Raw genomic sequence first — 42,630 nt, forward strand, 5'->3', positions numbered from 1 at the left:
TCCCGGACCACCTCGCCCTCGCGGGTCTGCACCACCGCGTAGCCGCGGGCGAGCGTGGCCGCGGGGGAGAGCGCGGCGACCCGGCCGCGCAGGTGCGTGACGTCGTCCGCCGCCCGGTCGAGCCGGGTCGACACCGCGGCCCGGCTGCGCCGCCGCAGGTCGGCGACCGCGTCGGCGTGCCCGGAGAGCAGCCGGTACGGGTCGGCGAGGACGGACCGCTCGCGGATGCCGCGCAGCAGGTGCTCCTCGCGGTCGAGCATCCGCAGGACGGCGGCCCGGGCCCGGTCACGGCCCTGCGCGACGCGCGCCAGCTCCTCGACGACGTCGGGGACGACGCGCTTGGCGGCGTCCGTCGGGGTGGAGGCGCGGACGTCGGCGACGAGGTCGAGCAACGGGCTGTCGACCTCGTGGCCGATCGCGCTGACGACGGGGGTGCGGCAGGCCGCGACGGCACGGACGAGGCTCTCGTTGCTGAAGGGCAGGAGGTCCTCCAGGCTGCCGCCGCCGCGGGTGACGACGATGACGTCGACCTCGGGGGCCGCGTCGAGGGCCGCGACGGCGTCGACGACCTCGGGGACGGCGTTCGGCCCCTGGACGGCGACGTTGCGGACGTCGAACCGGACCGCGGGCCAGCGCCGGCGCGCGTTCTCGACGACGTCCCGCTCGGCGGCGCTCGCCCGGCCGCAGACCAGCCCGACGACGCGCGGCAGGAACGGGAGCGGACGCTTGCGGGACTCGGCGAACAGGCCCTCGGAGGCCAGCAGCCGGCGCAGGTGCTCGAGCCGGGCGAGCAGCTCGCCGACCCCGACCGGACGCAGGTCGCTCGCCGACAGCGACAGGGACCCCCTGCGCGGGAACAGCTCCGGCTTGGCGTGGACGACGACGTGCGCGCCGTCCGCGAGGGGGACGGGCAGCGCGTCGAGGGTGCGGGCGTGGACGGTGACCGAGAACGACAGGTCGACGTCGGTGTCGCGCAGGGTGAGGTAGCACGTCGCCTGACCGGGCCGGCGGGTCAGCTGGACGACCTGCCCCTCGAGCCACACCGCGGGCGCCTTCGAGAGGTACTCGGTGAGCTTCGCCGTGAGCAGCCGCACGGGCCACGGCCGCTCGGCGCTCGTCTGGCCGGCGGTCGCCGGCAGCTCGGCGCGCGGGGTGCTCACGGGGGACGACCCTACGGTGCGGCACCGACGGACGTCGCCGACCCGCCACCGAGGTACTCGACGCAGTACCCGGTGCGTTCGACGTTCGTCACCCAGCCGTCCCGCGACGGCACCAGCGCACCGTTCGCGGTCGCGAACGCCCGCGTGCAGATGCCCAGCGCCTCGGCCCGGGTCTGCGCGTCCCCGACGTACGGGCGGTCGACGAGGTCGAGCGTCTGGAGGAGCCGGGTGCGGGCCGCGGGGTCCGCGCACGCGACGACGGTCACCCGTTCGTCGACCGTCGCCGGCTGCTCCTCGATGCACGTCCCGGGCTCCAGCACGAGCACCGACGGTGCCCCGACGTAGGTGACCCTCGGGTCGGGCGGCGGGTCGGGCGGCGGGTCGGGCGACAGCCCGGTGAGGACCGCCACGAGGGCGACGGCGGCCGTGGCCACGGCGACGACGGCCACCGCCGTCAGGCAGCCCCGGGCCGCGGTCCGCGGACCCGTGGCCGGGATCCGCACCGGCACCGCGACCGGGGCCGGCGCTACGGCCGGCGCGGGTGCCGTCACGGGCACGGCGGGCGGGGCCGTCCGCGGCCGGGCCCTGCGCCGCAGCGCACGCCGCCAGCCCCGGGCCTCCGTCGACCGCGGGCGCGCGACCTCGCGGAAGAAGGCGTCGGCCTCCTCCTCGCTGGGCAGCGGGCCACCGGGCCGGGGCTGCCGGCCGGAGCCGCTCATGGCGGGCATCCTCGTCGTCCGGGAGCGGGCCGGTCCACACGGGTGGGGCGGCGGACGACGGTCACCGGACGACCGGCCGGGCGCAGACGGCGTACCGCGCGCGGTCGACGTACCAGGCATGCTCGCCCGGGACCGTGACGAGCACCTCGCCGTCGGACGCGATGCCGTGCTCCTGCCGGCACAGCTCCTCCGCCCGGGCCGCCGCGGTCGGACCCGGGTAGCCGGACTGCCCTTCGAAGCGGACGAGCCCGAGGATCCGCACCCGCGCCTCGGCGCTGTCGCACGCGACCGTCGGGTAGTACTCGTCGGTGAACGCCGGCATCGCGCTGACGCAGACCTCCGGGGGCGGGCGCGGCGGCGTCCCGGTGCCTGGGGCACTTCTGCGCCGGTACGGGCGGCAGGATGACGTAGTTCAGCCGGTCCTCGCCGTGACCGAGCAGCAGCGCCAGAGCGGCCACCCCGGCGACGACGACCGCGGGTGGGCCGAGGGTGGACCAGGGGAGGTCACGGACCCTGCGCACTCCGCGTCCCGCGGCGGCGGTGGGGACGGCCACGGCGCGGGTCGCGGTGTCCCGGGCGGCGGCGGCCACAGCGGCGATCCCGTCGTCGATGCCGGTCGTCGTCGGCTCCGCCGACCGCACCGGCGCGACCTCGCGGAAGAGCCGGTCGGCCTCGTCCTCGCTCGGCAGCGGGTCGCCGGCCGGCGTCATGCGAGCACCTCGGCGCAGACCGCGAGCCGGGCCCCGTCGGCCCACGCCGGCCCGCTCGGCACGACGGCCCGGAACTCGCCGGCCTGCTCCCCGGAGCCGTCGTACACGAGGCCGGGGAAGCGCGGGCGGCAGCGGTCCTCGGCGAGGGTCCGCTCGGGCTCGATCCCGGTGAACGCCCCTGCCGGCAGCAGCACGAGGCCGAGCACCCGGATACGTGGCGGGCCGCCGACGTCGCAGTCGACACCGGTGACCCGCTCGTCCGTGGTCGTGGGCAGTGCCGCGAGCCGGGCAGCCCACGCCGGCGCCGGGGCCTGCGTCGAGCGGGAGACCGGCACCGTCCGGAAGAGCCGGTCGGTCTCGGCCTCGCTCGGCAGCGGGTCGGCCGACGGCGTCACGCCGTGCACCCCGGCGGACCGGTCGCCTCCGGGCGGGGACCCCGTCGACCCTGGCATGCGACTGATCATCGAGGTGTTGACGTGCGGCGTCCACGCCCGGCTCCGTGCCGCCGCGCGGTGGAGGTCCGGTGGAGGCCGCGTGGACGTCCTGGGGGCGCCGCGGCCCACGACAGGTGGCCCGGCCCCCCGCCGCCTACGATGGAGGCGTGACCCAGACCGCTGACCCGAGCCGCACCGTGCCCGCCGCCGACCCGGCGCCCGCCCCGTCCGCGGCCGACGCACCTGCTGCGGCGACGTCCGGGAAGCGGGTCCTGCTCGCCGCCCCCCGCGGCTACTGCGCGGGTGTCGACCGGGCCGTCGTCACGGTCGAGAAGGCCCTGGAGCACCACGGCCCGCCGGTCTACGTCCGCAAGCAGATCGTCCACAACAAGCACGTCGTGGAGACCCTCGAGCGTCGTGGCGCGATCTTCGTCGACGACACCGACGAGGTCCCCGAGGGCGCGCTGGTGATCTTCTCCGCGCACGGGGTGGCGCCGGCCGTCCACGAGGCCGCGCACCGCCGTCAGCTGCGGACGATCGACGCGACGTGCCCGCTCGTGACGAAGGTCCACAAGGAGGCCGTCCGGTTCGCGACGGACGACTACGACATCCTGCTCATCGGCCACGCCGGGCACGAGGAGGTCGAGGGGACCGCAGGCGAGGCGCCCGCGCACATCCAGCTCGTCAACGGTCCCGAGGACGTCGAGCAGGTCGTCGTCCGCGACCCGGAGCGGGTCGTGTGGCTCTCCCAGACGACGCTGTCGGTCGACGAGACGATGACGACCGTGAACCTGCTGCGGCAGAAGTTCCCCCAGCTGCAGGACCCGCCCAGCGACGACATCTGCTACGCCACCCAGAACCGCCAGGTCGCGGTGAAGAAGATCGCGGCGGAGTCCGACCTCGTCATCGTCGTCGGGTCGAGCAACTCCTCGAACTCGGTCCGCCTCGTCGAGGTCGCGCTCGAGCACGGCGCCCGGGCGTCCTACCGCGTGGACAACGTCGGCGAGATCGAGGAGTCCTGGCTGGACGGCGTCGGCACGGTCGGTGTGACCTCGGGCGCGAGCGTGCCGGAGATCCTCGTGCAGGAGGTCCTCGCATACCTCACCGAGCGCGGCTACGGGCAGGCCGAGGAGGTCGTCACGGCCGAGGAGGACCTGCTCTTCTCGCTCCCCAAGGAGCTGCGCCGCGACCTCAAGGCGGCCCGGGCCGCGCAGGCCTGACTGGCTCCCGACCGGCCCTCACCCGGCCTCGCGGACGGCGCCGCCCCCGGGCGGGCCGCCCGGCTCGTCGACGAACGGCCAGTCCCGGTGCAGCGGGGGCAGCGCCTCGCGGTGCTCGGCCTCGATGAGCTCCGCGGCCGTGAGCGGCCGCGGGGTGACCTCGAGGGGCGCGAGCTCCTCCAGGTCGAGGTCGGTGACGTCGAGGTCACGCATCCGCCGGGCGCTCACGAGCACCCGGCGCTCCATCGTCCCGACGAGGGCGTTGTAGTCCTCGACGGCCCGGTGCAGGCTGCGACCCAGCTTGGACGTCACCCCGCCGAGCGAGCCGAGCCGGCCGTAGAGCTCCCGGCCGAGGTCGAACAGCGCCCGCGCGCTGCCCGACAGCGCCTCGGACTGCCACGTGAGCGCCACCGTCCGCAGCAGCGCCAGCAGCGTCGTCGGCGTCGCGAGGACGACCCGCCGCGCCATCGCGTGCTCCAGGAGCGCCGGGTCGGCGGAGCAGGCCGCCGCGAGGAACGCCTCGCCGGGCACGAAGCACACGACGAGCTCGGGGGAGGGGTCGAACGCCGTCCAGTACTCCTTGGCCGCGAGCGCGTCGACGTGCGCCCGCAGCGCCCTGGCGTGCGCGGTCGCGGCAGCGGCCTGCCGGGCCGGGTCCTGCGACTCCTCGCTCGCCTCGAGGAACGCCGCGAGCGGTGCCTTGGCGTCGACGACGACGTGCTTGCCGCCGGGCAGACGGACGACGACGTCCGGCCGGACGCCCTCCCCGGCCGCCGTCGTCCCGGCGACCTGGGTGTCGAAGTCGACCCGCGCGAGCATCCCCGCGTGCTCGATGACGCGGCGCAGCTGGACCTCGCCCCATGCACCGCGGGCGGTCGGTGACCGCAGCGCCCCGGCCAGGGCGGACGTCTGCACCCGCAGCGCCTCGCCGTGCGTCCGGACCGCCTCGAGCTGCTCGCCGAGGCGGGCGTACTGCTCGACCCGGTCCCGCTCCAGGACACGCACCTGGCCCTCGACCCGGACCAGCGCCGACGACAGCGGCGCGAGCGTCGCGGCGAGCTCCCGGTCGTGGTCCGTCGACGTCTCGAGGTCGGTGACCCGCTCGCGCAGGACGTCCCGCTCGGCGGCGAGCGCCGCCGTCCGGGCCGTGACGACGAGCCGCCACGCCCCGGTGGCCGCGAGCGCGCCGAGGACCGCCCCGACGACGAGGGCCACGAGCACGGAGGTCTGCATGGCCTCACCGTCCCAGCAGGCACCGACAACCGCGGTGCGGGTGCACCGTCACCCGAGCAGGTACGTCGTCCCGCCGCCCGCGGCGACCGTCGCGACGTCGTCGCCGACGTGCACCGGGACCGTCGCGCGGAGCAGGTCGCCCTGCCCCAGCTGACCGGAGGCACCCCGGCCCCAGCACCACGCCGACCCGTCGGACCGGGTCGCGCAGGCGTGCGCCGACCCGGCGCCGACCGCGGTCCACGTCGTCGCCGAGCCCACCTGGACCGGTGCGCCGTGGTCGGTCGTGTCCCCGACGCCGACCTGGCCGTCCGCGTTGGCGCCCCAGCACCACAGCGTGCCGTTCGTCCGCGTCGCGCAGCCGAAGCCGGTGCCGAGCGCGACCCGGGCCCACGTCGTCGCGACCCCGACCTTCGTCGGCGCCGACACGTTGCCGCTCAGCTCGTCCAGCCCGAGGCCCGGACCGGCGAACGGCGTCGCCTCGCCCCAGCACCACAGCGTGCGGTCCGTCTTCGTCGCGCACGTCACGAGGTCGCCGGCGGAGACGTCGGACCACGTTGTCCCGGTGCCCACCCGGGTGGGCACGGCGACGTGGTCGTCGTCGTCCATGAACGGGCCGAGGCCCAGGCTGTTGCCGAAGTTGTCGCCCCAGCACCACAGGCTGCGGTCGACCCGCGTCGCACAGGCGTGCGTGGCCCCGACGGACACCCCGGCCCAGCCGGTGGCCGCGCCGACCCGGGTCGGACCGACCGCCGTCCCGGACGTCGTGCCGTCACCGACCTGGCCCTCGTCCCGGGAGCCCCAGCACCACAGGCCGCCGTCGGTGCGGATGCCGCAGCCCGACGTCCGCCCGACCGAGACCTCGGCCCACGGGCCGGAGTCGTCCATCTTCTGCGGTGTCGCGGACGGCGCCGTACCGCCCGTCGGCAGGCGGTGGGTGCTCGTCTCGCCCCAGCACCACAGCGCGCCGTCGGTGCGGATGCCGCACGCGGCGCCCCCGGCGGCCGACAGCGCCGCCCAGGCGGACGACGTCCCGACCCGAGCGGGCGCCGTCACCGCGACGGCCCGGCCGAGCCGCCCGGAGGTGCCGTCGCCCCAGCACAGGAGCTCGCCGCCGTCCGACAGGCCGCAGCCGTGGGCGGCGCCGAGCGCGATCCCTGCCCAGCCGGCCGACGACAGCGTCCACACCGCATAGGTCTCGGGTGCTGCGGGGCCGGCGGACGTCGCCCCGCCGAGGCCGGCCGCCAGGGCCGTGCCCCAGCACTGCAGCTCGGCGACCATCTGCCCGCAGGCCCAGCCGGTGCCGGTCGAGACGTCGGCCCAGCCGGTGCTCGCACCGACCGTGGTCGGCGACGTCCGGTCGGTCCGGTCGCCCACCCCGAGCTGCCCGTCCGCGTTGAGGCCCCAGCACGCGAGCGTGCCGGTGGTCCGGCGGGCGCACGTGAAGCCGGAGCCCGCGCTCACCTGGGCCCAGTCGGTGCCCGTGCCGACCTGGATCGGCACGAACCGGTTGGAGGTGTCACCGGCGCCGAGCCCGAGCGCGCCGTCGCCGTAGGTGCCCCAGCACCAGAGCGTGTCGTCGGTGCGGGTGCCGCACGTGTGGTCCGCGCCGACCGAGACCGAGGCCCAGTCGGAGTCCAGGCCCACCCGGGCCGGGGTGTCCTGGTCGTCGGAGGTACCGGTGCCGAGCCGGCCGTCGGACCCCGGTCCCCAGCAGTAGAGCGTGGAGTCCTGCTTGAGGGCGCAGGTGTGCCCGCCGGCGCCGGCGGCGACCGAGGCCCAGTCGGTGTCGGTGCCGACCTGGACGGGGACGTCGCGGTCGGTCGTGTCGCCGAGGCCGAGCTGGGCGAGGTCGTTCGCGCCCCAGCACCAGAGGGTGTGGTCGGTCTGCGTCGCGCAGGTGCGCAGCGCGCCGGCGGAGACGGTCGCCCAGTCGGTGCTGCTGCCGACCTGCGCCGGGGACGTCGCGTCGGTCGTGCCGCCGAGGCCGAGCTGGCCGTGCGCGTTCGCGCCCCAGCACCACAGGGTGCCGTCGGCGAGGGCGGCGCACGTGTGGTCGGTGCCCGCCGTGACGCCGGCCCAGGCCGACCGCGGGAGGGTGACGACCTGCGGCTCGAGGCCGGTGACGCCGTGGCCGCCCTGACCGGCGCCGGTGTCGCCGGTCGACGAGAGCCGGCCTGCGGCCCGCGGCCGGACGGCGGTCCCGCCGGTCGGCGTGCCCCAGCCGGCCACGTTGCGGGCCTGGACCCGGACGACGTCCGTGACGCCGTCCGGCAGGCCGGCGAGCGTGCAGGTCGTCGCGGGGGCGGTGGCGGTGCACGTCGCACCGGCCGTGACCGCGCGGTAGGAGAGCACGGCGGCGCCGCCGGTCGAGGCAGGCGGGGCCCAGGTGACGACGCCGTGGCCGTCGCCGGAGCGGACGGTCACCGCGAGCGGCGCGCCGGGCGTGGTCCGCGGCGTCCCGTAGCCGGGCAGCGACGCGGGGCCGGTGCCGACCCGGTTGCGGGCCGTCACCCGGACGGCGTAGCGGGCGCCGTTCGTCAGGCCGGTCACCGTGCAGGTGAGGGCGGTCGTCGTCGTGCACGAGCGGGTGCCGGGGGTCGTCGTGACCTTGTAGCCGAGGACGGCGGCCCCGCCGGTCGACGCCGGCCGGGCCCAGGCGACCGTGAGGGAGGCGGCCTTGGGGACGACGGTGACGGCGCGCGGCGCGGAGGGGCGGGAGGCCGCCGCCTGGGCGGGCGCGGCGAGGGTGAGGGAGGCGAGGCAGAGCGAGGCAGCGGCGACGAGGCCCGGGCCGAGGGCCAGGGCGCGTGCGGCGGCACGGAGGCGCATGCTCCGTTGTCGGCACGGCGGGGGCCGGACGTGAGGGCGGTCGGGCGAGGTCCCTGTCGGCACCGTGCGTGCGGATGTGAGGCGTTCACCCGTCCGGCGGGCGGCCGGACGGGGCCCGTGCCGGGGGTGCGGCGTCAGGCGGGTCGCCGCCGCGCCGGTAGAGTCCTGTCCTCGTGGCACTCACCATCGGGATCGTCGGCCTCCCCAACGTCGGCAAGTCCACCCTTTTCAACGCCCTGACGAAGGCCGACGTGCTCGCGGCGAACTACCCGTTCGCGACGATCGAGCCCAACGTCGGCGTCGTCGCGCTCCCGGACCCGCGCCTGCAGACCCTCGCGGACGTCTTCGGCAGCGAGCGCCTGGTGCCCGCGACGGTGTCGTTCGTCGACATCGCCGGCATCGTCAAGGGCGCGAGCGAGGGCGAGGGCCTGGGCAACAAGTTCCTCGCGAACATCCGCGAGGCCGACGCGATCTGCCAGGTGGTGCGGGCGTTCGTCGACGACGACGTCGTCCACGTGGCGGGGCGGGTGAACCCGGCGGACGACATCGAGATCGTCCACACCGAGCTGATCCTCGCCGACCTGCAGACCCTCGAGAAGGCGGTCCCGCGGCTCGAGAAGGAGGTCAAGGGCAAGAAGACCGACAAGGCCGTGCTCGACGCCGCGCTCGAGGCGCAGACCCTGCTCGAGAAGGGGACGACGCTGCACGCCGGCGCGGCCGCGGCCGGGATCGACGTCGTCGCCCTGCGCGAGCTGTCCCTCATGACGTCCAAGCCGTTCATCTACGTCTTCAACGTCGACGAGGACGGCCTGTCGGACACCGCCCTGCAGGAGAAGATGCGCGCGCTCGTCGCGCCGTCCGACGCGATCTTCCTCGACGCCAAGCTCGAGTCCGAGCTCGTCGAGCTCGAGCCCGACGAGGCCGCCGAGCTGCTCGCCTCGGTGGGCCAGACCGAGTCCGGCATGGACCAGCTCGCCCGCGTCGGCTTCCACACCCTCGGCCTGCAGACCTACCTGACGGCCGGGCCCAAGGAGGCCCGGGCCTGGACGATCCACCAGGGCTGGACGGCGCCCCAGGCCGCCGGCGTCATCCACACCGACTTCCAGCGCGGGTTCATCAAGGCCGAGGTCGTCGGGTTCGCCGACCTCGTCTCGGCCGGGTCGATGGCCGAGGCGAAGGCGCGCGGCAAGGTGCGCATCGAGGGCAAGGACTACGTCATGGCCGACGGGGACGTCGTGGAGTTCCGCTTCAACGTGTAGCGGGACCGCCGCTCGACGTCCGTCGCAGGACGCAGAGGTCGCGCGCGCTGCCGGGCTCGACCCGTCCCGCAACGGCCGACCGGGTCGCGGACGAAGGCGCCGTCGCGCGAGTGAACCTCGACTTCTGGGGAATATCGCACGGCGATCTGCCGCCGGATGATCCACACAAGGGCCCTACTCGTCCTCGCGGCGCGCCGGGTCTGCTCGTCCTGCGGGGCCGGGAAGCTCGCAGCGGTTGGGCCCCTGCGCCGTCCACACGGACGGTGACACCGGCACTCAACGCCTGCGGGACTGACGGACCTTGATCACCAGCTCGGCCATCAGCTGCTCGCGCAGCTCGTCGGTGGCGAGGCGTAGCTCGGCCCGTGAGTAGCGGCCGGCCGGCACCGCCCCGTGAACGGACAGGCCGGTGGCGGTGTGGGTCAGCGTCACACGCCTCTCGCTGACGTCCTCGGCGCGCGAGGCCCGGGATCGCCCGTCCCCACGGTTGCCCGAACGTGCCGTCGTGCTGCGCACCGAGACGTCGCCGGGCGCGAACGGATCGCCGTCACCGGGTGCCTGCTTCGCCATCCGATCATGCTGGCAGGTGAGGTCCGCCGGTCGCGCCCTCGGCATCGGGGACGATCAGCGACACCGCCATGGGGCGGATCGTCCCCGCTACCGTTCGGACCGGGTCGCGACCATGAAGCTGTAGCCCGCGATCGTGGCGGTGAACGCGCGGACGCCCCAGGCCCTGTCCGCGACGGGGCCGGGTGCCGCGTGGGTGGCGTGCACGGCGTCCAGCCGCTCGGCCGGCACCTCGACGTAGAGCTGGACGCCGGCGCCCCGATGGTCGCGGGCGGCTGTGGGGAGGAACTGCTCGGTGTCGACGCCGAGCAGGACCTGGGCGCCGTGCAGCTCCACGGCGGCGAGCGGGTCGCCGGAGTCCTGCGGGGTGGCGAACACGAGCGTCCAGCCGTTGGCGACGAACTCGTCCGCGGCCCGGTAGGGGTCGGGCGTCGCGAGGATCGGCGTCAGCACGTGCCGATGGTCGCACCATCGGACGAGCGAACCTCGACAGCGGGGAACTTCGCGCGGCGATCTGCCGCCGGAGCGTGCGCACAAGGGAGCCGCCCTGGCGACGAAACTCGACGGTGCGGAACATCGCACGGCGTTCTGCCGCGGGATCCTCCGCGCAACGGCCCCGGCGGTTCGGTCGGTCGGCGGTGAGGACGCCGGCCGGCGTGCGGTGTCGTTCCACGACGAGGCGCCGTCTACTGTGCCGGGGTGCTGATCCGAGATGCGCAGGACGACGACTGGCCCGCGATCTACCCCTTCTTCGCCACGATCGTCGCGGAGGGGAGGTCCTACGCCTTCCCGGAGGGGCTCACCCTCGAGCAGGGCCGAGGGTGGTGGATGGAGACGCCGCCCGGGCGGACCGTCGTCGCGGTGGACGGCCCGGTCGTCCTCGGCAGCGCCAAGATGGGCCCGAACCGGCCCGGTCGCGGGTCCCACGTGGCGACCGCCAGCTTCATGGTCGATCCGCAGCACTCCGGGCGCGGCGTCGGGCGGGCCCTCGGGGAGCACGTCGTCGACTGGGCGCGTACAGCGGGGTTCCGCAGCATGCAGTTCAACGCGGTCGTGGAGACGAACGAGCCCGCGGTCAGGCTCTGGCGCTCACTCGGCTTCGACGTCCTCGCCACCGTCCCGAGGGCGTTCGACCATCCCGAGCACGGGCTGGTCGGGCTCCACCTGATGTTCCTCGACCTCTCGTCGGCCGGCTGAGACGTCACCGGCACGACCGTGACCCGCCCGGTGCGCGGAGCAGGACGGGTGCCGCCACCGGCTCGTGGTCGAGCTCGCGGACGATCCGCCGGAACTCGTCGTCCCAGTCGCGGTCGTCGGCCGCGGCGGCGCGCCGGGTCTCCTCGTCCTGCTGGGCGGGGAGCTCGCAGCGGTTGGTCCGGGCGTTCCAGAACGCTCGCGGGTCGAAGCACTCCGGGAACGTCAGGTGGAACAGCGCCAGTGCCCGCGGGTAGGCCCTGCGCAGTCCCCGGAAGTGCGGCAGGCAGCTGAACGCCCGGGCGTTCGGTGGCACCCACCACTCGTGCACGGCGGCCCGGGTCGGGCACCTGCGCCACGGGCCCTCCGGTGGCACGCTGAGCCACGCGCCGCACTGCTCGAGCAGGCGGGGGAGCGTGGGGTTCGAGATGAACTCCGGGTAGTCCCGCGTCATCGGGCACCCGCGCTCGCGGGCACGGTCGCCGCACCAAAACCTGACATTCCCATCGCAGTAGATCCCCCGTTCGTACGATTGACGGGGATTGAAGCATCGCCGGCGATCTACGCAAAAGCGTGCCCGGCGTGTCGCCCGCGACGCGCGAGCGAACCTCGACAGTGGGGAGCATCGCACGGCGATCTGCCGCCGGATGATCCACACACGTGACCCCGCAGGGGTCGGTCAGTCGGTGGCGAGGCGGACGGCGAGCCAGGCGACCGGGGGCAGGGTCACCATGGCGCGGCCGCCGTCCAGGGTGACCTCGACCGGCCGCGGGCGGACCCGGTCCGGGTCGTCCCGGGTGTTGGCCGCCAGGCGGTCGGGGTCCGACAGCAGATGGCTCTCGGCGACCGTGAGCGGCCCGAACGAGCGTAGGTCGACGTCGAGCCGGACTGGCTCGTCGAGGCTGCGGTTCACCGCGAGGACGACGACGTCGCCGGACGCCGGGTCGTGGGTCGCCACGGCGTCGACGACCGGCACGTCCCCGAAGCGCGGCGTCGGCTGCTCCGGCGAGCGGACCTCCGTGCGCAGCACGTCACCCCTCGCGAGCGCGGCCGTGAGCGCGAACGGGTGGAAGGTCGTCTGGCGCCAGGCCGGACCTCCGGGCTCGCAGCGGATCGGCGCGATGACGTTGACGAGCTGCGCGAGGCAGGCGGCCGTCACCCGGTCGCTGTGCCGCAGCAGCGACACGAGCAGGTTCCCGACGACGACGGCGTCGGTCACCGTGTAGGTGTCCTCGAGGAGCCGCGGGGCGCGGCGCCACTCGAGCCCGGCCGCGGACTGCTCCTGCCAGGACCGCTGGTACCAGACGTTCCACTCGTCGAACGAGAGCTGGATCCGCTTGCGGCTGCGGACCTGTGCCCCGACCGCGTCCGCGGTCGCGACGACCGCGTCGACGAACCGGTCCATGTCGACGGCGCTCGCCAGGAACGACGCGACGTCGTCGCCCTCCTCGTAGTACGCGTGCAGGGACACGAAGTCGACGAGGTCGTAGCACTCGGCGAGGACCGTGGCCTCCCACGTCCCGAACGTCGGCATCTGCGAGCCGCTGCTGCCGCACGCGACGAGCTCGAGGTCCGGCTGGAGCTGCCGCATCGCACGGGCCGTCTCGGCGGCGAGCCGGCCGTACTCGGCCGCCGTCTTGTGGCCGGTCTGCCAGGGTCCGTCCATCTCGTTGCCGAGGCACCACATCCGGATGGCGTGCGGCTCCACCGAGCCGTTGGTGACCCGCCGGTCCGACAGCGCCGTCCCGCCGGGGTGGTTCGCGTACTCGAGGACGTCGAGGGCCTCCTGCACCCCGCGGGTGCCGAGGTTCACGGCCATCATCGGCTCCACGCCGGCCTTGCGCGCCCAGCGGACGAACTCGTCGAGGCCGACCTCGTTGGGCTCCAGGCTCCGCCACGCGAGGTCGAGCCGGGTGGGCCGCGCGTCGACCGGGCCGATGCCGTCCTCCCAGCGGTAGCCGGACACGAAGTTGCCGCCGGGGTAGCGGACGACTGTCGTCCCCAGCTCGCGGGTCAGGGCGAGGACGTCGCCGCGGAAGCCGTCTTCGTCGGCCGTCGGGTGCCCGGGCTCGTAGATGCCCTCGTACACGCACCGCCCGAGGTGCTCGACGAACGTGCCGAAGGTCCGGCGGCGTACCGGGGCGACGGTGAAGGCGGGGTCGAGGCTGATCGAGGCGTCGAGCACGCGGCACTCCTGGGTGTGCGGGGAGGGCGGGGCAGGTCGGGCCGACGTCGTCCCCGACTCTTGTTACCGCTCACAACTGAACGGGCCCAGCGTTTCACGAGACGTGGCCGGCGTCGTGCCGGGCACGATCGGCGTCCCGGTCAGGAGTCCCCGAGGCGCAGGATCGCCGTGCTCGAGGCCAGCACCGCGTCGTCCAGCCACTGCGGGACCTCGCCGCCGACGTACGGGCGCACGAGGCCGTACGGGCACTGCCGGACGGCGGTCGTGACGACCGTGAGCAGGTGCTCGGAGACGGTCCCGTAGCGGCGCCGGCACAGGTCGGTGGTCGCCGCCGCGATCCGGTCGTTGACGGTGCGGACGTCGTCGGTGAGGTCCGTCGGTGCCGACCGGACGAGCACCTGCTGGCGGTACAGCGTGAGCGCGAGCGCCTCCGCCGGGTGCTCGCGGCAGTACCGGGGGATGTGCAGGGCGGCGGCGGCCAGCGCCTCCCGGCCGTCGGGGCGTGCGGCGGCCTCCAGCAGGCCGACGTGGAACTGCCGGACGGACCGGAGCCAGAGGCCGACGAAGAGGTGCTCCCGGGTCGGGAAGCGGTGGTAGACCGAGCCCGTCGGTGCACCGACGAGCGCGCAGACCTGCCCGAGGGTCGCGTCCCGGCCGTGCAGCGCGACCGCGTCGCGCGCGGCGTCGAGGAACTGGTCCGGGGTGAACTTGGCGGGTCTTGCCACGCGGCGGAGCCTATCGCTAGTTTGCGAACATGACATCTAGAACGATGCTGCTAAAACGTGCCACGCCGTTGGCGGCGGCGCTGCCGGGAGCGCAGTTCGCCGAGGACCATGCTCGTGTGCTCGACGCGACGCCGGAGCAGGTCTGGGACGCCCTCCACGCCGTCCGCTGGCGCGACCTCACGTTCACCCGCCCGTTGGTCTGGCTACGGCTCGGGCCGTCCCTGGAGCGGGAGCCCGCCCGGATGGTCGACGTCGGCCCCGGCGCCCCGATCCACGAGGACCGGCCGCGCAGCATGAGCAGCGGCTTCGTGGCCAGGCCCTGGAAGCCCGTGCCGGAGCTGGGGCCGCCGATGCGCGACCTCGACGCGTTGCAGGCGTTCGCCGAACCGGGCTGGCTCAAGGTCGGCATGGAGTGGGTGCTGTCACCGGTCGCGGGCGGTCGCACGCTCGTGGAGACGACGACGCTCTGCGAGGCGACGGACGACGTCGCGCGGCGCCGCTTCGCCGCGTACTGGCTCGTCGTCCGGCCGTTCAGCGGGCTCATCCGCCGGGACCTCCTGCGCGTCCTGGCCCGCGCCGTCCGCGAGCCGTCCGCCGCGTAACTCGCTGGGCCGGCACCGGTCGCCGTGCCTAGGCTCGTGGTGTGCACATCGGCGCGGTCGTCCTCGTCGAGGGCGGGAGCGACCGGAACGCGGTGCTGGCGCTGGCCTCCCGGCGCGGTCACGACCTCGACGCCGAGGGCGTGCAGGTCGTCGTCACCGGTGGTGCGACGAACATGGCGCGCTTCGTCGCCCGGTCCGCGGCGCCGGGCGTCCGGGTCGCGGGGCTCGTCGACGCCCCGGAGGAGCGGTACGCCCGGGGCGCGCTCACCCGGGCCGGCCTCGTCGTCCCGCCGGGCCGCGAAGGCCTTGCGGCCCAGGGGTTCTTCGTCTGCGACCCCGACCTCGAGCACGAGCTCGTCCGGGCGCTCGGGATGCCCGCGGTCGAGGAGGTCCTGCGCACCCGCGGCGACCTCGCGCGGTTCCGCACGATGCAGAACCAGCCCGCGCAGCGCGGTCGCGACCCGGTCGCCCAGCTCTGCCGGTTCCTCGGTGCCGGCTCCGGTCGCAAGCACGTCTACGCGACAGCCCTCGTCGAGGCGCTCGACCCCGGTGCCGTGCCGGTGCCGCTCGACGCGCTGCTCGACCACGTGCTGCGCCGGCCGTCGCGCGGGTAGCGGCGGCTACGACCGGCGGTGCAGCCGGACGACGAGCAGCAGGCCGCCGACCCCCGCACCGATCCCCGCGAGGATCGCGACCGGCCACTGCGGCGCGCGGAGCAGCCCGGCCACCGGCGTGACGACGTGGGTCGCCGCGAACCACAGCGCGACGACGACGCCGGCATCAGCCACGAGCAGGAGGAACGTGCGCGGCCACCGGGCGGCCGGACGTGTAGGGGTCTCGGCCGGCTGGACGTCGACGGCGAGCTCGCGGGTGCTCATGCCCGCATCCTCACGACGGCCGGCTGCGGGAGAAGCCGGAACGCCGGGCGCTCACCCGCTCGGTCGCCGTCCGATCGGGGACGACGCCCCAGCGCGCGGTCAGCCCGCCGGCCGCCAGGTCCACCCGTCGTCGTGCAGCTCGCCCGGGCCGGTGCCCTCGCCGTACCGGACACCGCCCCAGACGAAGAGCCGGTCGCCGGCCCAGGTCTCGGCCGATCCGCTGCGGTCCTCCAGGGCGGGGTTGTCGTCCATCCGCTCCCACTGCAGGGACGGCGTCCGCAGCAGCCAGGGCCGGACGGCGACGAACCCGGGGCCGGCCGTCGGGGCTCCGGACCAGCCGTAGTGCACGGCATGCTCCGGGACGGCGAGCCAGCGCCCGCCGTCCGGGTCGAACGCGCCCCCGGTGCGGTAGTCCCGCCCCCAGTTGTTCACCTCGCCGCCGTCGAGCGTGCCCTGCGAGGGGTTGACGACGAGCCCGCCGGAGGCGATCCAGACCGGTCCCGACGCGACGACCTCGGACGGCACGGGCCGGGTCCACGTCGTGCGCGCGGGATCGAGCACGGCACCCTCGTACAGCGACGGCTCGGGGCCGCCGGGGTTCTCGACGAGCGCGGTCCCGAGCAGCACCGTGCGACCGTCCTCGAGCCCGACGAGCGTCCGGTCGAACATCGGCGGGAACGGGTCCCGGGGGAGCGGGGTCCACGCGTCGGCGGCCGGGTCGTAGCGCAGGTCCGGCTCGCGGCCCAGCTCGTGCGACTGCCGGTACCCCTCGACCGCGCTGCCTGCGGCGGTGAGCGCCAGCCCGGTCCGGCCGACGTCGGGCGTGGCCAGGGTGCGCCACCTGTCGGCCGCCGCGTCGTAGGTGAGGAACGCACCCGTGGCGACGCCCTCCGCGGCCCAGTCCTGCTGCCACAGGTAGAGCCGGTCCCCGACGACGACGGTGCTCGGGAACGCCACGTCGACCGGCGGGTCGGCGATGCGGGTCCACGTCGCGGTCCCGGGGTCGTAGGCCGCGGCCTCGCGGGGTGCGGTGCCGGCGGGCGCCGCGACGCAGGACGCGTTCGGCGGGCACGGCGTCGTGTCGCCGCCGAGCACGAGCACCCGCCCGCCGACCCAGACGGCCGCCGCGTTCTCGCGTGCGGACAGCGGCGACGGCGGCAGCCGGACCCAGCCGGCCGGCTGGGCCCCCGCTGTCGCGACGGGCGCGCCGTCCGCGCCGCCGCACGCGGTGAGGACCGCTCCGGACAGCGCGGCGACGAGCACGGTGACGACGAGACGCCGGCGCAGGACTGTGGCCATGACCGCCGGACGCCGCGGACCCCGCCGAAGGTTGCACCGGTCCGGACGGCGCGTCACCCGACGAGCCTGCGCACCTCGATCGTGAACCCCTGGGCCCGCAGCCGCTTGACGAGCGGCAGCCCGAGCGCGGTGGCCGGGGTGAGGACGCCGCCCCGCCCGCCCGCGGGGACCGAACCGCTGCGGGACACCGGGTCGAGCAGGGTCAGTGCGCTCTCGCCGAGCATGACGGACGTCGCCTGGTAGCCGGGGTCGCCGACCCCGACGACGTCGCAGCGGTAGTGCGCGCCGGTCGTCGTCCGGGTGTGGACCTCGACCGTGAACCACCCCTCGCGCCGGGCGGCCTCCGACGGCCCCTCACCGGGCGACGGCGTGAAGCGCCGCATGAGCGACTGGACGGGCCGCACGGACGCGCCCAGCATGAGCCCCGCCGTCCCGACCGACAGCGCGGCTGCGGCCGGCGCCCACACCGCCGTCCGGCCGAGTGCGACGACCTCGCGGTAGCGCAGCGACCGGCCGTAGGCGTACCCGGCGAGCGCGTTGCTGCGGCGCACGACCCGGGTGTTGACGCCGGCCATGACGAAGGGGCCCACCCAGCGGCCGAGCAGGTCGTCCCAGCGGGCGCCCCAGCCGTCACGCTCGTCGTCCGCCGCGTCGCCGCGGTCCGGCTCGGCGGTGCGGTCCGGGCTCAGGGCGTACGGGTCGGCGACGGCGCGGGCGGCGTCGCTGCTCGCGCGCATCCGGTCCATCTGGCCCCACATCGAGGCGACCGTGCCGCCGCTCACGCCGCCCTTCGCGCCGGTGACCCCGAGCACGGTCCGGCCCAGCTCGCCCGCGCCGTCGCCCCGGACCGCCTCGGCGAGCATGAGCACCCCGAGGTCGGACGGCTCGGAGTCGAAGCCGGCGGCGTGCACGATCCGCGCACCGCTGTCGCGGGCGACCTCGTCGAACGCCGCGATGCTGTCGCGCATGAAGAGGACCTCGCCGGTGAGGTCGAGGTAGTCCGTGCCGGCCTGCGCGCAGGCCCCGACGAGCGGCAGCCCCTGGCCGTCGTACGGCCCCACCGTCGTGACGACGACCCGGGTCGCCGCCGCGAGGGCCGCGAGCGACGCGGGGTCGCCGGAGTCGGCGACGAGCACCGGCCACTCCTGCGCACGCGGCGGCAGGCCCGCGCGGACCGCCTCGACCCGGGCCCGGTCGCGCCCGGCGAGCGCCACGCGGACGTCGGGCGGCGCGTGCTCGGCGAGGTGCGCGGCGACGAGCCGCCCGACGAACCCGCTGGCCCCGAAGACGACGACGTCGTGCGCCCTGACGCTGGGTGCTGCTGCCGCTGGCATGCGCCCAGTCTGGGCCATCACCGGGCGGTGCCCGGATCGACCCGCCTCAGGTCGAGCAGACGCAGGCCTCGTTGCCCTCGGCGTCGGCGAGGACCCACCAGGACGGCGCGTGCGCGTCGCTGACGAGCCGGCCGCCCGCGGCGAGCGCCGCGTCGACCCGGGCCCGGCAGGCGTCGGCGGGCACGTAGACGTCGAGGTGGAAGCGGCCGCGCCCGGCCCGTGCCGGGTCCATCCGCTGGAACCACAGCGCGGTCTGCGAGCGCGGGTCGTGGAGCTCGGCGCCGGCCCCGGCGTCGCCCGGCGCGACGTGCTCGCGGTACCCGAGCACGGCCTTCCAGAACGGTCGGACGGCTCCCGGGTCGACGACGTCGAGCGCCACCTCGAGCCGCTCCGGAGGGGGCAGGGTCTGCGCGCCGACAGCCTTCGCGGCGGCGAGCGCCCGGTGCGCGAGCTCGACGTCGTACTGGGTCACGCCGCCCGCCGAGTGCGTCGAGAACGTGAAGGAGACGGTGCGCCAGCGCAGGTCGACGTCCGGGTGGTGGTCCATCTGCTCGGCCTCGTCGGCGACGAGCGCGACGAGCCGGACGGCGTCCGCGAAGGTCGGTGCCTGCGCCGCGAGGACGAGGCTGCCCCAGCGGCCGCGGGCCACCCCGGGCAGTTCGGCCAGCTGGCGCGTCAGCTCTTCGGCGTCGAGAAGTCGTGGCATGCACCGACCCTGGTCCCGCGGGCGGCACCGGTCAACCGCGGGCGGTCGTCGACGGGGACGGCCCCCAGGGCCGTCCGGGCGACGACGGCGGCGTCCGGCGAGGGTGCCCGCGGTCGTGTGGCAGGCTCGGCGTCGTGACGAGCACGACGACGCCGCCGGACCCCGGCACGGCCCCGCGGGCCGTGTCGCTCGTCGTCGGGGCCGCGATCGTCGACGACCTCGGCGCCCCACGGACGCTGCTCTCCGCGCGCCGCACCGAGCCGCCGCACCTCGCAGGCGGCTGGGAGCTGCCCGGCGGCAAGGTCGAGCCGGGGGAGGACCCGGTGGAGGCGCTGCACCGCGAGATCGCCGAGGAGCTCGGCGTCCGCGTCGTCCTCGGTGACGAGCTGCCCGGGCCGGACCCCGACGAGCCCGGCTGGCCGCTGCCGCCGGCGCACCGGATGCGGGTCTGGCTGGCCCGGGTCACGGACGGCGAGCCGGCCCCGATCGAGGACCACGACGCCGTCCGCGTGCTCGGGCCGGGCCAGTGGCTCGACGTCGAGTGGCTGCCCGCAGACGTGCCGATCGTCCGGGCGCTGCTGGGCCGCTCGTCCGCCGCCCGCTGACGGCCCGCCCACCTCCTGCCGGCCCGGACGACGTACCCTCCCGCCCGCGCGTCCGGCCGGTCGCCGTCCTCCCCGTAGACTCGACGTGATCCCCGACCTCTCTCGAAGGCTTCTTGATGCCCACGCGCACCCGCGACGACATCCGCAACATCGCGATCGTCGCCCACGTCGACCACGGCAAGACGACGCTCGTCGACGCCATGCTCTGGCAGACCGGCTCGTTCGGCGAGCACGCCCACATCGACGAGCGTGCGATGGACAGCAACGACCTCGAGCGCGAGAAGGGCATCACGATCCTCGCGAAGAACACCGCGGTGCGATGGGCGGGGGAGCACGCCCCCGTCGGCGGTGTGACGTTCAACATCATCGACACCCCGGGGCACGCAGACTTCGGCGGCGAGGTCGAGCGCGGCCTGAGCATGGTCGACGGCATCGCGCTGCTCGTCGACGCGTCCGAGGGCCCGTTGCCGCAGACCCGGTTCGTCCTGCGCAAGGCGCTCGCCGCGCACCTGCCCGTGATCCTCGTCGTCAACAAGGTCGACCGGCCGGACTCGCGGATCGCCGAGGTCGTCGACGAGACGTACGAGCTCTTCATGGACCTCATCGACGGCACCGGGCTCGACCCGGACGTCGCCCTCGACTTCCCGGTCGTGTACGCCTCGGCGCGGGCCGGCCGGGCCTCGCTGAACCGCCCGGACGACGGCGGCATGCCGGACAGCGACAACCTGCAGCCGCTCTTCGAGACGATCATGAAGGCGGTGCCGGCGCCGTCGTACGACGACGAGGTGCCGCTGCAGGCGCACGTGACGAACCTCGACGCGTCGCCCTTCCTCGGCCGGCTCGCGCTGTGCCGGGTGCGCTCGGGCACGATCAAGAAGGGCCAGCAGGTCACGTGGTGCAAGCGGGACGGCTCGATGTCCCGGGTCAAGGTCACCGAGCTGCTCATGACCGAGGCGCTCGAGCGCAAGTCCGCCGAGAGCGCCGGGCCGGGCGACATCATCGCCGTCGCCGGCATCCCGGAGATCACCATCGGCGAGACCCTCGCCGACCCCGAGGACCCGCGCCCGCTGCCGCTCATCACGGTCGACGAGCCCGCGATCTCCATGACGATCGGGGCGAACTCCTCGCCGATGGCGGGCCGGGCCAAGGGCACCAAGGTCACCGCCCGCCTCGTCAAGGACCGGCTCGACCGCGAGCTCGTCGGCAACGTGTCGATCCGGGTGCTGCCCACCGAGCGCCCCGACACGTGGGAGGTCCAGGGCCGCGGCGAGCTCGCGCTGGCCATCCTCGTCGAGACGATGCGGCGCGAGGGTTTCGAGCTGACCGTCGGCAAGCCGCAGGTCGTCACGCGCCAGGTGAACGGCAAGCTCCACGAGCCGTTCGAGCACCTGACGATCGACGCCCCCGAGGAGTACCTCGGTGCCGTCACCCAGCTGCTCGCCGTCCGCAAGGGCCGGATGGAGCAGATGGCGAACCACGGCACCGGCTGGGTCCGGATGGAGTTCCGGGTGCCGTCGCGCGGCCTCATCGGCTTCCGCACGGAGTTCCTCACCGAGACCCGGGGCACGGGCATCGCCCACCACGTCTTCGAGGGCTACGAGCCGTGGGTCGGGGAGCTGCGCACGCGGCCCACCGGCTCCCTCGTCGCGGACCGGTCGGGCGCGGCGACGTCCTTCGCGATCGCGAACCTCCAGGAGCGCGGCACGCTCTTCGTCGAGCCGACGACCGAGGTGTACGAGGGCATGATCGTCGGGGAGAACTCCCGCTCCGACGACATGGACGTCAACATCACCAAGGAGAAGAAGCTCACGAACATGCGGCAGTCGACCTCCGACGACTTCGAGCGCCTCGTGCCGGCCCGCAAGCTCTCGCTCGAGCAGTGCCTGGAGTTCTGCCGGGACGACGAGTGCGTCGAGGTGACCCCGGACGCCGTCCGGATCCGCAAGGTCGAGCTCAACGCCGTGGACCGCGAGAAGGTCCGCGCCCGCAACCGCCGCGGCTGAGCCGCAGCCCGCCACGGGGCCCGTCACCTTCTGGGTGCCGGGCCCCCTTGCAACCCTGAGTGAGTGAGTGCTCACTGTGAGGGAGTGGGTTCCGCCGAGAGGTCGCCGCGGCGATCCGGCGCCCGCTATCGGTACCCAAATCGTTACGTTGCCTTTGCGTTACCGCGATGTGCCGGTATGCAAACTGCGAGAGCCCGTTTTGTCGCTTCTCTACGTAGGCAAAAGGGTGCAAACAGCCCCGAGCTTGGCGAGAAACGGTATAAACCGGACAGGTCTTTAATGGGTTGCGTCCGGATCCGGCCCAACGGAGGCGCTCGGGGAGTGCAAGCGTTCCCGACGGGCTGGTGAAACTCCGTTGCGGTTCGGCTAATGTGCGGCTGCTGGCACGGCCTGCGGGTGGTCTTTGCTGTCAGAACGCCGTTGGACAGGAAGGTTGTCCGTTGGAAGGGTGGATCGGGAGGCCGTGAGTACTTCTCAGGCGGACATGCAGGTGGCAGCGGACCACGCCCTCGAGGTGGCGGACTCCGCCCCCGCCCTCCAGGGGCTCAGCCCGGGCAAGCTGGCGTGGCGCCGGCTGCGCCGGAACAAGACCGCGATGATCAGCCTCGGGGTCGCGCTCTTCATCATCCTGATCTCGGCGTTCGCGCCGGTCGTGTGCGCGCTCCTCGGCGTCAGCCCGGACGGCAACTCCGACCTCATCGCGGACGCCGGCCGGCCGGTCAGCGGCCCGACCCTCGACCACCCCTTCGGGATCGAGCCGGGCACAGGCAAGGACATCCTCGCGCTTCTTCTCTACGGCGCCCGGGTGTCGCTGCTCATCGCGCTCACGTCGGTGGTGCTCACGGTGACGATCGGCGTGCTGATCGGCACGATCGCCGCGGCGTCCCGCGGGTTCGTCGACCGCGCGCTCACCTGGCTCATGGACCTCACGCTGACGTTCCCGTCGCTCCTCCTGCTGCTCGCGCTGAGCAACGTCATGATCGACCGGCTCACGGCGCTCGGCGTGCCCGAGGGCAACTTCTCGCGGATCACCTACCTGATCCTCTTCTTCGCGATCTTCGGCTGGCCCTACATCGCGCGCATCGTCCGCGGCCAGGTCATCAGCCTGCGCGAGCGCGAGTTCGTCGAGGCCGCGACGGCGATGGGTGCCTCGCGCCGGCGGATCATCCTCACCGAGCTGGTCCCGAACCTGTGGGCGCCGGTCATCGTCTACTCGTCGATCTCGCTGCCGGGGTACATCGCCGCCGAGGCGACGCTCTCCTTCCTCGGCGTCGGAACGGACGCGAGCCTGCCCACGTGGGGCAAGCTCCTGTCCGACTCGATCAACTACTGGCAGACGTACCCGTCGTACCTGCTCTTCCCCTCGATCGGGCTCGTCATCACGGTGCTGTCGTTCAACCTCTTCGGCGACGCCGTGCGCGACGCGCTCGACCCGAGGGCCGGCCGGGTCTGACGACAGGCCCGCCGCGCGTGCGACCCCGCACCCCCACAGACCCCCGCACTGGCGGGCAACCGGCCACCGAACGGTGGCCGGCAACAAGACGACGGGCCGACCAGGCGCACCGTCTATCGCTCTCCCGGAGGAACACATGGTGAAGAGGAAGCCCGGCGCGATCGCCGCCGTGGCTGCCGGCGCGCTGCTCACGCTCGCTGCGTGCAGCGGCGGCAGCTCGACCGGCACCGGCGGGGAGACCGCGAGCAGCGGCTCCGGCGACAGCAAGGCCGGCGGCACGCTCAACGTGTTCAGCGGTGGCGACAAGATCGCTCACCTCGACCCGCAGCGGAACTACACCGGCGTCGACCTCGCCTTCGCCGGGACGTTCCTCCACCGGTCGCTGACGACGTACGCGACCGGTGAGGGCGAGGCGGGCACGAAGATCGTCCCCGACCTCGCGACCGACACCGGCACGCCGGACGCCACCGGCAAGGTCTGGAAGTTCACGCTGCGCGACGGCATCACGTTCGAGGACGGCAGTGCGATCACGTGCGACGACGTCAAGTACGGCGTCTCCCGCTCGTTCGCGCAGGACGTCATCACCGACGGCCCGCAGTACGCGGTCTCGATGCTCGACGTCCCGAAGGACAAGGACGGGGCGAGCATCTACACCGGCCCGTACAAGAACACCCCCGAGGGCGTCGCGGCGTACGACAAGGCCGTGACGTGCGAGGGCAAGACGATCACGTTCAACCTCAACAAGCCGGTGCCGGACTACGCGGGCACGACGACGCTGCTCACCTACAGCCCGGTCCCGAAGGCCAAGGACACCGGCGAGAAGTACGACATGGCGCCGGTCTCCAGCGGCCCGTACAAGATCGAGTCGTACGTCGAGAAGAAGGCGCTCACCCTCGTCCGCAACACGGCGTGGAAGAAGGAGAGCGACCCGGTCCGGAACGCGTTCCCGGACAAGGTCGTCATGTCCTTCAGCATCAACCCGCAGGTCATCGACCAGCGGCTCATCAAGTCCACGGGTGACGACGCCTTCGCCGTGACCGCCGAGGGCATCGACCCGGCGGACCTCGCGACCGTGTTCGACAACCCGCAGAACGCGGCGCGCGCGACGGACCAGCTCGACCCGTTCGTCCGCTACTACGCGATCAACACCAAGAAGGTCCCGAACGTCAAGCACCGCCAGGCCCTCATGGCGGCGCTCGACCGTGAGGCCCTCCGCAAGCTCGCCGGCGGAACCTTCGCCGGTGACTTCGCGGACGGCGCCGTCAAGCCGAACATCGGCATCGACTACGCGCCGACCGGCCTCTGGGACGGTCTCCTCGGCGAGGCTGTCCCCCCGACCGGCAACGTCGAGCTCGCCAAGAAGCTCATCGCCGAGGCGGGCGAGGCCCCGCCGGAGATCACCTTCGACTACGGCAAGGCCAAGGACGACCAGACGGCCGACAAGGCCGCCGCGATCGCCAAGGCGTCGTGGGAGAAGGCCGGCTTCAAGGTCAAGCTCAACCCGATCGAGCAGTCGGCGTACTACCCGACGGTCCTCGACCCGGCCAAGCAGGGCTCTGTCTCGGGCGCCGGCTGGGGCCCGGACTGGCTCAACGCGTCGACGGTCATCCCGGAGCTCTTCACGCCGACCGGTGGCTTCCCGATGTCGCAGTGGGACGACAAGACGTTCGTCGCCGCGGTGGACGACGCGAAGACCACGCTCGACCGCAACGAGCAGGCCAAGAAGTGGCAGGAGCTCAACAAGCAGGCCGTGCAGCTCGGCCTGATCATCCCGACCCGCTTCGGCAAGGAGCAGGAGATCTTCGGGAGCAAGGTCAAGACGGCGTCGTTCGGCGGCAAGCCGTACATCAACCCCGCCTTCGGCGGCCCGTCCTGGAACGACCTCTACCTGGTGAAGTGACCCTGCTCCCCAGGGCATGATCCAGGCGGTGCGCTCGCGCGTACCGTGACCGGTGGGGGCGCACCCGCGCCCCCACCGGGCAGTACAGCTCGTCGCTCGTGCCCGGTCCCGTCGCCCTCGTGGGCGGGGCCGGGCACGGCAGCGAACAGCACGTCTCTCGGAGGGTGGAGCAGGTGCTCGGTTTCGTCGTCAAACGCCTCGGTGCGATGGTCGTCATGCTCGTCGGCCTGAGCATCGTCGTCTTCCTGCTCTTCTCCGTGCTCCCGGCCGACCCGGCCCGGCTCACGTGCGGCAAGTCCTGCACGCCGGACGTCGTCGCCGCGAACAAGGTGCGGCTCGGCCTCGACAAGCCCCTCACGGAGCAGTACACGACGTACGTCAAGGGCATCTTCGCGGGGCGCACGTACAACGAGGGCCAGGGCGTCGCGGAGATCCAGTGCCCCGCACCCTGCCTCGGTTACTCGTTCGCCAAGCAGGCGCCGGTGACGGACCTCATCACCGAGGCGGTGCCGGTCACCATGTGGCTGGCGCTCGGCAGCTTCGTGCTGTGGATGGCGATCGGCGTCAGCGGAGGTGTCGTGGCCGCCCTCAACAGAGGTCGATGGCTCGACGTCGCGCTGCAGAGCTTCGCGCTCATCGTGTACTCGCTCCCCACGTTCTTCGTCGGCCTCATCGCGCTCATCGTCGTCATCGTCCAGTTCGGCCTGCTCCCGTACCCGGACTACTACCCACCGACGCAGGACTTCCCGAAGTTCTTCGACACGATGCTGCTGCCCTGGCTGACGATCGCGACGGCGTCCGCGGCGTTCTACGTCCGGCTCACCCGGACCCAGATGGTCGAGACGCTCGGCGAGGACTACATCCGCACCGCGCGCGCCAAGGGCCTCACCGAGCGCGCCGTCACCGTGAAGCACGCGCTGCGCGCGGGCCTCACCCCGATCGTCACTGCCGCCGGTCTCGACCTCGGCCTGCTGCTCGGCGGCGCGATCATCGTGGAGGCGATCTTCAACCTCCCCGGGGTCGGCCGGCTGGCCGTGGGCAGCGTCCTCGACTCCGACCTGCCCGTCATCACCGGCGTCACCCTCGTGGCCGCCGCCTTCATCATCATCTCCAACTTCGTCGTCGACCTGCTCTACATGGTCATCGACCCGAGGGTGAGGCTCTCGTGACCGCCCAGTCCACAGGCCAGGTCGCCGGCGCCGGCACGACGAAGCGGGCCTTCCTCGAGCTGGACGAGCTGAAGGTCTCGTTCCAGACCGAGGACGGCATCGTGCGTGCCGTCGACGGGGTCTCGTTCGCCCTCGAACGCGGCCGCACGATGGCCATCGTCGGCGAGTCCGGCTCCGGCAAGTCGGTGACGAGCCAGGCGATCATGGGGCTGCACAGCCGCCGGGCCGCGAAGATCAGTGGCCACGCGTGGGTCGACGGTGTGGACATCGTCACCGCGCCGGAGGCGGACATCCGCGCGCTGCGCGGGACGCAGATGGCGATGATCTTCCAGGACCCGCTGAGCTCGCTGCACCCCTTCTACACCGTGGGCAAGCAGCTCGTGGAGGCCGTCCAGGCCCACGGCGAGGTGCCCAAGGCCGAGGCCCGCAGGCGTGCCGTGACGATGCTCGACCGGGTCGGCATCCCGAACGCCGCCCGACGCGTCGACGACTACCCGCACTCGTTCTCGGGCGGCATGCGGCAGCGCGCGATGATCGCGATGGCGCTCATCAACAACCCGGCCCTGCTCATCGCCGACGAGCCCACCACGGCCCTCGACGTGACCGTCCAGGCCCAGATCCTCGAGCTGATCCGTGAGCTCCAGGTCGAGTACAACATGGCGATCGTCCTCATCACCCACGACCTCGGCGTCGTCGCCGAGAGCGCGGACGACGTGACCGTCATGTACGGCGGCCGGGTCGTCGAGCGGGGCGGGGTCGACGAGATCTTCAGCCGGCCGAGCATGCCGTACACGTGGGGCCTGATGTCATCGGTGCCCGACATGGAGGCTGATCGGGGCAAGCGGCTCGAGCCGATCCCCGGCCAGCCGCCGTCGCTCATCAACCTGCCGAAGGGCTGCGTGTTCCGGCCGCGATGCGCCTACGCGCAGCACGTGCCGGACGGGCGGTGCGACACCGAGCGCCCGGACCTCACCCCGGTCGACGAGGGCCACGACGCACGGTGCTTCCTCACCCTTGACCAGAAGCGCACCCTGGCCGTCAAGGCCCCCGGGACCGAGGAGGTCGCGTGACCACGCCGAACCTGACCGACGCGGGCCCGCGGGGCGCGAGCACGCCGGTGGGCGACGTCGTCCTGCGCGTCCGCGGCCTGCAGAAGTACTTCCCGATCCAGTCGAGCTTCCTGCGCCGCACCATCGGCCAGGTCAAGGCCGTCGAGAACATCGACCTCGACGTCCACGCCGGCGAGACCGTGGGTCTCGTCGGGGAGAGCGGCTGCGGCAAGTCGACGACGGGGCGCACGATGCTGCGCCTGCTCGACCCGACCGGCGGCTCGATCGAGATCGACGGCCGGGACGTCACGCACCTGAGCATGCGGCAGATGGTGCCGGTGCGGCGCTCGGCGCAGATGATCTTCCAGGACCCGTACTCGTCGCTCAACCCGCGGCACACGATCGGCAAGATCATCTCCTCGCCGTGGGAGGTCCAGGGGGTCAACCCCGAGGGCGGCGTCAAGAAGTCCGTCCAGGAGCTCATGGCGCGCGTCGGGCTGAACCCCGAGCACTACAACCGGTTCCCGGCCGAGTTCTCCGGCGGCCAGCGCCAGCGCATCGGCATCGCCCGGGCTCTCGCGCTGCGGCCCAAGCTCATCGTGTGCGACGAGCCGGTCTCCGCGCTCGACGTGTCGATCCAGGCGCAGGTGCTCAACCTCCTCGAGGACCTGCAGAACGAGTTCAACCTGGCCTACGTCTTCATCGCGCACGACCTGTCGGTCGTACGGCACATCGCGGACCGGATCGCGGTCATGTACCTCGGTCGCGTCATGGAGATCACCGACAGCGACTCGCTCTACCGGTCGCCGCGGCACCCGTACACGAAGGCGCTGCTGTCGGCGATCCCGCTGCCGCACCCGTCGATGCGCGGCCAGCGGGAGCGGATCGTCCTCACGGGCGACCTGCCCTCGCCGTCCAACCCGCCGTCGGGCTGCGTCTTCCGGACCCGGTGCTGGAAGGCCCAGGACCGCTGCGCCACCGAGATCCCGCCGCTGAGCGAGGTCTCGCCGGGCACGTCCGTCGCCTGCCACTTCCCGGAGCCGGCCAAGGAGCCGGTGAGCTTCACCCCGCCGCAGGCCTGACGGGAGCACCGGCGGCCGGTGCGACCGTGGCCGGGTCGGCGAGGCGGAGCAGCGCGACCGCTGCGCCGAGGGCGGCCACGGCGCACACCGACCACACGGTGAGGTAGCCGGCCAGCGGCGCGTGCCCGGTGTCCGGTCCGTCGAGCGAGCCGGTCGAGGCGAGCGCGATCGCGAAGACGGACGACGCGATCGCGCCGCCGACCGTCTTCGTCGCGTTCGTCATCCCGGTCGCGAAACCGGTCCGCTCCGGCGGTGCCGCCGCGGCTGCAGCTGCCGGCAGGGCTGCGACGAGCGCCCCCGACCCGAGGCCCGCGACGGCCATGTTCAGCAGCGCCTGCCCGGTCGTCGCGTGGAACGGCAGCCACAGGGCGTACCCGAGCGCGACAAGCAGGCTCGACCCGACGAGGGCACCGCGCCGGCCGAGCAGCCGGGTGGTGAGCGGCAGGGTGAACGCGCCGACGGCGAGGCTCACGACGTAGAGCCCGATGAGCGTGGAGACGAACGAGGCGTCCGCGCCGAGGCCGTAGCCGGCGACCGCCGGGTCGGTGCGGGCGAACGTCGACAGCGGGATCTGCGCGCCGAGGACGGACATCCCGAAGAGGAAGGCCGTGAGCTGCACCGGCCACTGCGCGGGGTGGGCCATCAGCCGGACGTCGACGAGCGGTGCCGGGTGGGCGGCCTCGTAGCGCACGAAGGGGACGCCGGCTGCCAGTCCGGCCGCGACGAGCGCCCACGCGAGCACCGAACCGGGTCCCTGGAGCCGGACCGTGATGAGGCCGGCCATGACGAGGCCGAGCGCGAGCGTCACGAGCCCCAGCCCGGTGAGGTCGAGGCCGCCGTCCGAGGTGCCGGGGGAGTCCTCGACCCCGACGACCACCAGCACGAGCACCACGGTCACGACGACGGCCGGGAGCATGAGCAGCACGTTCATCGACGTCGCGGCGACGAGGGCGCCGCTCGTCAGCGCCCCGACGATGACGGCGAGCTCGAGCGCCCCGACGAGGACGGCGGCCGCGCGGCGGGTGAGGATCTCCTGGCGGCCCGTGGCCGCCGTCCGGCGGTGCACGATGGCGACCTCCATGGGCAACCAGACGACGTACGCGCCCTGGATCGCGAACCCGACGAGGAAGGTCGTGAAGCCGGGCGCGACCGCGAGCACCCAGGAGCCGAGCGCCGTCATCGCCGTTGCGCCGACGAGCACCCGCTTGGGGCCGTAGAGGTCGCCGAGCCGGGCCAGGAGGGGGACGAGCAGCGCCGACACGATGAGCTGCGCGGCCTCGAACCAGTTGACGTCCGCGTCGCGCATCGAGAGGTGGTCGGCGATGTCGGTCCAGACCGGCGTGTAGTAGCCCTGGAGGACGCCGCTGGCGATCTCGACGCACACCAGGACGCCGACGACGCGGGCCAGGCCCCGGGCGGCGGTGACGGCAGGTGCGGGCAGGCTCATGCGGGCAGCCCTTCGAGGAGGCGGCGGTACCAGCGGACACCGTCGAGCAGGTCGTCGACGCGGACGTGCTCGTCGTAGGAGTGGATCGCCGCTCGCTGCGCCTTCGTCATCCGCAACGGGGCGAACCGGTAGACCCGGTCGCAGATCGCCGTGAAGTGCCGGGAGTCGGTGGCGGCCATCATGACGTAGGGCGCCGGGACGGCGTCGGGGAAGACCTCCCGGGTCGTGGCCTCGAGAAGGGCGAACGCCGGGTCGTCGACCGGCGAGACCGGGGAGGCCTCGCCGCGCTCGAGCACCTCGACGGCGACCGAGTCGTCCGCGACGGCGCGCCGGACGGCGGCGACGACGTCCTCGACGGTGTCGCCGACCATGAGCCGCGCGTTGACGCCGGCGGTCGCGGTCGAGGCGATGACGTTGAGCGCGGGGGAGCCGGACAGCGTCGTCACCGCGAGGGTCGTGCGGGTCATCGCGGCGGTCTCCGGGCCGGCGGCGACGAGCGCGCGGGTGAGCAGCGGCCCGAGCCGGCGGGCGTTCGCCGCGACCGCGCGCAGCGGCCCCGGCAGGTGAGGGGCGACCCGGCGGAAGAGCTCGAGGGTCGGTTCGGGGGTCCGGGCCGGCATCGTCGTCCGGTCCAGCCGGGCGATCGCGCGGGCGAGCCGGGCGGTCGGGCCGTTGCGGGCCGGGGTCGACGCGTGCCCGCCGCGGCCCTCGGCGCGCAGGAGCAGCGACGTGACGCCCTTCTCGGTGACCCCGACGACCGCGACCGGGACGGCGACCCCGGGCAGCGCCTCGGAGGCGACGGCGCCGCCCTCGTCGACGACGAACCAGGGCCGCACACCGCGGCGGCGCAGCTCCTCGACGGCCGCCACCGCCGACGCACCGAGCACCTCCTCGTCGCTCCCGAACGACAGCCAGACGTCCTGGGCCGGGGTGAACCCGTTCTCCAGCAACGACTCCACGGCCTCGCAGACGACGACGAGCGGCCCCTTGTCGTCGAGCGTCCCCCGGCCCCAGACCGCGCCGTCCACGAGGTCGGCACCGAACGGCGGGTGCTGCCACGGTGCCTGCTCGTCGACGGGGACCACGTCGAGGTGGGCCATGAGGACGACCGGCCGGGCGTCGTCCGCACCGGGCCAGCGGAAGAGCAGCCCGTGCCCGCCGACCCGCGTCGCCTCCAGCTGGGCGTGCAGGAGCGGGAAGCGCCGGGCCAGCTCGGTGTGGAAGGCGTCGAAGACGGCGGTGTCGACGCGGCCCGGGTCGCGGTGGCTCACCGTGGGCAGCCGGACGAGCGCCCGCAGGGCCGCGACGACGCGCGGCAGGTCGGGTCGGTCGGGCTGGTCGGACGGATCGGTGGCCCCGGTCGGCATGGCGGAACGGTACTGCGCGGCGGGCGCGCCCGGCCGGTCGCCGGGAGGCAGAATCGCAGCCATGACTGCCCCGACCGAGCCCGCCCCCACCGCACGCCTGCTCTTCGTCCACGCCCACCCGGACGACGAGACGATCAACAACGGCGCCACCATGGCCCGGTACTCGGCGGCCGGCGCGCACGTGACCCTCGTGACGTGCACCCGGGGCGAGGAGGGCGAGATCATCCCGGCCGACCTGGCGCACCTCGCGAGCGACCGCGACGACACCCTCGGCGACCACCGCGTCGGCGAGCTGGCCGACGCGATGAGCCACCTCGGCGTCCACGACCACCGCTTCCTCGACCGGTGCGGCGCGGACGGCGGCAGCCCGCAGCGCTACCGCGACTCCGGGATGGCCTGGGGCCCGGACGGGGTCGCCGTCCCCGCGCCCGACACCCGGCCCGGAGCGTTCGCGCTCGCCGACGTCGACGAGGCCGCGGCCCGGCTCGCCGACGTCGTCCGCGAGGTCCGCCCGCAGGTGCTCGCGACGTACGACCCGGGCGGCGGCTACGGCCACCCCGACCACGTGCAGGCGCACCGGGTCGCGATGCGTGCGGTCGAGCTCGCCGCGGCACCGGCGCCCGGGCCGGACGGCGAGGTGCCGGGCTGGGACGTCCCGAAGGTCTACTGGGTGTGCATCCCCGAGGGCCTCATGCGCGAGACGCTCCGCAGGCTCGACGCCACGGGGGACAACCCCTTCGAGGGGATGAGCCCGGACGGCCCGCTCCCGAGCATGGTCGTCGCCGACGAGCTCGTGACGTCCGCCGTCGACGGCTCGGCGTACGTCGACGCGAAGTCGGCGGCCCTGCGCGCCCACGCCACCCAGATCAACGTCGAGGGCCCGTTCTTCGCCCTGAGCAACGGCGTCGGCCAGCCGCTCGCGGGGTTCGAGTTCTACCGCCTCGTCAAGGGCGAGAAGGCCGCCCCGTTCGACGAGAACGGCCGCGAGACCGACCTTCTCGCCGGCGCGTGACCCCACCCGCACGACCGCTCATGCTCGCGGCAGGTACCGCAAACGGGCGTCGCACGGCGCCGGAGCTACCCGACTGGCCCCCACCCCGGAGCAGCAACGTGGAAACTCTGCAACACCCAGCTGTGGCGGAGTTTCCACGTTGACGGCCGTGTCGCGGGGTTGTCCACAGAGGCGGGTGCGCGGGTCGATTCCGTGGGGCGGGGCCGTGATGATCGAGGGCGTGACAGCGGAGCCCGGTGACGTGGTGGTGCGGCGTCCGCGGGGGCGGTCCCCGCGGTGGTGGGCGCACTCGAGGAGCCAGTGCGGTGTCGTCTCCCGGGCGCAGGCGCGCGAGTGCGGGCTCTCCACGCGGCAGGTCGACTGGCTCGTCGCCTCGGGGCGGTGGGTGCGCCTGCTGCCGGCGGTGTTCGTCGTCCATACCGGGCCGTTGCCCGCCGAGGCGCGGGTCTGGGCGGCACTGCTGTACGCCGGCCCTGGAGCGGTCGCCGGCGGTCGGACGGCGCTGTGGCTGGGGGGCGTTGTCGACGACGCACCGCCTGCGACGACCGTCTGTGTCCCGGCGGAGCGGCGGGTCCGCAGGCAGCCCGGAGTCGTCGTCGTGCGGGCGACGAACCTCGACCGGGCCCGGCACCCGGCAGCGAGCCCGCCCCGGCTGCGGGTCGAGGAGGCGGTGCTCGACGTCGCGGCCGGCGCGACCCGACCGTGGGACGCCGTCGGCGTCGTGCTGCGCGCCGTCCAACGCCGGACGACGACGGCCGACCGGCTGCGGCGGTGCCTGCAGGCGAGGCGACGCCACCGGTGGCGCCGGCTGCTCGAGCTCGTGCTCGAGGACGTCGTCACCGGGGTCCGGTCGGCCCTCGAGCGCGAGTACCTGCGCCGGGTCGAGCGCGCGCACCGGCTGCCCGCGGGGGACTACAACCCGGTCGAGAGGATCGTCGAGCGGCGCCGGGAGCGCACGCGCTACCGCGACGTCAGATACGGCGTCTGGGCGCTCGTCGTCGAGCTCGACGGCGCCGAGGCGCACCCGCCCGAGGAGCAGTCCCGCGACGACGGCCGGGACAACGCGGTGACACGGTCGGGCCGGTCGTCGCTGCGCTACGGCTGGCGCCCGGTCGCGGACGACCCATGCACGGTCGCGGCGGAGGTCGCAGAGTCGTTGCGGGCCCGCGGCTGGGGCGGTCGCCCGAGCCCGTGCAACCCCGCGTGCACGGTTCTCGCCCCGACGGACCAGGTCGCCGTCAGTGTGGAAACTTCGCCACACCCCGCTGTGGTGGAGTTTCCACGTTGACGCCGCGCTCCCTTCAGACGGAGATCTCGGCGACGAAGCGGTGGCAGGCGTGCACCCTGGCGAACGTCGTCCGCAGGGCTACCTCGACCTCGGGATCCTGGGTGTCCGCGTGGAAGAAGCCGGATCGGGGCAGCAGCCCTGCGGTCGAACCGGCCGCGGCACGCATCTCCTCGGGGGTCGACGCGTAGACGTGCAGGTACCGGTAGGTCACGGTGAAGCCCTGGTCGCGGTACCAGGCGAGCGTTCCCGGGTCGTCGCGTGTCCACGCGTCGACGACGCCGACCCCCTGGCGGGCCAGCCGCTCCTTCAGCTCCGCCAGCAGGGCAGACGCGATCCCGGCGCGGCGATGGTCCGGGTGCACGACCACGGTGTCGATGGTCGCGCCGTGGTCCGCGATCGAGGCCTGGCAGATCCCTACGACCTGGCCGGCGCGCACCGCGACCAGCGAGAGGCCGGGCGTGGACCTCGGGTACGACGTCCAGACGTCGTCGAAGTACGCGGTGCCGAGGAACCCGAGGACCCGGCACCGCAGCCAGCCCTGCTCGTCGGCGTCCGCATAGTCGCGGACGAGCACGTTCACCACCCACCCATCCAACCCCCGTCCACCGCTCATGCTCGCGGCAGGTACCGAAACCACGTCGGACGGCGCAGAAGCGGTACCCGGCGTGAGCATGAGCGGGGGGTCAGTCGGTCGTCGAGCGGCTCGGGCCGCGGGAGAGCACGATGACGGACTTCGTGCGGACGACGACCGGCTCGGCCTCGATGCGCTCGAGGATGCGCTCGAAGTCGTGGACGTCGGCGGCGCGCAGGTGGAGCAGGGCGTTCGCCTCGCCGGAGACCGTGCACGACGAGACCACCTGCGGGTGCTTCGCGGCGACGGCGAAGACGGCGGCCGGGGTCGTGCGCGGGGCGCAGAAGAGCTCGACGTAGGCCTCGGTCGTCCAGCCGAGGGCCGCGGGGTCGACGACCGCGGTGAAGCCGGTGATGACGCCGGTGGTCCGGAGCCGGTCGACACGGCGCTTGGCGGCGGGGGCGGACAGACCGACGGCGGCGCCGAGGTCGGCGAACGTGGACCTCGCGTCGTCCTGGAGAAGGGCGACGAGCTGCTCGTCGATGCGGTCCAGGGCCATGACGCAATGATCCCTCACCGAGGGACGTATGCACGCAACGGATCGCCGCCGAGCGGCAACGGGCGGGTGTTGTCCGTGCGTCGGGCCGCTGCCTACCGTCGAGACATGACCGCGACGCCCTCGGCGCCGCGCCTCGGGAGTGCCCCCGGGCCGGCCGGAACGACCCCCGACGACCTCCTCCTCGACGACCTGTCCCGGCCGCGCGCGGCCCGGCCCCGGCGCTACCTCATGTGCCCGCCGGAGCACTTCGCGCTCGACTACGCGATCAACCCCTGGATGACCGCGGGGGACGCCGTCGACGTCGCCCGGGCGACCGCGCAGTGGCAGGCGCTGCGCGACACCTACACGGCCCTCGGGCACGAGGTGCACGTCATCGACGCCGTCCCCGGACTGCCCGACATGGTCTTCGCCGCGAACGGCGGGCTCGTCGTCGACGGCCTCGTCATGCCCGCGCGGTTCCGGCACGCGGAGCGGGTCGGCGAGGGGCCGGTCTACCGGGAGTGGTTCCGCCGCAACGGGTTCACCCCGCTCGACAGCCCGCACGTCAGCGAGGGCGAGGGCGACTTCCTCGTCGTGGGCCGGTACGTGCTCGCGGGCACCGGGTTCCGCACCCACCACGAGGCGCACGACGACGCCCAGGAGCTGCTCGGCCGGCCCGTCGTCACGCTGCGCCTCGTCGACCCGCGGTTCTACCACCTCGACACCGCGCTCGCCGTGCTCGACGACGAGACCGTCGCCTACTACCCGCCCGCGTTCAGCCCCGGCTCGCTCGCCGCGCTGCGGCTGCTCTTCCCGGACGCCGTCGTCGCGGCCGAGGCGGACGCCATGGTCCTCGGCCTCAACGCCGTGAGCGACGGCCGCCACGTCGTCCTGCCCGGCACCGCGACGGGCCTGGCCGCCCAGGTCGCCGCGCGCGGCTTCGTGCCGGTGCCCGTCGACCTCTCCGAGCTGCGCAAGGCCGGCGGCGGCCCGAAGTGCTGCACGCTCGAGCTGCGCTGACCACCGGCCCGCTGACCACCGGTCCGCTGACCCCAGTCCCACCACCCACCCGACGGAGGACCCGATGACCGCAACCACCCCGGCCGTGCCCCGGACCGCAGCGCACGCGTCGTCGTCCGCCGTCGCGCCGAACTACCACCCGCTGCCCGTCGTCATCGCCGAGGGCGTCGGCACCTGGCTCACCGACACCGGCGGCCGGCGCTACCTCGACTGCCTCGCGGGCTACTCCGCGCTGAACTTCGGGCACGCGCACCCGGTGCTCCTCGACGCGGCCCGGCGCCAGCTCGACCGGGTCACCCTGACGAGCCGGGCGTTCCTCCACGACCAGCTCGAGGAGTTCTGCGCCGAGCTCGCGCACCTCGCGACGCGGGCGAACCCCGCCATGGACACGGTGCTGCCGATGAACACCGGCGCCGAGGCCGTCGAGACGGCGATCAAGCTGAGCCGCAAGTGGGGCTACGACGTCAAGGGCGTGCCGGACGGCGAGGCGACGATCGTCGTGGCGGCCGGCAACTTCCACGGCCGGACGACGACGATCGTGTCGTTCTCGACCGACGAGTCCGCCCGGGCCGGCTTCGGGCCGTTCACACCGGGATTCCGGGTCGTGCCCTACGGGGACGCCGCCGCCCTCGAGGCCGCCGTCGACGACACGACCGTCGCGGTCCTGCTCGAACCCGTGCAGGGCGAGGCCGGTGTCGTCATCCCGCCGGCCGGGTACCTGCCCGCCGTGCGCGCGGTCTGCGACGCCCGCGGCGTGCTCCTCGTCGCCGACGAGATCCAGTCCGGGCTCGGCCGTACCGGCACGACGTTCGCCACGGAGGCCGGCGGCGTCGAGCCGGCCGGCGTGCGGCCCGACGTCCTCGTGCTCGGCAAGGCGCTCGGCGGCGGCATCGTGCCGGTGTCGGCGGTCGTCTCACGCCACGACGTGCTCGGTGTCATGACCGCGGGCAGCCACGGGAGCACCTTCGGCGGCAACCCGCTCGCGTGCGCCGTCGGCCGCGCCGTCGTCGGGCTGCTGGAGACGGGGGAGTACCAGGAGCGCGCGCGGCTGCTCGGGGCCCGGTTGCGGGCCGGGCTCGAGGCCCTGCGCGGCCGCGGTGTGACCGACGTCCGGACGATCGGGCTCTGGGCCGGCGTGGACGTCGACCCGGCGCTCGGCACCGGCCGCGCCCTCTGCGAGGAGATGTCCGCGCGCGGCGTCCTCGCCAAGGACACCCACGGGTCGACGATCCGGCTCGCGCCCCCGCTCGTCATCGACGAGGCGGACCTCGACCTCGCCCTCGGGGTCCTCGGGGACAGCCTCGACGCGCTGGCCGCCCGGCGCTGAGGTCACCCTCCGGTCGCCTCCTCCGTTCGGGCTGCGCCGACCGGGTGACGCCGGCGTGGCAGACGGTGGACATCGTCGCCCTGCGCTCACCCGGCGGCCCGCCCGCACCTCACCGTGAGTGCACGGGCCCGCGTCGGCGGGGCCGCGGAGGAGGCGCATCGTGGCACGCAGGCACGCGGTCAGGCACGCGACCCGGGGCAGCCGGACCCCGGCGCTCGACGTCACGGCGGCGCGTGAGCGGCGGCGCCGCGCACGGGTCCGGCGGCTCGTCGCCGTCCTCCTCGTCGTCGCGGCGCCGTTCGTCGCGTGGGCGGCCGGCCACCCGGTGCCGCTGCCGGCGCTGCCCGCCTTCGACCCGATGATCGTCACCGCGGTCGTCTTCTTCGCGGCGCTCCTGGCGATCCTCGTCGGGTCGTCGTTCGCCGCCGGGCGCTCGCCGCACGTGCTCTACCGGCCCGAGCAGATCGACGTCCGGATGGACGACGTCAAGGGCGTCGGGCCGGTCAAGGACGAGGTCCGCCGCTCGATCGACCTCTTCCTCAACGCCCGCACCTTCCGCCGCGAGATGGGCGGCCGGGCCCGGCGCGGCCTGCTCTTCGAGGGCGGCCCCGGGACCGGCAAGACGCACCTCGCGAAGGCGATGGCCGCCGAGGCCGGGGTGCCGTTCCTCTTCGTCTCCGCGACGAGCTTCCAGTCGATGTACTACGGCGCGACCGCCCGCAAGATCCGCTCCTACTTCAACGAGCTGCGCAAGGCCGCCCGCGCCGAGGGCGGGGCGATCGGCTTCATCGAGGAGATCGACGCCATCGCCACGACCCGCGGCGGGATGGCGATGAGCGCCCACGGCGCGACGGTCGCCCCGGCCGGCTCGCTCGCCGCGGGCAGCTGCTGCGGCGGCCTCGTCGGGCTGCCGTCGGTCGGCGGCCTCGCCGGGACGACGACGCTCGGCACGGCGGGCACCGGCGTGAACCCGTTGACGGTCAACGCGAACGGCGCGGTGAGCGAGGGCGTCGGCGGGGTCGTCAACGAGCTGCTCGTGCAGATGCAGTCGTTCGACACCCCGACCACGTGGCAGAAGATGCAGGGTGCGGTCGTCGACGCGGTCAATGCTTTCCTGCCGCCCGCCCGGCAGATCCCGCGGCCGCGGATCGAGCCGGTCGACATCCTGCTCATCGCCGCGACGAACCGCGCCGACAACCTCGACCCCGCCCTGCTGCGCCCCGGCCGGTTCGACCGCCGGCTCGTCTTCGAGGCCCCGGACAAGGCCGCGCGCCGCGAGCTCGTCGACCACTTCCTCTCCCGCAAGGCGCACGAGCCGCTGCTCGGCACCGAGGAGCGGCGCGACGCCCTCGCCGGCATCACGCAGGGCTACACGCCCGCGATGCTCGAGAACCTCCTCGACGAGGCGCTCGTCAACGCCGTCCGCCGCGGGGCCCGGGCGATGTCGTGGGAGGACGTCGAGCACGCCCGGCTCATCACCGAGGTCGGCCTCGGCCAGCCCGTCGGCTACACCGAGCACGAGCAGCGGCTCATCGCGACGCACGAGGCGGGGCACGCGACCGTCGCCTGGCTCGTCGCGCCGCACCGCCGGCTGGAGATCCTCACGATCGTCAAGCGCGGCGGCGCCCTCGGCCTGCTCGCGCACGGTGACCGCGAGGACGTCTACACCCGGTCCCGCACCGAGCTGCGCGACCTCATCCGGATCGCCTTCGGCGGCCAGGCCGCCGAGGAGATCTTCTTCGGGGACGTCTCGACCGGCCCCGGCAGCGACCTCACCTACGCGACGAACGTCGCCGCCCAGATGGTCGGCCAGGCCGGCATGGGGGACACCCTCGTGTCCTTCGCCGCCGTCCAGGGCTCGGCCTTCTCCGACGCCGGGCTCGTGGGCCGGGTGCTCGGCGACACCGACGGCCGCCGGATGGTCGAGCGGCTCCTGCGCGAGCAGAAGGAGTTCGTCCGCACGCTGCTCGAGGACAACCGCCACCTCGTCGAGGCCCTGCGGGACGCCCTGCTCGCCCGGCACGAGCTCATCGGGCACGAGATCACCGACGTCCTGCTCGACGCCCGGCACCGGTACGCGCAGCTGCCCGCCGTCGCGGCGGTCCCGGACGGCGGTCCGGACGGCGGCCCGGGCGTCGTGGACCTGCGCCCGCTGAGCCCGGGGCGGTCGTCCGGCGTGTGACCCGCCGATTGCCCCGTCCCGGCCCGTAGCCGAAGTACGTTTCCTACGATGGCGTGGTCCGCAGTGTCGTACCACCGGGTCGGGGCGGTCCGGGTCGTTCGCAGGAGGGGGCAGCCGTGGCGCCCGGTCGGATCGCAGTGGGGCTCGGGGCCCTCGCCGGGGTGGCCCTCGCGGGCTACCTGGGCACCGCCGTCGCGTTCGCGGGCGAGGTGCCGCGCGGCGGGCACGTCGCCGGGGTCGACGTCGGCGGCCTCGACCGGGACGCCGCCGTCGCCAAGGTGCGGGCCGCCGCGCAGCAGGGCGCGCCGCTGACGCTGCGCGCCGGGGACCGGACGGCGACCCTCGACCGGGTCACGGCCGGGCTCGTCGTCGACGCCGACCGCGCCGTCGACGACCTCGTCGGGCCCGCGCTGCACCCGGTGACGGTCTGGGACCACCTCACCGGGGTCGGGGCCACCGGCGACTCCGGCGTCGACACCGCGAAGCTGCGGGCGGCCGTGACCGGTGCGAAGGCCGCGCTCGACGTCCCCGCGAAGGACGGCGGGCTGACGTTCGCCTCCGGCGGCGCGCAGCCGGTCGCCCCCGTCGTCGGGCGGGCGGTCGACGTCGACGGCGCCGTGCGCGTCGTCCACGACCGCTGGCTCACCGCGACCGGGCCGATCGACGTCCCCGCGGCCGAGCAGCAGCCGCAGGTGCACGCCGACGAGGTCGAGCGGGCCGTCAGCGAGATCGGCCGGCCGGCGACCTCCGGCCCGCTGCCCGTCAAGGTCGGCGGCACGACCGTCTCCCTGCCCGTCAAGGCCGTCGTCCCGGCCCTGGGCACGACCCTCGGCGAGGACGGCCGGCTCGCCCTCACCGTCGACGGCGCGAAGCTCTCCGCGGCCCTCTTCGCGGCCGAGCCGACCATCGGCAAGAAGCCGAAGGACGCGAAGATCGTGCTGTCCGGCGGGAAGCCGAAGATCGTGCCCGCCGTCGACGGGGTGACCGTGGACGCCACCAAGCTCGGCGCCGCCGCGGCGACCGCGCTCGTCGCGACCGACCCGGCGACCCGGACCGTCGTCGCCCCGGTGACGAAGAAGGAGCCGGACCTCACGACCGAGGAGGCGAAGGCGCTCGGGGTCAAGGAGCGCACGTCCACGTGGACGACGGTCCTCACCTCGAACGCCGGCCGCACCGAGAACCTCCGGATCGCCGCGCGCACGGTGAACGGCACCCTCGTGCTGCCCGGGGAGACCTTCAGCCTCAACGCCGTGCTCGGCAAGCGGACGCCGGAGAAGGGCTACAACCCCGCGCCGGCGATCAGCGGCGGCCGGCTCGTCCAGGACTACGGCGGCGGCGTCTCGCAGATGGCGACGACGATCTTCAACAACGTCTTCTTCACCGGGCTCGAGGACATCTACCACAAGCCGCACTCGTTCTACATCTCGCGCTACCCCGAGGGACGCGAGGCCACCGTGAACTGGCCGACCGTGGACCTCAAGTGGCGCAACGACTCCAAGTACGCCGTCCTCACCCAGGCGTGGGTCGACACCAAGGTCCACGTGTCGTTCTGGAGCACGAAGACCTGGGACATCGAGGCGACGAAGAGCGCCCGGTCGAACTTCCGGGCACCGAAGACGATCTACGACCCCAGGCCCGGTTGCGTGCCTCAGGACGCGAACGGGGGCTTCGACGTCTCGGTCGGGCGGATCTTCAAGAAGGACGGCAAGGTCGTCAAGCGCGAGACGTTCCGCACGACGTACATCGCCGAGGACAAGGTCATCTGCGGGCCGAAGCCGGGTGCGGCGCCGAAGCCCTCGGCGTCGACCCCGCCGCCGAGGTAGCGGCCCGGCGCCGGGTCAGCGCCGCGAGCACCCGGCGCGCGGTCCAGCCCGTGGCGACGAGCGTCACGAGCGTCGCGAGGCTCCCCGACGCCGCACCGGCGGCGAACGCGGCGCCCATCGTCCGGGTCGGGGAGAAGCCCGCCGCGGCGCCCGGGGTGTTGACCAGCCGCAGGTTCGTCACGTGGACGGTGACGGGCCGGGCCGGCCCGTCACCCGCGCGCCGGCCGAGCGGCGGCCGGCGCGACGTGAGCCGCGCCGTGAGCAGGTGATCGCCCGGGCGGCCGTCGGCGAGCATGACGTAGCGGCCTGACATCGGCACCGGGTAGCGCGTCAGCGACCGGAACGCGGCGACCCCGTCGACGGCGAGGTCGAGCTGCTCGGCGCCGTCCCCGCCGTGCACCGACAGGTCGAACTCGAGGAGCTGGTCGCCGGGGGCCGTCGTGAACGACAGCGCGGCGTCCGGCGCTACCTGGGTCACCGCCAGCCGGGCGCCCTCGAGCGGGCGGTGCCGCACCTGGCTGCGGCGGGCGAGCCGGCCCGCCGTCGCGGCGAGGGGCAGCTCGGGACGGCGGCGGACGTCGAGGGGACGCAGCGCCAGCGGCGCGGTGTACCAGGGATGCAGGTCCGCGACGGCCGGCCCGGGCCCGCCGGGGGCCGCCTCCGTGACGAGCGGCGACCAGCCGTACCCGACGCCGCGGTGCAGCTCGCGCACGGAGCGCGCGTACCAGTCGACGGCATACAGGTGGGCCGCGGTCACGGCCCGGACGGGGTCGAGGGTCGCCGTGAGCGGCGCGGTGAGGGAGACGTCGACGACGGCCGCGAGCCCCGGACGGCGGTGGTAGGGCCCGCCGAACATCGACGTGTAGGAGTCGACGAAGACCCGCCCCCGCTCCCGGCCCGGGTGCAGCCGGGGGAGCACCGCGTCGATGAGGTCCGCGGCGCCGCCGATCCGGGTCAGCTGGTTCTCCGGCGCGTCGAGGAACGTCAGGTGGTCCGGCGGGCGGCGCAGCGACGCCGCCGCGTGCGTGACGACCGCGCTGCCGTGGCTGTGCCCGATCAGGTGCAGCCGCTCGCGCCGGCCGGGCCGGCGGGCCAGCGCCTGCTGCAGGGCCACGGCGAGCCGGCGGCCGTTGATCTGCGTGGCCTGCCGGGAGCGGTGCGCGAGGAGGACGTCGGCGTCCGTCGCGGACTCGTCGATCCACGAGTACCAGAGCACCGCGTGGTCCGGGCCGAGCCCGTGCAGCGCCTCGACGAGCGGGGTGTAGTCGGCGACCAGGGGGCGCCCGTCGGGGTCGACGAGGCGCGGGTCCCAGGCGTGCAGCGCACGGACGCCGTCCGTCGCGGCGAGCAGCCGCTCCCGGGTGCGGAAGCCGGGCATCCAGCCGTGGACGAAGACGTGGACGAACGCGGCGTCGACCTCGCCCTCGACGACGGGCGCGAACGTCGTCCCGTCGAAGCGGCCGAGCCGCCCGACGACCGGTGGCGCGTCGGCTGCAGGCTGCACCCGCCCAGGATGGCGCATCGCGACCGGAACCCGGCCCCGCGGTCCGGCGTCGCACTGGCGCCGTGATCGACACGGCCGCCATGATGGGCGGCCGGCGGGCGCATCGGGAGGGCATCGTGACCGTCCACGCACCTCGGGGGACCAGCCCGGCCCGGCGCTCGACCCGGACAGCGCTGCGGGCGGTGCTGCGGACGGCGCGCGCGGCCGGGGCCGTGGCGCTCGCGCCGTCCGCAGCA

The 42,630-nt window shown here is 74.3% G+C and carries 38 protein-coding genes; 18 read left to right on the forward strand and 20 right to left on the reverse strand.

Annotated elements, in window-relative coordinates; all coding sequences use genetic code 11:
* The 4 genes from xseA to EDJALFJO_RS16140 all read right to left on the reverse strand — a co-directional run.
* Positions 1 to 1,160 (reverse strand): exodeoxyribonuclease VII large subunit (xseA, locus tag EDJALFJO_RS16125; protein ID WP_088287043.1); only part of this gene is annotated, 1,160 nt, incomplete at its 3' end.
* Positions 1,161 to 1,171: 11 nt separating this feature from the next.
* A complete protein-coding gene (locus EDJALFJO_RS16130) occupies positions 1,172 to 1,879 on the reverse strand; it encodes a hypothetical protein (RefSeq protein WP_088287045.1) in 708 nt (235 codons plus the stop codon).
* 61 nt (positions 1,880 to 1,940) lie between these two features.
* Positions 1,941 to 2,201, reverse strand: coding sequence for a hypothetical protein (locus tag EDJALFJO_RS16135; protein WP_088287047.1), 261 nt, complete (start codon positions 2,199 to 2,201; stop codon positions 1,941 to 1,943).
* A 384-nt stretch (positions 2,202 to 2,585) separates the two neighbouring features.
* Positions 2,586 to 3,041, reverse strand: coding sequence for a hypothetical protein (locus tag EDJALFJO_RS16140; protein WP_143448609.1), 456 nt, complete (start codon positions 3,039 to 3,041; stop codon positions 2,586 to 2,588).
* 149 nt (positions 3,042 to 3,190) lie between these two features.
* On the opposite strand from EDJALFJO_RS16140, the gene EDJALFJO_RS16145 reads away from it, so the two are divergent.
* Positions 3,191 to 4,243 (forward strand): 4-hydroxy-3-methylbut-2-enyl diphosphate reductase, encoded by a 1,053-nt coding sequence (locus EDJALFJO_RS16145; RefSeq protein WP_088287051.1) that lies wholly within the window; start codon positions 3,191 to 3,193, stop codon positions 4,241 to 4,243.
* 18 nt (positions 4,244 to 4,261) lie between these two features.
* Here EDJALFJO_RS16145 and EDJALFJO_RS16150 read toward each other — a convergent pair whose 3' ends face one another.
* Both EDJALFJO_RS16150 and EDJALFJO_RS16155 read right to left on the reverse strand, forming a co-directional pair.
* The gene (locus EDJALFJO_RS16150; RefSeq protein WP_088287053.1) at positions 4,262 to 5,476 is read right to left on the reverse strand and encodes a DNA recombination protein RmuC; all 1,215 of its coding nucleotides are present in this window, start codon (positions 5,474 to 5,476) and stop codon (positions 4,262 to 4,264) included.
* Between the two features lie 48 nt (positions 5,477 to 5,524).
* On the reverse strand, positions 5,525 to 8,305 hold the full coding sequence (locus EDJALFJO_RS16155; protein ID WP_088287056.1) for a fibronectin type III domain-containing protein: 2,781 nt from the start codon (positions 8,303 to 8,305) through the stop codon (positions 5,525 to 5,527).
* Between the two features lie 173 nt (positions 8,306 to 8,478).
* Here EDJALFJO_RS16155 and ychF point away from each other — a divergent pair, with 173 nt between their 5' ends.
* Positions 8,479 to 9,564: a redox-regulated ATPase YchF gene (gene ychF / locus EDJALFJO_RS16160; RefSeq protein WP_088287058.1), complete on the forward strand. Its 1,086-nt coding sequence runs from the start codon at positions 8,479 to 8,481 to the stop codon at positions 9,562 to 9,564.
* Positions 9,565 to 9,840: 276 nt separating this feature from the next.
* On the opposite strand, the gene EDJALFJO_RS16165 is transcribed toward ychF, so the two are convergent.
* Together EDJALFJO_RS16165 and EDJALFJO_RS16170 are read right to left on the reverse strand one after the other, a co-directional pair.
* Positions 9,841 to 10,134: a hypothetical protein gene (locus tag EDJALFJO_RS16165; RefSeq protein ID WP_143448610.1), complete on the reverse strand. Its 294-nt coding sequence runs from the start codon at positions 10,132 to 10,134 to the stop codon at positions 9,841 to 9,843.
* A gap of 87 nt (positions 10,135 to 10,221) precedes the next feature.
* Positions 10,222 to 10,584 (reverse strand): hypothetical protein, encoded by a 363-nt coding sequence (locus EDJALFJO_RS16170; protein ID WP_088287062.1) that lies wholly within the window; start codon positions 10,582 to 10,584, stop codon positions 10,222 to 10,224.
* Positions 10,585 to 10,830: 246 nt separating this feature from the next.
* Between EDJALFJO_RS16170 and EDJALFJO_RS16175 the strand changes: the two genes are divergently transcribed.
* Entirely contained in the window at positions 10,831 to 11,328 is a 498-nt protein-coding gene (locus EDJALFJO_RS16175; RefSeq protein WP_088287064.1) for a GNAT family N-acetyltransferase, read from the forward strand.
* 4 nt (positions 11,329 to 11,332) lie between these two features.
* Here EDJALFJO_RS16175 and EDJALFJO_RS16180 read toward each other — a convergent pair whose 3' ends face one another.
* The 3 genes from EDJALFJO_RS16180 to EDJALFJO_RS16190 form a co-directional block, all read right to left on the reverse strand.
* Entirely contained in the window at positions 11,333 to 11,779 is a 447-nt protein-coding gene (locus EDJALFJO_RS16180) for a hypothetical protein (RefSeq protein WP_088287066.1), read from the reverse strand.
* 225 nt (positions 11,780 to 12,004) lie between these two features.
* Positions 12,005 to 13,510 (reverse strand): alpha-N-arabinofuranosidase, encoded by a 1,506-nt coding sequence (locus tag EDJALFJO_RS16185; RefSeq protein WP_088287068.1) that lies wholly within the window; start codon positions 13,508 to 13,510, stop codon positions 12,005 to 12,007.
* Positions 13,511 to 13,650: 140 nt separating this feature from the next.
* The gene (locus EDJALFJO_RS16190; RefSeq protein WP_088287070.1) at positions 13,651 to 14,235 is read right to left on the reverse strand and encodes a TetR/AcrR family transcriptional regulator; all 585 of its coding nucleotides are present in this window, start codon (positions 14,233 to 14,235) and stop codon (positions 13,651 to 13,653) included.
* Positions 14,236 to 14,279: 44 nt separating this feature from the next.
* Here EDJALFJO_RS16190 and EDJALFJO_RS16195 point away from each other — a divergent pair, with 44 nt between their 5' ends.
* On the forward strand, positions 14,280 to 14,837 hold the full coding sequence (locus EDJALFJO_RS16195; protein ID WP_143448611.1) for a hypothetical protein: 558 nt from the start codon (positions 14,280 to 14,282) through the stop codon (positions 14,835 to 14,837).
* Between the two features lie 41 nt (positions 14,838 to 14,878).
* Positions 14,879 to 15,451, forward strand: coding sequence for a TOPRIM nucleotidyl transferase/hydrolase domain-containing protein (locus EDJALFJO_RS16200; protein WP_088287074.1), 573 nt, complete (start codon positions 14,879 to 14,881; stop codon positions 15,449 to 15,451).
* Between the two features lie 6 nt (positions 15,452 to 15,457).
* On the opposite strand, the gene EDJALFJO_RS16205 is transcribed toward EDJALFJO_RS16200, so the two are convergent.
* The 4 genes from EDJALFJO_RS16205 to EDJALFJO_RS16220 form a co-directional block, all read right to left on the reverse strand.
* Positions 15,458 to 15,715 carry a hypothetical protein gene (locus EDJALFJO_RS16205; protein WP_088287076.1) on the reverse strand — a complete coding sequence of 86 codons (258 nt, stop codon included), beginning with the start codon at positions 15,713 to 15,715 and terminating at the stop codon, positions 15,458 to 15,460.
* A gap of 99 nt (positions 15,716 to 15,814) precedes the next feature.
* Positions 15,815 to 17,014: a hypothetical protein gene (locus EDJALFJO_RS16210; RefSeq protein WP_088287078.1), complete on the reverse strand. Its 1,200-nt coding sequence runs from the start codon at positions 17,012 to 17,014 to the stop codon at positions 15,815 to 15,817.
* A 53-nt stretch (positions 17,015 to 17,067) separates the two neighbouring features.
* Complete coding sequence (locus tag EDJALFJO_RS16215; protein ID WP_088287080.1) at positions 17,068 to 18,348, reverse strand: trans-acting enoyl reductase family protein; 1,281 nt, start codon at positions 18,346 to 18,348, stop codon at positions 17,068 to 17,070.
* A 46-nt stretch (positions 18,349 to 18,394) separates the two neighbouring features.
* On the reverse strand, positions 18,395 to 19,054 hold the full coding sequence (locus tag EDJALFJO_RS16220; protein ID WP_088287082.1) for a VOC family protein: 660 nt from the start codon (positions 19,052 to 19,054) through the stop codon (positions 18,395 to 18,397).
* Positions 19,055 to 19,188: 134 nt separating this feature from the next.
* Here EDJALFJO_RS16220 and EDJALFJO_RS16225 point away from each other — a divergent pair, with 134 nt between their 5' ends.
* The 7 genes from EDJALFJO_RS16225 to EDJALFJO_RS16255 all read left to right on the forward strand — a co-directional run bounded on the left by EDJALFJO_RS16225 (position 19,189) and on the right by EDJALFJO_RS16255 (position 28,315).
* Positions 19,189 to 19,659, forward strand: a complete 471-nt coding sequence (locus EDJALFJO_RS16225; RefSeq protein WP_304441281.1) for a (deoxy)nucleoside triphosphate pyrophosphohydrolase — start codon at positions 19,189 to 19,191, stop codon at positions 19,657 to 19,659.
* A 116-nt stretch (positions 19,660 to 19,775) separates the two neighbouring features.
* On the forward strand, positions 19,776 to 21,662 hold the full coding sequence (gene typA / locus EDJALFJO_RS16230; RefSeq protein WP_088287084.1) for a translational GTPase TypA: 1,887 nt from the start codon (positions 19,776 to 19,778) through the stop codon (positions 21,660 to 21,662).
* A gap of 490 nt (positions 21,663 to 22,152) precedes the next feature.
* The gene (locus EDJALFJO_RS16235; protein ID WP_158220463.1) at positions 22,153 to 23,115 is read left to right on the forward strand and encodes an ABC transporter permease; all 963 of its coding nucleotides are present in this window, start codon (positions 22,153 to 22,155) and stop codon (positions 23,113 to 23,115) included.
* 136 nt (positions 23,116 to 23,251) lie between these two features.
* Positions 23,252 to 25,015, forward strand: a complete 1,764-nt coding sequence (locus EDJALFJO_RS16240; protein WP_088287088.1) for an ABC transporter substrate-binding protein — start codon at positions 23,252 to 23,254, stop codon at positions 25,013 to 25,015.
* A 173-nt stretch (positions 25,016 to 25,188) separates the two neighbouring features.
* Positions 25,189 to 26,184, forward strand: coding sequence for an ABC transporter permease (locus EDJALFJO_RS16245; protein ID WP_088287117.1), 996 nt, complete (start codon positions 25,189 to 25,191; stop codon positions 26,182 to 26,184).
* Positions 26,181 to 27,254, forward strand: a complete 1,074-nt coding sequence (locus EDJALFJO_RS16250; protein ID WP_088287090.1) for an ABC transporter ATP-binding protein — start codon at positions 26,181 to 26,183, stop codon at positions 27,252 to 27,254. The genes EDJALFJO_RS16245 and EDJALFJO_RS16250 overlap by 4 nt, the downstream gene beginning before the upstream one ends.
* Positions 27,251 to 28,315, forward strand: a complete 1,065-nt coding sequence (locus tag EDJALFJO_RS16255; protein WP_088287093.1) for an ABC transporter ATP-binding protein — start codon at positions 27,251 to 27,253, stop codon at positions 28,313 to 28,315. Before EDJALFJO_RS16250 ends, EDJALFJO_RS16255 begins: the two co-directional genes overlap by 4 nt.
* On the opposite strand, the gene EDJALFJO_RS16260 is transcribed toward EDJALFJO_RS16255, so the two are convergent.
* Both EDJALFJO_RS16260 and EDJALFJO_RS16265 read right to left on the reverse strand, forming a co-directional pair.
* On the reverse strand, positions 28,296 to 29,762 hold the full coding sequence (locus tag EDJALFJO_RS16260) for an MFS transporter (protein WP_088287096.1): 1,467 nt from the start codon (positions 29,760 to 29,762) through the stop codon (positions 28,296 to 28,298). The genes EDJALFJO_RS16255 and EDJALFJO_RS16260 overlap by 20 nt on opposite strands.
* Positions 29,759 to 31,129, reverse strand: coding sequence for a M20/M25/M40 family metallo-hydrolase (locus EDJALFJO_RS16265; RefSeq protein ID WP_088287119.1), 1,371 nt, complete (start codon positions 31,127 to 31,129; stop codon positions 29,759 to 29,761). The genes EDJALFJO_RS16260 and EDJALFJO_RS16265 overlap by 4 nt, the downstream gene beginning before the upstream one ends.
* A gap of 61 nt (positions 31,130 to 31,190) precedes the next feature.
* Here EDJALFJO_RS16265 and mshB point away from each other — a divergent pair, with 61 nt between their 5' ends.
* A complete protein-coding gene (gene mshB / locus EDJALFJO_RS16270) occupies positions 31,191 to 32,141 on the forward strand; it encodes an N-acetyl-1-D-myo-inositol-2-amino-2-deoxy-alpha-D-glucopyranoside deacetylase (protein ID WP_088287099.1) in 951 nt (316 codons plus the stop codon).
* A 220-nt stretch (positions 32,142 to 32,361) separates the two neighbouring features.
* Positions 32,362 to 33,429, forward strand: coding sequence for a type IV toxin-antitoxin system AbiEi family antitoxin domain-containing protein (locus tag EDJALFJO_RS16275; RefSeq protein ID WP_158220464.1), 1,068 nt, complete (start codon positions 32,362 to 32,364; stop codon positions 33,427 to 33,429).
* Between the two features lie 13 nt (positions 33,430 to 33,442).
* Here the strand turns inward: EDJALFJO_RS16275 and EDJALFJO_RS16280 are convergent, their stop codons facing one another.
* Together EDJALFJO_RS16280 and EDJALFJO_RS16285 are read right to left on the reverse strand one after the other, a co-directional pair.
* Positions 33,443 to 34,012, reverse strand: coding sequence for a GNAT family N-acetyltransferase (locus EDJALFJO_RS16280; protein WP_198950361.1), 570 nt, complete (start codon positions 34,010 to 34,012; stop codon positions 33,443 to 33,445).
* 100 nt (positions 34,013 to 34,112) lie between these two features.
* Entirely contained in the window at positions 34,113 to 34,559 is a 447-nt protein-coding gene (locus EDJALFJO_RS16285; protein ID WP_088287104.1) for an Lrp/AsnC family transcriptional regulator, read from the reverse strand.
* 105 nt (positions 34,560 to 34,664) lie between these two features.
* Between EDJALFJO_RS16285 and ddaH the strand changes: the two genes are divergently transcribed.
* From ddaH to EDJALFJO_RS16305, 4 genes are all read left to right on the forward strand, one after another.
* The gene (ddaH, locus tag EDJALFJO_RS16290) at positions 34,665 to 35,558 is read left to right on the forward strand and encodes a dimethylargininase (protein WP_088287105.1); all 894 of its coding nucleotides are present in this window, start codon (positions 34,665 to 34,667) and stop codon (positions 35,556 to 35,558) included.
* A 64-nt stretch (positions 35,559 to 35,622) separates the two neighbouring features.
* Entirely contained in the window at positions 35,623 to 36,885 is a 1,263-nt protein-coding gene (rocD, locus tag EDJALFJO_RS16295; protein ID WP_088287107.1) for an ornithine--oxo-acid transaminase, read from the forward strand.
* A gap of 160 nt (positions 36,886 to 37,045) precedes the next feature.
* Positions 37,046 to 39,067, forward strand: a complete 2,022-nt coding sequence (locus EDJALFJO_RS16300; protein ID WP_088287109.1) for an AAA family ATPase — start codon at positions 37,046 to 37,048, stop codon at positions 39,065 to 39,067.
* Between the two features lie 116 nt (positions 39,068 to 39,183).
* Positions 39,184 to 40,890: a VanW family protein gene (locus EDJALFJO_RS16305; protein WP_143448613.1), complete on the forward strand. Its 1,707-nt coding sequence runs from the start codon at positions 39,184 to 39,186 to the stop codon at positions 40,888 to 40,890.
* On the opposite strand, the gene EDJALFJO_RS34385 is transcribed toward EDJALFJO_RS16305, so the two are convergent.
* Positions 40,826 to 42,394, reverse strand: coding sequence for a hypothetical protein (locus tag EDJALFJO_RS34385; protein WP_088287113.1), 1,569 nt, complete (start codon positions 42,392 to 42,394; stop codon positions 40,826 to 40,828). The genes EDJALFJO_RS16305 and EDJALFJO_RS34385 overlap by 65 nt on opposite strands.
* Between the last annotated feature and the right edge of the window lie 236 nt (positions 42,395 to 42,630).

It is taken from the genome of Kineosporia sp. A_224 (assembly GCF_002198655.1).
GTDB lineage: Bacteria > Actinomycetota > Actinomycetes > Actinomycetales > Kineosporiaceae > R-H-3.

Bases quoted from the DNA above. Each gene is read 5' to 3' on its own strand.
- EDJALFJO_RS16180 (WP_088287066.1), bottom strand. From the start codon at position 11,779: ATGACGCGGGACTACCCGGAGTTCATCTCGAACCCCACGCTCCCCCGC.
- EDJALFJO_RS16265 (WP_088287119.1), bottom strand. From the start codon at position 31,129: ATGCCGACCGGGGCCACCGATCCGTCCGACCAGCCCGACCGACCCGAC.
- EDJALFJO_RS16135 (WP_088287047.1), bottom strand. From the start codon at position 2,201: ATGCCGGCGTTCACCGACGAGTACTACCCGACGGTCGCGTGCGACAGC.
- ddaH (WP_088287105.1), top strand. From the start codon at position 34,665: ATGACCGCGACGCCCTCGGCGCCGCGCCTCGGGAGTGCCCCCGGGCCG.
- EDJALFJO_RS16285 (WP_088287104.1), bottom strand. From the start codon at position 34,559: ATGGCCCTGGACCGCATCGACGAGCAGCTCGTCGCCCTTCTCCAGGAC.
- EDJALFJO_RS16220 (WP_088287082.1), bottom strand. From the start codon at position 19,054: ATGCCACGACTTCTCGACGCCGAAGAGCTGACGCGCCAGCTGGCCGAA.
- EDJALFJO_RS16155 (WP_088287056.1), bottom strand. From the start codon at position 8,305: ATGCGCCTCCGTGCCGCCGCACGCGCCCTGGCCCTCGGCCCGGGCCTC.
- EDJALFJO_RS16195 (WP_143448611.1), top strand. From the start codon at position 14,280: ATGCTGCTAAAACGTGCCACGCCGTTGGCGGCGGCGCTGCCGGGAGCG.
- typA (WP_088287084.1), top strand. From the start codon at position 19,776: ATGCCCACGCGCACCCGCGACGACATCCGCAACATCGCGATCGTCGCC.
- EDJALFJO_RS16150 (WP_088287053.1), bottom strand. From the start codon at position 5,476: ATGCAGACCTCCGTGCTCGTGGCCCTCGTCGTCGGGGCGGTCCTCGGC.
- rocD (WP_088287107.1), top strand. From the start codon at position 35,623: ATGACCGCAACCACCCCGGCCGTGCCCCGGACCGCAGCGCACGCGTCG.
- EDJALFJO_RS16210 (WP_088287078.1), bottom strand. From the start codon at position 17,014: ATGGCCACAGTCCTGCGCCGGCGTCTCGTCGTCACCGTGCTCGTCGCC.
- EDJALFJO_RS16165 (WP_143448610.1), bottom strand. From the start codon at position 10,134: ATGGCGAAGCAGGCACCCGGTGACGGCGATCCGTTCGCGCCCGGCGAC.
- EDJALFJO_RS16240 (WP_088287088.1), top strand. From the start codon at position 23,252: ATGGTGAAGAGGAAGCCCGGCGCGATCGCCGCCGTGGCTGCCGGCGCG.
- mshB (WP_088287099.1), top strand. From the start codon at position 31,191: ATGACTGCCCCGACCGAGCCCGCCCCCACCGCACGCCTGCTCTTCGTC.
- EDJALFJO_RS16140 (WP_143448609.1), bottom strand. From the start codon at position 3,041: ATGCCAGGGTCGACGGGGTCCCCGCCCGGAGGCGACCGGTCCGCCGGG.
- EDJALFJO_RS16205 (WP_088287076.1), bottom strand. From the start codon at position 15,715: ATGAGCACCCGCGAGCTCGCCGTCGACGTCCAGCCGGCCGAGACCCCT.
- EDJALFJO_RS16260 (WP_088287096.1), bottom strand. From the start codon at position 29,762: ATGAGCCTGCCCGCACCTGCCGTCACCGCCGCCCGGGGCCTGGCCCGC.
- EDJALFJO_RS16215 (WP_088287080.1), bottom strand. From the start codon at position 18,348: ATGCCAGCGGCAGCAGCACCCAGCGTCAGGGCGCACGACGTCGTCGTC.
- EDJALFJO_RS16130 (WP_088287045.1), bottom strand. From the start codon at position 1,879: ATGAGCGGCTCCGGCCGGCAGCCCCGGCCCGGTGGCCCGCTGCCCAGC.